The organism is Acidimicrobiales bacterium, assembly GCA_022452145.1.
In the GTDB taxonomy this organism is placed as follows: Bacteria; Actinomycetota; Acidimicrobiia; order Acidimicrobiales; family MedAcidi-G1; genus UBA9410.
The window spans coordinates 115,344-162,985 of the sequence record JAKURY010000003.1 but is presented as its reverse complement, the minus strand read 5'-3'; the positions used below and the strand labels follow the sequence as shown (position 1 = coordinate 162,985).

Sequence of the window (47,642 nt, the reverse complement as noted above, 5' to 3'; positions counted from 1 at the left end):
CAGTGAGCCCCTTGTGACCACGAAGTTGGCCGGTGGGCGTGGTCGTCGCGATGGCGACCGTTCCGGTGGGCGACGCGAGGGAGACCGTCGGGGACGACGCGAGAGACGTGACGGCGACGGGCGAGCGAAGCGGGACGGGACGGACCGCCCCGACGGAGACCGCCGGCGACGACGTGACGGCGGGGCTGACGACGCGGGACGTGACGCCTCCAGGCGTGGGGGCCAGACCGGCCGTCGACCACGTAAGACCCCCACCGCCGACGCCAAGCCGCGGGCGCGACGCCTCCGCCCACGCCGCACCCACCGCAAGGCCGCCATCGTCGGCCTGCCCGAGGACCAGCGGCCCCTCGCCCAGATCCTGGCGAGGGACGGCATACCCGGGGTCAGGGCTGCAGTAGAGGCCCAGAACCAGGCCGCCGAAGAGGCCGGCCAGCCGGGCATCCCCACAGACCTGCTCCTCACCTTGGCGGAGCGGATCCACCCCGCCATCAGGACCGCCGACTGGCAGGACCGCGCCGACGCCGCACTGGCCGGCATCGAGGAGGTGGACCTGCGGGACCTCCGATCGGTCGTGGTGGCCGCCGAGTCGGCATTCAAGACCGACGAAAACCGTGCCCTCGCCGATCAGCTCCGCGAGGCGCTGACGGCTCGGGTGGACCGCGAGCACCAGGCCTGGCTGGCCGAGGTCACGACCGCCCTGGCCGACGACAGGGTGGTCCGGGCGCTGCGCCTCAGCTCCCGACCTCCCAAGGCCGGCGCCCCGCTCCCGGGACCGATCCTGGACCGCCTCGCGGCGATGGCCGACGCCAGCCTGACCAGCGACACGGGGCAGGACCGTTGGTCCACCGTTCTGGACGCCGTGGCCCTCTCCCCCGTCCACCTGCGTGTCGTCCCCGCCGGGTTGCCGGCCGAGCCGGGCGACCAGCTCCTAGACGCCGTGAAGCGGGTGTCCATGAGCGTGCCAGCAATCGCAGCGGCGTTCGGAATCGAGCCGACGGCCCCGCCCCGGGCCCGCCGCGGGCGCAAACGCAACTGACGGCCGCTTCCGGGCAGCCGACATCCCCTCGGTAGGGTCGTCGGCATGACGGTCACCTTCGAGGTCCGCGGTCGGGTGGCGATCATCACGCTGAACCGCCCGGAGGCCCGCAATGCCGTGAGCCAGCAGCTCGCCGAGGACCTCGAGGCTGCGATCGACCGCCTCGAATCGGACGCCGACCTGTGGATCGGGATCCTGTGCGGCAACGGGCCGTCGTTCTGCGCCGGTGCCGACCTCAAGGCGATCGCCGCCGGTTCGGCCAGGCTCTCCACCGAACGCGGCGGGTTCGCCGGCCTCGTACGTCGGACCCGCACCAAGCCCCTGATCGCCGCTGTTGAGGGCCCGGCCGTGGCCGGTGGAACCGAGATCGTGCTCTCCTGCGACCTCGTGGTGGCAAGCAGCGTTGCCAGGTTCGGCCTGCCCGAGGTGAAGCGGTCGCTCGTGGCAAACGCCGGAGGCCTCTTTCGCCTCCCCAGGGCTCTGCCGCGAAACGTCGCCATGGAGCTCGCCCTCACCGGCGAGGACCTCTCCGCCGAATCCGCCCACCTGCACGGCCTCGTGAACCGGCTGGTCGAGCCCGGCCAGGCCCTGAATGCCGCCCTGGAGCTAGCGGAGGTGATCAACGCCAATGCCCCGCTGGCCGTTCGTGCCTCCCGAAGGGTCGTGCTGGCAGCCCACCTGCTGGAAGACGACGACGCCTTCGCCCTCGCAGCCGACGCCACTCGGGAGGTGGTAGGCACCGAGGACTTCCGGGAGGGCCCCAGGGCATTCGTGGAGAAGCGGGCGCCCCGCTGGACGGGCTGCTGAAGGCTCAGCCGCGGGTCAGTCCAGGGAGAGGAATGACCCCGGAACCACGTCGTGTTCCACCAGGAACGACGCCAGGCCGTCCACCAGGGGAACGCCGTCGAGTGACGCCAGGTCCACCCAGGCTGCCTCGTCCGCATCAGAGCCGGCGATCGGCGGGCCGTCGTCCAGGATGGCGACCCGGAAGTCGAGGATCACGAAGTGGTGGTCGACGGACATCTGCTCCACCCAACCGACCACCGGACCACAGACCCCGTTCAGCCCGGTCTCCTCCCGAAGTTCGCGTAACACAGCAGCGGCTACGGCCTCGCCAGCCTCGACCCGACCGCCCGGCAGGGACCAGCGGCCCATGCCCGGTTCGGTCCCCCTGCGGACGAGGAGGATCCGGTCGCCGTCGACGGCAACGGCCCCTACGCAGATTTCGGGCCGCCCGCCGGTCACCTGCCGTCCAGCCAACGGTGGACGATGATGGCCCTGGCGACCATCCCATGGGTCTCGAAAAAGTTCTTGGTGGCCCGGTCACCCGGCAACGCAACGGACTGGATGGCCAGGGCCCCCCGCTCCTTCGCCACTTCCAGCAGCGCCCCGAGAATCGATTCCCCGACTCCGACGGCTCTGGCCTCCGGCTCCACGAAGATCTCCTCCACGACGGCCTGTCCAGAGCCATCAGACACCGCGCCCATGGTCATCAGGCCGTAACCGACCACGGTGCCGTCGATCGTGCCGACCAGGAGCACCGTCGCCGCATCATCGAGTGCAGTTCCGATCCTGGCAGCAGGATCGTGCCGGTGGGGATCCAGGCGTTCGGCCACGTCGCCGCCCTTCCTGTCCAGCAACTCCCCACGGGCCGCCGTGGCGAGGTCCACGAGCACAGCGAGGTCTCCGGGTCGGGCCGGACGGGTGGATTCCTCCATCAGGATTTCCTCCAGCGGCGGAGTCGCCGGCTCAGGAGATCGGGCCGCCGCAGTGGCCGCACTCCCCGGTCTCGGCCACCGTCTTGGCCTGTATGAGCAGGAAGCAGTGCGGACAATGGAGTTCGGTGTCCTGGCGTTCGACGAGTTCTCCCGTCGGGACCGGGGCCGGAACGTTCTCCTCCTCCTCCTCGTCGTCCTCCTCGTTGGCGGCGATCCGGTCCCGGAGGATCTCACCCAGGTCGGCCTCCACTTCGTCCGGATCGGGTTCGTCCTCGTCGTCACCGGCCGCTACGGCGGGATGGGCGCCGGCCCCGTCCTCCTCGTCCTCGTCGTCCTCCTCCTCGTCGTCCTTGTCGCCCGACACGCCGGCGTCGTCGCTCAGATCCTCGACCTCGTCCCCATCGTCGAAGTCGTCGTCAGGTTCGTCTTCGGCCAGGTCCTCGTCCATCGGCTTGTCACTCACGTCGTCACTCATCGGATCCTCGGGCAGGCCGTTCGGTTGGTCGCGGCGGGATCATAGACAGGATCGACGGGCCATCAACCCCCACCACGGGCCAGGCGCCTCTTCTCGGCCCGCCGTTCGGCATCCAGGCGCTCCAACTCCGCCTCCGACGAATGGTCCACGAAGGCCATCATCTCGGCGATGGCGTGGTGCCCGGCGACATCGGCGATGAGGAGGTGCATCTGCTGGGCGACCTCCCGGTACGAGGGGTGGCCCTGGGGGGTGGATCGCAGTTCCAGGACGTGCATGGCCTCCCTGGCGTTCATGTGCATCAGGTACCGGACGCGGTAGGCCAGCGAAACCGCATACGGGGCCTGGTCCGGGAACGGCTCCCGGAGTAGGTCGTGGAGGTCATGGGAGCGCTCCATGGCAGCGTCGAACCGCCCACCGACCCCGGCCTCGTCCACCTCGGGGGGCCGTACGTATCCGTGGTCGGGAGAGAGTCGCTGCCAGTCCAGCGTCATCATCCGATGGCGCTGCATGTCCCGGAAGGCACCGTAGTCCGACAGCACGTCGAATCGGTAGGACGGACGCTCCAGGGCCCTACCCGGTCGGTGGCGGCGGTTGCCCCTGTCTCCCACGAACGAGCGAAGGACGGTGAGTCGCTCCTCGATGGACATGCCCCGGACCCTGGCCTCTACCTCCCGGTCGGAACGGTTGGTCACCGGGTAGAGGGCGGCCGCCACCAACTTGACCTCGGCATCAGGGTCCCAGTCGGTCAGGTCCACCACCGGTGAGCCGGCCACCGGCTGGCCCGGCGGAAAGTAGCCATCGGCCAGGTCCTCGAGGCGCTCGCGGACGTCGGAGGCATACCTGCCCACCTCTTCGCCGCGGTCCGGCAGGTCCACCCGCTTCAGGAACGACGGGATCACCTTCCGGAGTTCGGCCAGCATCATCTCGGCGTAGGTGTTGGCCTCGGGCAGAGGGTGCGCCCGCATGCGCACGAGGAGGGATTCGTAGGCCTGGCCAGTGCCGTAGATCCCCACGTTGGAGAGGGAGGCCGCAGGCAGCACCCCCCTCACGGCATCGAATGCCTTGGCGGCGATGGCCTGCCGGTAGACGAAGTCCGAGTCACCGGGCGACTTGGGCAGTCGATCGCGGAAGTGCCCGTTCATGTCACGGACGAGGTCGGTGTAGACCTCGAACAGGCGGTCCATGTCCGAGATGTAGCGGGCTCCGAGGGCAGACGCCAGTACCTCCGGGTCACGGAAGTAGCGGTAGCGACCGGCCAGCCTGGAGTCGTAGGCGATGTAGCGGGTCGACTGCTCCAGATACGCCATGAGGCGGCCCCACTCAAGGACCTTGGTCAGGATGTTGGAGGCCTGCTCGCAGGCGAGGTGTACGCCGCCCAACTGGGCCACGCTGTCGTCGCCGTACTCGAAGAAGACCTTGTCGTACAGCTCCTCGGCACGCCGCAGGCCGACGGTGGCATCGATCGTCTCGTCACCGGAGATGTCCAGCTCGCCGACGAACTCATCCAGGAAGAGCCGACGGAGGCTCTTGTCCGACCGCGAGTACCTGGCGAAGAGGGCCCCCTTCACGACCTCGGGAAGGTTCACCAGGGCGAACACCGGCTGGTCCAGGTTCGTGAAGTAGCGACGGAGTACGTCTGCTTCGTCCGGGCTGAATTCCTCGGCCGCGTAGGTCGTCACGGGCGCCGAACCTACGCCGTCTAGCGGGATCCGGCGCGGACGCCCTTCAGGTGCTCGAACTGCTCTCGGGCCTCGGTCAGAACCGAATCGTCGGTCCAGCAGTCCACGATTGTCAGGGCCATCGCCTTGGCTCCGTCGAGGATCGCCAGGTCGGCCTCCTCGCTTTTCGCACAGTCGGCGAATGCCTCCGTGTGGATCGCTGTGCCTGCCGGAGCCGTCTTGATCATCGGGTGGATGGACGGCACCAGATAGCTCACGTTTCCCATGTCGGTGCTTCCCACGACCTGGTGCTCGACCGCCGCTCGGACGGTACGCCCCAGGGTCGCGGCGTTGGCCGTGTAGCGGTCCAGCAGCGCCCGGTTGTCCATCACCTCGTCGTAGGACGGTTGGATCCACTCGATCTCCACCTCGCAACCGGCGGCTGCCGCCCCGGCCTCGAGGCAGGCGGCGAGGCGCGGCTTGAGGGCCTCCAACCGGGCCCGGGTCGGCGACCGGACGTACCAGTTGGCGGCGGCGCGCACCGGCACGATGTTCGCCTTCTCACCAGCGTCGGTGAAGATCCCGTGGATCCGCTCGTCCGGGGCGATGTGCTGCCGTAGGGCCGCCACGTTTACGTACCCGAGTACTGCCGCATCGAGGGCGTTCAGTCCCTTCTCCGGGGCTGCCGCGGCATGGGCTGCGCGGCCCCTGTAGACCACCTGGGCCTGCTGGATGGCCAGGCTCGTGATGTTCTCCAGATCGGCGTCCGCCGGGTGCACCATTAGGGCGGCATCCACCTCGTCGAAGGCGCCCCTCCGCATCATGATCACCTTGCCGCCCCCACCCTCCTCGGCGGGAGTCCCGAGGATCCGGACCCGGCCCCCCAGGCCGTCGGCCACCGACGCAGCGGCCAGGCCGGCCCCCAGGCCGGCGGTGGCGATGATGTTGTGACCGCAGGCGTGGCCGATCCCGGGGAGAGCGTCGTACTCGCAGAGGACCGCCACGACCGGGCCCCTGGTGCCCGCCGACCCCTCAAACGCCGTCTCGAGGCCGTAGGCGGAGCGGACCACGTCGATTCCCTGGTCGGCAAGCACCCCCGTCAGCAACTCGTGGGCAAGGTGCTCCTCGAAGGCCAGCTCGGGCTGGTCGTGGATGGCCCGCGAGGTCTCCAGGAGCACGCCTGCCAACTCGTCGACCCGTTGGCAGACCGCCCGCCGGGCCGCATCCACCGGGTCACCTGTCGCGTCGCCCATCGTCGGGACCCTACCCGAGGGTCCTGGGCGGTTCTGAGCCCGGCTCAGACCGCCAGGTTGAGGGCCGCTGGCTCGACCCGCACCGCGAGGTCTCGGGCCCGACCGACAACCTCGCCATCCAGGCGTACGGTGAGGGGCCGGTCGAAGGATGTCTGGACCGCCGGAACCCGCCGGTAGTCGATGGACGGATGTGGAACGTGGTCGCCCCTCCTCAGGCGACGCCAGGCCGCCAGGTACGCCGCACCTCGGAGCCGTCCATCCAGCACGTCCAACAGCCCGTCGCCTGGATGGGCCCGGGGAGCGAGGTTCCAGTGTCCGTGGTGGGCGGCGTTGGCCGCCACCCACCAGCGCCCGAAGCCGCCCGGCGAACGGGCCACGAGGTGGGCGACGAACCAGTGGAGCCGACCGTCCAGGAGCACACAGCCGATGTCCACCACCACCCGGGTGCCGGTTCCACCCGGACGCACCTCGCCACGACCCCCAAGCGTTCGGCAGAGGTCCCCTCCTACAAGCGCCACGACCGGGACGGCTCGGCCGACCCGCCTGGCTCCGGTCACCACGGCCCGCAGGTCGGAGTTGGAGGCCACCACAACGGCGTCGTCGGGAACCGGGCCTGGTCCTCCCCAGTCGCGGCCCCGCTCCACCGTCACCCTGCAGCCTCCTGACCGACGGCGTCCCCGCTGGGGGGTGCCCCGATGGAAAGGGCCACCACGCCACGGTTCAGGCGGCCACCGGCCACCTCGGCCACGTCGGCCAGAAGCGGGGAGGCGACCTTCGCCACCTGGCGGAGCAGGTCGGCGACCAGGCGGACGTTACGGACGAACTCTCCCCCGGTCATGGCGTCCTCCAGCACCTCGTCCAACTCCGCGCCGTCGGCCCAGGCGTGGATGATGTGCGCGAACCCCGGATCCGGTGGATCTGCCGGTTCCATCCCGACCGAGCGCTCCTCGGTGGCGATCTCGGCAGCCAGCGCCACGATCGACTCGAAGCGTGCGCCGAATCCACCCCCCAGACGGACGGTCGATGGCTCGCCGGGCCCGCGCTTCCGGTAGGTGAGACAGGACACCAGGGCAGCGAGCATGGATGCTCCGACGCTGTCCAGCTGGCCCGCGGCCAGTACCTCGACGACCAGCAGGTCGGCCTCGTTGTGGATGGAGGTGAGGGCGCGTCCCCGTTCCAGGAGGGTCCAGCCGTCGGCAAGGCCACGGGCCTCCAGGACTCTCAGGGAGGAATCCAGCCGCGCCGTCAGGTCACCGCCAGGCTGGCCGCCGACGGCCCTCTCCAGGTCTCGCTCGAGGCGTGCCAGGCGTCGTCGAGTCGCCGGGTCGACCTCCTCCTCTCGGGCGAAGGGGTCGAGGCGCACCATGGCGGCCCGGCGGAACTCCGCTCGGTCCGGGGCGAAGGGTGCCGGCAGGGCGACCTCTCCGACCCGCACGGGGGCCCGACCCAGTTCGGCTGAGTCCACGGTCGCCATCCGGCCGTCCTGGTCGAGGCTCCGGAGTCTGACCCGACCACCGCCCCGGTGCGCGACCGAGAGGACCAGATGGGCCAGGCCGTCGTCAAGGACCACCACCTCACCGGGCCGCAGGGCTGCGACCGGGACCTGGTCTCCGTCCACCACCGACGCCTCCACGAGGTCGGCCCGGATGCGCTCCACCTCTCCTCGCTTCTCGGCATTGCGGCGCTGGCGATTCGCCACCTGCCGATCAACCTGGAACTGGGCGAAGGAGCGGGCCAGCAGGTCCACGGCTTCGGCCCGTGTCCGGCTCACGATCAGGTTGGCCACCATGTTGTACGTGGGGCGGAAGGCCGACCGGAGGACGAAATCCCGGCTACCTGCCAGGCCGGCGACCCGGTCGAACGACACGAAGGGCGACCAGCAGACGATGGCGTGGCCGTCGCTGTCCAGGCCCCGCCGACCGGCGCGGCCCGTGAGCTGGGTGAACTGGCCGGGCGTCAGGACCTCGTGCGTCTGGCCGGTGAACTTCGTCAGTCGGTCGATCACCACCGTGCGGGCCGGCAGGTTAACCCCGAGGGCGAGCGTCTCGGTTGCATAGACAACCTTCAGGAGTCCCATGGCGAAGAGCTCCTCGGTGACCTCCTTGAATATCGGGACCAGCCCGGCGTGGTGGGCGGCCACCCCTCGTCGCAGCCCGTCGGTCCAGCTATCCACGCCCAGGGCGTCCAGGTCCCCTGGAGGAAGCCCCGCAAGGCGTGCCGCCACGTGGTCGCCCACGGCCCCGGCGCCGGCCTCGTCATTCAGGGACACTCCATCGGCCAGGATGGCGTCTCTGGCCTCGTCACAACCCGCCCGGCTGAAGATGAAGTGGATGGCCGGAAGGAGGCCATGGTCGGCCAGTTCGCCGAGTACCTCGCCACGCCGCGGGGTCGCCCACCGTGAGCCCCTTCCGCCTCCACGGCCCCGTCGGCCGCTGTCGTCGGCGTCGAAATGCCGGCCGTCAGGATTTGGTGACCCTCCCCGATGGGTGGCCAGGCGATGGAGTCGACGTCCCCTCCCCCGCTCGGCGACCAGGTAGTGGGTCCGGAGCAGGACCGGCCGTCGGGTCTCCACCACCACGTCGGTCGGCCCCCGGACGGCCGTCAGCCAGTCTCCGAGTTCGCCGGCGTTGGAGACGGTGGCGGATAGGGCCACCAGGCCGACGTCCGGAGCGAGGTTCAGGACGACCTCCTCCCAGACCGCACCCCGGTACGGATCCTCCAGGAAGTGGACCTCGTCGAGGACCACCCAGCCCAGGCCCCGGGTTGCATCGGACCTTGAGTAGAGCATGTTCCGGAGCACCTCCGTGGTCATGACCACCACCGGAGCTTCGGGGGCCACCACCTGGTCCCCCGTCATGAGGCCGACCCGGTCTGTGCCCAGCCGTCGACCCAGGTCCCGGAACTTCTGGTTTGAGAGTGCCTTGATCGGAGCCGTGTAGAAGGTTCGTCGGCCCTCTGCGAGTGCCCGGTCCACGGCGTGTTCGGCCACCACGGTCTTGCCGCTCGACGTCGGGGCAGCCACCAGCACCGACCGTCCGGCATCTACCGAGGCCATCGCCTCCACCTGGAAGCGGTCCAACTCGAACGGACGGCCGTCGCTCACCTGACCCGGGCCCGTCGCCGACGGCGGTCCCTGAGTGCTCCCACGAGGATGGCCAACTCGTAGAACAGGAGCATCGGCACCGACAGGATCAGGAGCGTGAACGGATCACCGCTTGGGGTCAGCACGGCGACCAGGGCCACGATGCCGACCACCGCGTAGCGCCGGGTCCGCCGTAGCGCCGCAGGGGTGAGGACGCCGATCAACTGCAGGAATACGAGGACCAGTGGGAACTCGAAGCCCAGGCCGAAGGCCAGCATCATCTTGACCACGAAGCCCAGATACCGGGACGGTGAGAACACGCTCACCAGGTCGGGGCCGCCAATCCCGATCAGGAAGTCCAGCGCCCGCGGGATGCTCCAGTAGGCGAGGCCGCAGCCCGAGGCGAAGAGCAGCACACCGAGGGCCACAAACGGTATTGCCCAGCGTCGCTCCGCAACGTGGAGGCCGGGAGCCACAAAGCGCCACGCCTGCCAGAGGAGCACGGGCATGGCCAGGGCCACGCCGCCGTAGCCAGCCACCATCATCCGGACGCCGAAGGGCTCCAGGGGATCCGTCACGAGGAGCTCGCACCCGCTACCGAAGGTCGTCGACCTGATATTCGAGCCACGGATCTGGCAGTAGGGCTCGAGGAGCAGGTCAAGGATCTGCGGGTAGAGGATCCAACAGGCCACCGCCCCGAGTGAGACGGCCGCAACCGAACGGATCAGCCGTCGGCGGAGCTCCTCCAGGTGCTCGAGGAGGGGCATCCGGCCATCGCCCTCACGCACCGTCCTGCTCCGTGGGCCGGTCCGGAGCCGCCCCGTCCGGCACGGTCAGGTGACGACCCCGTTCCCGGGCCAGGGTCTCGATGGAGGGATCTTCCACCAGGTCCCGGATCTCCTCCTGGAAGCCTTCGGCGACCCGTCGTACCTCACGCACCATGCTGCCCATGTGCCTAGCCACCACCGCCAGGCGTGCTGGGCCGAGCACCAGCAGGCCGAGCATGAGGATGACCAGGATCTCTCCGCCCCCGAGGTTGCCCATCAGGCGAACCTACCGACGGCCGACCCGGGCGACGCCGACGCCGAATCGCTCTGCCGAACGAGCGAGGTCGCCCACGGCCACGCTCAGGCGTCCCAGCTGGGCGAGGGACTCGGTGGTCACCGCCAGCTCGTGGGCCAGCAGGGCGCTGAGGTGGCTCGTGGCGACCACCGCCAGCACGAGCCCGAGGGCGACCAGAACCCAACCACCGTCCACGATAACGATCCTACGCGTAGACGGATGGCCCACCGGCCCGGCCGACCGGCAGACTGGGCCGGTGTCCACCACCGCCGAATGGTCCTCCGACCCAATCCTGTTCGCCCACCGGGGCGGACGGGCGCATGCCCCCGAGAACTCCCTCCAGGCCTTCGCAACTGCCCGCTCCATGGGTGCCACCGGGCTTGAGAGCGACGTGTGGTGCACCGTCGACGGCGTTCCGGTCCTGCACCACGATGGCCGGGTCGGATCGCTGTTCCGGCGGCGCCCGATCGGAGATGTGCCACACACCGCGATCCCCGCCTCCGTACCGACCCTGGCGGACCTCTATCGGACCGTGGGACCGGACATGCAGGTGTCGCTGGACCTGAAGGACCCCGCCGCCATCCATGCCGTCCTTGACGTGGCGCGCCGACACCGCGCCGCCGGGTCGCTGTGGATCTGCCACCCGGAACACGCCCTCCTGGCCGACTGGCGGGACCTGGACCGGGACCTCCGCCTGGTCCACTCCACGCGGTTCGACCACATCGTCGAGGGTCCCGAGCGGCGGGCCGCCGACCTGGCGGGATCAGGTGTCGATGCCGTCAACCTTCCCGAACCCGACTGGAGTGGGGGGCTGGTAACCCTCTTCCAGCGGTTCGGCCTCCTGTGCCTCGGGTGGGATGCACAACACCCTCGCCAGATCGATCGCCTGCTGAAGCTCGGGCTGGACGGTATCTACGGTGACCACGTGGACCGTCTCGTTGACGGCCTCGCCAGGCGTCGGCCAGTCCTCTGACGGGGCCGGACGGCTCAGAGTCGGTCGAGGGCCCCCAGTGGCCACACCCTCACGAAGGCACGCCCCACTATGGACTCGATCGGCACGGGGCCGAAGTAACGACTGTCCCGCGAGTTCGGCCTGTTGTCACCCATCACGAACACATGGCCGTCCGGCACCGTGCAAGCACCGTCCCCACCATCGGCGCACCAGGGAACCATGCCGAAGCCGGCGGTGCCCTCCTGGTACGGCAGGTACGGCTCGATCAGCAGACCACCGTCGATGAGCAGGCGTCCTTCCTCCGCGGTCACCCTCTCGCCGGGGAGCGCTATCACCCTCTTGATCAGGTCATCGTCACCGATGCCGGAACCCGGTGGCGCCCGGAAGACCACGATGTCCCCCCGGTTGACGTCGTGGAGGTCGTAGCTCACCTTGTTGACGAGGATCCGGTCCCCGGACCACAGGGTCGGCTCCATCGACGGCGATGGGATGTAGAAGGCCTGGAACAGGAAGGCCCGCACCAGCATCGCCAACACCAACGCCCCGAGGAGCACCGACCCCCACTCCAGCACTGACCGTCGGGCCGACACTCCCCTGCCGGGGATCCCCAGATCCACCTCCTGTGGCGCTTCCACTCGCACCTCTGGTGGAAGGGGCGCCGTCGACACCGAGAAGGTCCCATCCAGGGATGCGGCCGGAGGTGGCGTCCCGCCGGTGAGGTCGGCCCTGGTCACGATGGGACTCCGCACTACCGGGGGCTGCAGGGTCGGTTCCGGTCCGTGGTGGGACGGTCCGGCCGGGAGCGGTGCTTCCCCTGAGGGCTGTCGGGGATCCTCGGATTCCGTCGGCTGGCCGAGGGAACGGGCCCGGGCCCTGGCGAGCAGGTCGTCGGTCCATGCTTGGCCGTCCGACTCTCCGGAACGCGCCGGGTCCGGCCCGGAAACCTCGTCGTGGGGCGTCTCGTCCGTCACGGGCCGAACCTAGCCGTCCCGCCCGGCAAGACGGTGGCGCATCCTCAGCGGTAGCGGGCCAGCACCCTCTTGGCGGCCGCACACCGGAGGTCCTCTCCAAGCCCGACAGGAGCACCCACGACCTCGGCTGCCGGACCCAGGCGGAGCAGGAGTCGCTCCAGCCACCGTTCGGCGGTGACGGGCAGGGTCACCCGAAGTCGCCCGTCGTCTTCGGCGACCATGCCCGTATGGGGGTACTGGTCCACCACCCATCGCACCTCTGGGCTGAGGCATAGCGTCACCTCGGGGAGGCTCCCATCCACCGGGATGCCATCCATGGCGTCGGCCATGTCGACCGGCGGCTGGAACTCCTGGTCGGTCACGTTGACCCGGCGCACCCTGTCCAGGCGGAAGACCCGCCGGTCGCCCGCCAGCCGACAGTGGCCCATCAGGTACCAGAAGCCGTCGTAGAGGCACCGGTGGGGCTCCACGACCCGCGTCGTCTCCACGTCACGACCGTAGGAGTAGTAGTCGATGTCCACGCACCTGCCGGTCCGAATCGCCTCCCGGAGCACGGCCAGGACCGGCTCGTCGCCGGCCGACAGGCGGATCTGCACCGTCTCTTCCATCGAGCCCCTGGCCCCGGCCAGCTTGGCCACGGCCCGCTCCAACGGCCCCATGTCGTCCTCGTCGACCAGGGCCGCCACGGCTCGGCCCGCCGCCACCAGGGCCGTCAGGTCGGCGGGGTCCATGCGCATCGGCTTACCCAGGAGATCGTTGCGGTCCACCCGGATGCGATCCTCGGTGACCACGATGTCGAACACCAGGAAGCTCTGGTAGGGATCCGCGGTCACGAAGTTGACAACGTCGGTGAGGTCCCGAATGAGGTCTCCGGCCGGATAGTCGAACCGTTCGGCCACCGCCTGGATGTCGGCTCCAGCGGGGTGGGTCGCCTCCAGCCACGGGATCAGGGCAAGGAGGCGATGCACCCGGTCAGCGGCGCTCGGGACGCTCAAGCCAGTGCCTCCAGCCAGGCCACCATCTCGGCGCGGAACCAGGCCGGCTCCAGGACCTCGGCACCATCCAGGAAGGTCAGCACGAAGGACCGGAAGGCATCAGGTTCCCGGACCAGCTCCTCGATGACGACCGAGCCGTCATCGCGTCGCTCCACCACCTCGGCCGACCGCAGGAACCCGGTGAGCCATGCGACGTGTCGTTCGTCGACGAGGAGGCGGACGGGCACCAGGTCGGCATCCCCGAAGAGCCAGGCGTGGTCGTCACTGACGTCTATCGGCACCGCCGGCGGGTCCATGATCTCATCGCTGACGTCGACCCCGGTCTCGAAGCGGTCGCACCGGTACTGGCGTCCGGCCCCACGCTTCCGGTCCCTGCCCGAGAGTTGCCAGTGGCCCTTCGTGAACACCAGCCGGTGGGGTTCCACCGTCCGACGCTCTCCCCTGTAGCCGAAGGAGACCACCCGTCCACCGGTCACAGCGCGCATCAGGTCGGGGACGACCGGATCCCCGGATATATCGGCCAGCGGGGTCGACCGGTCGAGGTCGGCATCCCCGCCGCCTCCACCCAGCATCCAGATGGGGACGTCGGGCGTCGCATCCTCGAACCGGACCATGGCCGATGCGAGGGCGAGGCTGGCGAACTCATCGGGGTCCAGCGCCGGGAGGTCTGCCTCCAGAGCCGAACGGTGGATCCGATAGCCGACCTGCGATGCATCCCACCCGGGAAGGGGCTCCACTTCGATCGGTATCCCGAGGTTGCGGAGCTCGTCCTTGTCGCGTTCGAACGTGCGGCGGAAGGCCTCGTCGTCGTCGGCATAGGCGCCGGGTGGCAGCCCGTCCCGGATCTCATGACGGCCCAACGGCCGCTCCGCCTCAAGGAGCAGTGCGACCAGGTCCAGGAGCCGCTCCAACTTCTTCATCGCCGCCATGGCGGCACTCTATGACGAGTCGTCCCGGGGACACGGGCGACCCACCAGCGCTCAGAGCGAGTCGATGAGCTTCTGAACCCTGTCGTCCTCGGAGCGGAACGGGTCCTTGCAGAGGACGGTGCGCTGAGTCTGGTCGTTCAGCTTGAGGTGAACCCAGTCCACCGTGAAGTCCCGACGTTGTTCCTTTGCCCGTCGGATGAACTCACCACGCAGCCTGGCCCGCGTTGTTGCCGGTGCCTCCTCCACAGCCTCCGCGATGGCAGCATCCGTGGTTGTGCGCTCCACCAGCCCCCGATCCTGCATGCGGTAGAAGAGCCCCCGTCGCCTGTTCACGTCGTGGTACTGGAGGTCGAGGAGGAGAACCCTGGGGTCCGAGAGGGCCAGGCCGTGTCGCTCCCGGAATGCCTCCACCAAGCGGTACTTGGCGACCCAGTCGCACTCCCGGTCGAGGCTCAGGGGATCCCGCTCGATGCCGTCCAGGCAGTGTTCCCACATGGCCAGCACCCGGTCCTCCTCCGCGGTGGTCTCCCGCCGATCGGCGAACCGGAGCGCACGATCCAGGAACTCCCGCTGGATGTCCAGCGCAGTCACCTCGCGCCCGCTTGCCAGGCGGATCGGCCGCCGGCAGGTCAGGTCGTTGCTGATCTCCCGAATCGCCCGTATCGGGTTCTCCAGCGTCATGTCCCGGAAGACCACGCTGGGTTCCTCCAGCATCCGCAGCAAGAACCCGCATGCTCCGACCTTGAGGAAGGCGGCGTACTCGCTCATGTTCGAGTCCCCGACGATCACGTGGAGGCGTCGGTACCTCTCGGCGTCGGCGTGGGGCTCGTCCCGAGAGTTGATGATCGGCCGGGAGCGGGTCGTGGCGCTGGAGACACCCTCCCAGATGTGGGCGGCCCTCTGGCTGATGCTGAACCCGGCACCACCCCGGGGATTCTCGTAGATCTTCCCGGCCCCGGCCCAGATCTGGCGGCTCACCAGGAAGGGGATCAGGACCTCGTCGTAGTCCGAGAGGTCGTCCCGGCGGGTCGTCAGATAGTTCTCGTGGCACCCGTAGGAGTTGTTGGCCGAGTCCGTGTTGTTCTTGAAGAGGAAGATGTCGCCGTCGATGCCCTCATCCCGGAGACGGTCCTCGGCGCTGGACACAAGCTGTTCGAGGATCCGCTCCCCGGCCTTGTCATGGGTGATGACGTCACCGACGGAGTCGCACTCCGGTGTGGCGTACTCGGGATGCGATCCCACGTCGAGGTAGAGGCGCGCACCGTTCACCAGGAACACGTTCGAGCTGCGTCCCCAGGAGACCACCCGCCGGAACAGGTAGCGGGCTACCTCGTCCGGACTGAGGCGACGTGCTCCGTCGACCGTGCACGTGATGCCGTACTCGTTCTCTATCCCGTAAATCCGGCGCTGCACCGTCGGGTCCTCAGGGTCGCCGGCGTCCGATGGCTAACGGGTCGCCGCCGGCCGTCACGCCAGGAGGTCGTCGAGGTCGTCGCCCTCGATCCGACGGAAGGCACGACGGTCGTTCTGGCGTGCCAGGATCGCCACCTCTAGGTCGTCGCCGACGAGCGCCCGATCGGGTCCTGCCAGGGCTCCCACCGCCGAACCGAGGGCTGCGCTCAGGTCGGCCTCCCTGGACCACGTCGCCTCTAGGCGCTCCCGGATGGCATCGGCCTCGCCGCCGATGACCACGAACGAGGTCATGTCCATCACGGTGCCGTCGTAGAGCAAGTGGAACAGCTGGTCGCCACCGTCCTCCTCGCTCATCTCGGCCACCAGCATCTCGACCTCGAGCGGCTTAATCTCGTGGGTGAAGTTGTGCCCGAGGGCCTGGGCGTACTGGTTGGCCAGCGACCTGGCGTCCACGTCGTCACGGCTGAAGGAGTAGCCCTTGAAGTCGGCGTGGCGAACCCCGGCGATGCGGAGCTGGTCGAACTCGTTGTACCGGCCGACCCCGACGAAGCCGATGCGGTCGTAGATCTCGCTGACCTTGCGAAGGGTGTTGGAGGGGTTCTCAGCGCAGAGCAGGACGCCATCGGCATAGGTGCAACCGATGGCAGCCCGTCCCCTGGCGATGCCCTTGCGGGCGTAGTCGGCCTTGTCCTTCATCAGCTGCTCGGGCGAGATGTACATCGGCATGCTCACGATGCACCTCCGAGACGGCTGATCAGGGTCGAGGTCCGGGAGGCCACGTCCTCGTCAGCCAGGCGCTCGAAGCCCTCAGCGGTGATCGTGGCGATCACGGGATATATGCCGCGTACCGGGTCCGGTCCACCGGTGGCGCTGTCCTCGTCCGCAGCCTGGAACAGCGCCTCGACCACAACGTCGATCGCCTCGTCGGCCCCGATTCCCCCATGGTGCCTGAGCTTGACCACCGTCGATGCGTGGAGGCCACCGGATCCGGTCGCCGCGTAGTCCCTCTCCTCGTAGCGACCACCGGTCATGTCGAACTGGAAGAGGCGACCCTGCCCCTGGCGGGCGTCGTATCCGGCGAACAGCGGCAAGACGCCCAGGCCCTGCATGGCCGCCGGCATGTGGTTGCGGAGCATCTGGCTGAGCTGGTTGGCCTTGCCGTCCAGGCTCAGCGGGCTGCCCTCCACCTTCTCGTAGTGCTCCAGTTGCAGTTGGAAGAGGCGGACCATCTGCATGGCCGGCCCGGCCGCACCGGCGATTGCAATGCCCGAGTAGCTGTCTGCGGGGAACACCTTCTCGATTGAGCGATGGCTGATGAGGTGTCCGGTGGTGGCGCGTCGATCGCCGGCCATGACCACGCCGTTCGCGTACCGGATCGCCACAACGGTGGTGCCGTGGGTGATCTGGGCGGCATCGAACGCTCCGGTCGGCTTGAAGGCGCCGACACCGAGCCTGTCGAGGAGTCCGAGGAAGTCGGGACCCGGGTCGTCGCCGGGAATGAAGAGGGGAAGCGTCACGTGCCGGAGGCTAACCCGCCGCCGCCGACGGGCTACTCGCCGCCCTTCTGGATGTAGCTCTTCACGAACTCCTCGGCATTGGACTCCAGCACCTCGTCGATCTCGTCAAGGAGGTCGTCCATCTCCCCCTTGAGGCGGTCGGACCGCTCGGTGGACGCCGGGGTGGCGGCCACGTCGGTGACCTCGGCCTCCTCCGCGGTCCGATCCGAACCACCACGCTGTCGTTGTTCCCGTTCAGCCATGCGTTCCTCCGTGCGGTCTCAGCCCGAGAGCCGTTCGAGCAGTTCCTCGACCGACCCGCAGGTGTCGAGGAGCGTACCGACGTGTTCCTCCGTGCCGCGGGAGGGCTCCATCATCGGAACCCGGCGCAGGGCTTCGCCTCCCACGTCGAAGACCATGGAATCCCAGTTGGCCGCCACGATGCGCTCCGGCCAGAGGGTCAGGCAGCGGCCCCGGAAGTACGCCCGGGTGTCGGTGGGGGGATGGTTGGTCGCCCTGCGGACATCGACGGGATCCACCAGCACCTCGGCACCCATGCGGGCGAACAGCGAGCGACCGGGCCGCAGGTCGTGGTACTGGAGGTCCAGGGCGGCCAGCCTGAGATCGTCAGCCGACAGAGCATGGCGATCCCGGAACCCGTCCACGAGGTGGCGCTTGGTGACCCAGTCGACCTGGCCGATCAGGCTGGTTGGATCCCGCTCCAAACCGGAGAGGACCTGCTCCCAGCGCTCCACGACCTGCTCGGCGATCGGGCCCCCGACCGACTCCGGGCCCCGGTCCAGCAGGTACTTCTGGGCGGATTCCAGCAGCTCCCACTGGAGGTCCATGGCAGTCGCTGTCCGGCCGTCCGTGAGGACCAGCGGTTCCGACAGGGTGAGGTCCCACGACACGGCCTGCAGGGCCCGGACAGGATCGGCCACCGCCACCGTCGAGTCCAGCACGTCGTCCTCCACCATCCCGAGGACGATGGCGGTGGTCCCCAACTTGAGGAACGTGGCCACCTCACAGAGGTTGGCGTCTCCCACTATGACGTGCAGCCGCCTGTACCTGAGGGGATCGGCGTGGGGCTCGTCGCGGGTGTTGATTATCGGCCGCTTCAGGGTCGTCTCCAGGCCGACCTCCTCCTCGAAGAAGTCGGCCCGCTGCGTGAGCTGGAACTCGATGTGGCTCCGATCCCGGTGGGGCAGTTCGCAGCCGACCTTGCCCGCTCCCGTGAATACCTGCCGGGTCACGAAGTGCGTGGTGGCGTGCTGGACGATCCGGCCGAATGGGGTGGATCGGTCCATCAGGTAGTTCTCATGGCAGCCGTAGCTGTTGCCCTTGCCATCCGAGTTGTTCTTGTATACGACGAGTTCCTGGTCCTCGGGTAGGAACTCGTTGGCCGCCTCCATGGACTCGATCAGGATCATCTCGGCGGCCCGATCCTGGAGCACCACCGACAACGCGTCGGCGCACTCCGGGGTGGATAGCTCAGGGTGGGCATGGTCGACGTAGTAGCGGGCCCCGTTGGTGAGCACGGCGTTGACCAGGTGGGTCTCGATCTCCGGCGCCATGGCGTCCAGCAGCGTGAAACCACGGACGTCGACCGCCGGCGATTCGTCGACGAAGTCCCACCCCACCCGCGGGGCGCCCGGTCCCCCACCCGGATCCGCACGGCGGCTCAGGTAGGCGTTGATCAGCAGCGAGGATGCGCTGATCGGGTTCGGGGCGTCGACCCCGCGGTGGACTATCCCGTACTCGGTCTCGATGCCAAGGGTCTTGGGGACGGCCATGGCCGGACCCTACTTGTAGCTTCCGGCCGGCCGACGGGACCGGGATCCGACGCCGCTGGAGACGTCAGAGGTACTGCCCGGTACCGACGCCCTCGATCGAACGACCGCCGGACTGGTCGTCGTGGTTGGTCACGAGCGTCCGGACGTAGACGATCCGCTCGCCCTTCTTGCCGGAGATCTTCGCCCAGTCGTCGGGATTAGTCGTGTTGGGCAGGTCCTCGTGTTCGGAGAACTCCTGACGTACCGACTGGACCATGTCCTCCGGGCAGATTCCCCTTGGACCACCGGCCAACTGGCGCTTGATGGCTGACTTCTTCGCACGGCGGACGATGTTCTCCACCATGGCCCCCGAGGCGAAGTCCCGGAAGTACAGGACCTCCTTGTCGCCGTTCTGGTAGGTCACTTCGAGGAAGCGGTTCCGGTCCTCCTCGGAGTACATCTCGGCCACCGCGTCGTCGATCATGGCCAGCGCCGCCTTGTTGCGATCCCCGCCCCCGATCGTCTCGATGGACGCCTCGTCGATCGGCAGGTCCCCCACCAGGTAGCGGGAGAAGATCTGGGCCGCGGCGACGGCGTCAGGACGCTCGATCTTGATCTTCACGTCGAGCCGCCCCGGCCGTAGGATGGCCGGGTCGATGAGGTCCTCCCTGTTGGAGGCACCTATCACTATGACGTTCCGCAGGGTCTCGACGCCGTCGATCTCGGCCAGGAGCTGAGGCACGATTGTCGACTCTATGTCCGAGCTGATTCCCGAACCGCGGGTCCGGAAGAGGGACTCCATCTCGTCGAAGAAGACGATCACCGGCCAGCCCTGCTCGGACTTCTCCCTCGCCCGCTGGAACACCAGTCGAATCTGTCGCTCGGTCTCCCCCACGTACTTGTTGAGCAACTCCGGGCCCTTGATGTTCAGGAAGTAACTGCGCGCCTCCACGTCTCCGGACACCTCGGCCACCTTGGTGGCCAGCGAATTCGCAACCGCCTTGGCGATGAGAGTCTTGCCGCAGCCCGGAGGGCCGTAGAGGAGGATTCCCTTGGGGGCGGGCAGGTCGTACTCGGCGAACAGGTCCTGGTGCAGGAAGGGCAGCTCGACGGCGTCGACGATCTGCTCTATCTGGCGATCCAGGCCACCGACGTCCTCATACGTGATGTCAGGCACCTCCTCCAGGACCAGGTCCTCCACGCCGGGTCGGGGAAGCCGCTCCAGGAGAAGGCCGGACCGCGGGTCCAGCATCGCCGAGTCGCCGCTGTGCAGCCCGACGCCGACGAGCTCGGCGCCCAACTCGACGACCTTCTCCTCGTCCGCACGGCCCACGACCACGGCCCGGAGTCCACCGGCCATGACCTCCCTCACGGTGACGACCTCGCCGGTGGTCTCGTGGCGCCTGGCCAGCACGATGCTCATGGCGTCGTTGAGGACGACCTCCTGGCCCGGGGTCAGGTCGTCTGCGAGGTCGGGATGCACCCCGACGCGCATCTTGCGGCCGCCCGAATGGACGTCGGCCGACCCGTCGTCGTTGACCTGGACCACGGTGCCGTAGGCCGAGGGTGGCTGGGAGAGCTTCTCGACCTCCTCGCGCAGCACGGTAATGCGCTCCCTGGCCGTCTCCAGGGTGGAGTTGAGCTTCTGGTTGCGGGCGTTGGCCCTCGCCAACTCCCGTCCGGCGTCCCTCACCTCGGACTCCAGGAGGCTCAGTTGGCGCGGAGCCTCGATCAGGCGCCGGCGGAGTTCGGCGACCTCGCGCTCAAGATCGACCGCATCCGCGGCAACATCCTCAACCGGTTCATCGGTCCCTTCCGGGACCTGCAGCTCGTCTCCCACGACTCCCCTCCCGGACGCGACCCTAGCGTCGGGCGGCCGTTGCCCGGGGGTGAATGCCTGCCGGGCGATCCCGTGGAAGCCCTCCGGGTAGCGGTATGATCCCGCTCTGACCGGAGGCTCAGTCGAAGTTGGGCCACGGACCCGGGGCCGCTCCGACCGGCGGATAGTCGCGGTGCATGGCATACCTGCGCCGACAGAGAGGAACCCGAAGACGATGAAGGTCTGGATTGACCAGGATCTCTGCACTGGCGACGGCCTCTGCGAGGAGATTGCCCCCGATGTGTTCGCCATGCTGGACGACGGCCTGGCCTATGTGAAGGACGGCGACAAGATCCTCAGTGAGCCCGGCGGCGCTGCCGGCGTCGCTCCGGTGCCCGACGGGCTGGAGGAGGCCACCATCGAGTCGGCCGAGGAGTGCCCCGGCGAGTGCATCTTCATCGAACTGGCCTGACTCCGTCAGTTTCGGATGGGCGGCCTCCGGGCCGTCCATCTCCCGTTTTCGGACCATCCGCCGCTCGGACGCGGTTCAACGACAGGGGCCGGCCGGCCGGGTCCCAGCTGACAGACCCTCGATGAGGGCGACCAGCTCGTTGCTCTGCACGGCATAGGCCACCGAACCGCCTCCCCGAAGCCTGGAGAACAGCACCCCGACCACCGTTCCCTCCCCGTCCACCACCGGCGCTCCCGAATGGCCGGAGTGGATCCTCGCCGAGAGTTCCAGGGCGTCGCGTCCGCCGGCCGGTATCCCGTAGATGTCCTCACCGGTCGCACGGATCAGGCGCTGGACCACCACCGGCAGGACCACCGGACCTCCGTCGTCGTCATGGGCCAGTACGGCCCCGACGGATCCGGCCTCGGTCGGACCCAGCGCCAGCGTCTGGGGTAGGCCGAGATCGTCGGCAGGCCGGAGGAGGGCCAGGTCGCTCACCGGATCGAAGGCCACCACCCTGGTGGGGACATCGGTTCCGTAGACCCTCACGATGGGCGCCGTGATTCCGGCCACCACATGGGCTCCCGTGGCGATCAGGTCCGACCCCACGACGAAGCCCGTCCCGAACTGCGCCGCACGGCAGTCGAGTCCCCGTACCTGCACCGTCGAGGCCTGGAGGCGCTCGAGGAGCGCAGGCTGGATTCCGTGACCCGTAGGAGGCCGCTGGCCGTCCCCGGTGCCGGCATCTCCACCGGCAATCGTGGAGGTGGCCGCCGCTGGACCGATGGACTCGACCTCGCCACCCGTCAGGCTGGCCACCAGCAGGACGACCAAGTAGGCCACCAGGCACACCGCTACGGCGGCAGCGACCCGCCGGGCCGTCATGGGCCTAGAAGGCGCGCGTGTGTCAGGAATGCCGTGTGGGCCACCATTCGGTGGTCCGGTCGGACCGCCTGCCCCTCCACATGCCAGGTCCGGTTCAGGACCTCGACGGTCTCGGCAAACCTGAAGCCGTGGGCGTCCAGCGACTCCCGGAAACGGATCACCTGGGTGATGCTGGGCGTGTAGGCAACGATGATGCCGCCGGCGTGCAGGGAGCCGGCGGCATGGGGAACCACCCGCCAGGGCTCGGGTAGGTCCAGGACGACCCTGTCGAAGTCGGTGCCGTCGATTCCGTCGTAGACATCCCGAATCTGTACGTCGTAGTGCTCGAGGGCGTCCTCGCCCAGCATCGTCGTGACGTTGGCCCTGGCCCGGGACGCAAAGTCCTCGCGGAGTTCGTAGCCGGCGACCTCGGCCCCCGCCCGCAGCATCGTCATCGAGAGTGCTCCGGATCCGACCCCCGACTCCAGGACACGGGCTCCCGGGAAGAGGTCGGCCAGCATCAGGAGCGGGCCCAGGTCCTTCGGATAGATCACCTGGGCCCCGCGCGGCATCTTGATCACGAAGTCGGCCAGCGTGGGTCGGAAGGCAGTGAAGGTGCCCCCCCGACTGGACCGCAGGGAGACCCCCTCGAAAGCGCCGAGTATCCCGTCGTGGGCAAGCACGCCGGTGTGGGAGTGGAACTCGCCTCCGTCGACGAGGGCGATGAGGTAGCGGCGTTGCTTGCGGTCGACCAGGAGGACCTGGTCACCCACTTCGAACCTCCTGCTCACGAAGAGGCCTCTGGAACGCCTCGACCCAGGTGGACCGGGACGTCCGGGACATCAGACGGCAGGTGGCCGCCGGTCCGCTCGAGGAGGTGGCAGAAGGCGCAGACCTCGCCGCCGGCCGGAGCGCCGCATCGAACACACCTGCCGATCGCCGGGCGTTTGTCGTCGTCCGGGGCGAACCGGTCGGCCGCCCGATCCAGGAACCCGAAGTAGAAGGCCTGCTTGGTTCCCGGTGACCGCTCTTCGATGGAGTTGAGGGCCTCCTTGTAGCCGATGTGCTTGTTCCCAGCGGCCATCGGGCACTCCTCGACCATGTAGTCGATGCCACGCAGTACGCAGTAGGCGGCCATCTCCCTCTCCCCCAGCCGGACCAGTGGCTTGACCTTTCGGGGGAAGCCGTCGCCGGCAGGCAGCACAGGTCGCTGCCTGGCCAGGTACTCCCCCTGCCACCGGAGCACGTTGCCGAGCAGCACCGCCGCCTCGTCGTCCAGGTTGTGGCCGGTGGCCACGGCGTCGTAGCCGCCCCTCCTCGCAGCCTCGTCGAATAGGTGCCGCTTGGACAGCCCGCAGGCACTGCACGGAACCCGCTTGGCCGTGCGGGCGCCGTTCCGGATGTCGTAGCCGTAGTCCGTCGGCAGGTCGACCACCTCGAGGGAAAGTCCCCGTTCGTCGGCGAACGCCCGGGCGAAGGCCTCGGACTCCGGGCTGTAGCCGTCGATGCCGAGGCCCAGGTACAGCCCGTCGGCCCGGTAGCCCAACTCGACCAGGATGTCCCAGACGGCCAGGGAGTCCTTCCCACCCGAGACGGCCACCAGGACCCGATCGCCGGGGTTGAGCATCTCGTGGTCGCCTATGGCCCTGGCCACCTGGTCACGACACAGCCGCAGGAAGTGCTCCGCGCAGAAGTTGGCGTTGTGGCGCCGGACGTCGATGACGGCTGGACCGCGACAGACCCGGCACTTCACCGGGCGCCTCCGGAGATCACCGAGCGGACCTCGACCCGGTCGCCGGCCTCGAGCATGGCGTCTCCCGGAACCAGGGTTCCGTCCCTGATCACCAGAACAGCCTCGCGGGGTATACCCAGGCGGGCCAGGAGGGCCGTGACGGCCATCGGGCCATCCAGCTCCAACGTGCGGGTCGGATTCCGGAGTTCGACGATCACCGGTCTCCGCCCCCGCTGCCCAGGTGTCGGACCTCAAGTGCCTCGCCGACCTCCAGTCGGGTCCGGTGGACGACCGGCCGACGGCCACCCAGGAGACGCAGTAGCCGGGCGGCCAGGACCACCAGGAGAACACCCTGCCACCCCCGGTGCCCGCCGAACATCCCCCGGCGAACCCCCCGCCCGAGGAGCGTCGAGCCGAATCCCGACATCAGAAGCGACGGACCTCTACGACCGTGGAGCGGAGTCGGCCGGCCCGCCGCCCAACCATGTAGACCACGGCCACCACGACCCCCACGGTCACCGCGGCGACCACCACCAGGGTCGGACGCCGGCCGGCGACAGGCCCCTCGGGATCGCCGACCACGGCTCGCAACTCTGCTTCGAGGTCGTCTCTGGTGATGCGGTCCTCATCCATCCAGGTTCGTCCGTCCGCCGATGCGGGACACCGTAAGGCCGGCCACCGCTACCAGGACCAGGGCTGCGGCCAGATACGGCACCCAGGACCACGAACCGTCCAGGGGCGCCGACGCCTGAAGGGCCCGGAGGCCACCCACCACCAGCAGGACCGTCCCGAGGCCCAGGAGGGAGGCTCCGACCAGGCCGAACAGGAGGAAGCGGCCGGCCGACCGGAGCGGTTCGACCGTCTCCTGGCGGAGGTAGCGCCTCAGCAGGTCCGGAAGGTCGCCGGTGGTCCTGTCCTCGGAAAAGCGGTCGGATCCCATGGGGCGACCACGCTACCGGGAGGACCCGGCGGCGGGCCCGCCGGCGTCCCAGTCCAGCCCCAGCCGCATGTCCACCACCCCCTGGGCTCCGTCCAGCAGGCCGTCGAGGATCCCGCAGCGCTCCACCACCAGGTCAGCCTCCAGGAGTCGTTGACGGTCGTACGACGTGAAGGGTCCCAGTGCTCCCATCTGCAGGGTGCCGAGAGCCGGGTCGTCTGTGAGGTCAAACGTGGCCGCCTCCACCGGGTCGCCCAGCTCCGTCAGGCCGGCCAACAGGCGCCGCAGCCTGGACTCCAGCGAGCGGTAGGAGGCGGGATCGATGCCGGGACCCGGGAGGTCGGGCATGGGTCGGACGTCGGCGACCGGATAGGGATCATCCGGCATCCAGCGGTCCACCCGCACCCGCTGCAGCCCGACGACGACGACCGACCAACGTCCGTCGGGAGCCTCCCGGGCCTCAAGCACCCGTGACCGTGTCCCCACGTCGTACCTGAGGTCCCCGCCGCCCACCTCACTCCCCCGGAGGATGAGGACGATGCCGAGCTCACGGTCCGCGGCCAGGACGTCGACGATCATCCGGCGGTAGCGGTCCTCGAAGAGCTGCAGCGGCAGGACGCCGCTGGGAAGGAGAACGGTCCCCAACGGAAGCATCGGAAGCCGACGGATCGGAGGCGACGGTCAGCCCACCACCGGTCGCGGCCCCAGGATCTCTGCGGCGGGGCCTGCCGGATAGGAGAGAAGCGCCAGGATGACATCCTCGTGGAGGTCGCGGATCTCGTACGGAAGCTCCCCGTTGCTGATCACGGCGAAGGCCAGCCGCCGGCCGCCGGGCGTGTCGGCCACGCCGACAAGACTGCTGGCTCCGCGGAGCGTTCCCGTCTTCGCTCGGATTCGGCCCTCACCGGCAGTTCCCACGAAGCGGTTCTTCATCGTCCCGCGCTCCCCTGCCAACGGAAGCGAGGCGACCAGCAGGTCACCGTGCACCTCGTCGCCCAGGAGGTCCACCAGCAGCGAGCAGGTCACACGGTTGTCGGGATCCAGTCCCGAGCCGTCCTGGGGTACGACTCCTTCGATCCGGTGTCCTGCTCTTTCCAGCGTGTCCAACAGGATCGCGATCCCTGCCACCGTCGTCCCACGATCGGCCGGCGTCCACCCCATCTCCTTCAACAGCAGTTCGGCGGTGGTGTTGTCGCTCTCCACCAGCATCTGCTCGACCAGGGCGCTGACCGGGGGCGACCCGACCACGGCCAGGGTGACCATCCCCGGATGGGCCGGCGCACGGCCCGAATCGGGCCGTCGTCGGATGAGCACGCCCTCCGCCTCCAGCAGGTCGTCGAACAGTCGGGCGGCATTCTCAGCCGGATCCCCGGCGGGCGTGCCAAGGGATGCTGCCGTGTTCAGCGCGTCCCAGTTCTGGAAGCCGTCGTCCACGCTCAGGGCACTGAGTGGGCCGGACTGGATGGACCAACCGGGCTTGAAGCGATCCGGCCAGGTTCCCAGATAGCGGATGGCGTCGTATCGGGACTCGTCGCCCACGATCCCGCCGTTGACCTCGCGTACACCGGCCTCCACGAGGGCGAGGGCCAGGTCGCCGAGGTCCGTGTAGGGGTCCGGGTCATCGAACCGGGCCGCATATCCGCCTGTCATGAGGAGCGGGTCGCCGCCACCCACCAACCAGACGTCGCCGTCGACCATTCCGTCGACCACCGGCACCTCGGCCACCACCCGGGTGCTGAGGACCATGGCCGGGCCGAGGTGCCGCAACGCGGCCAGACCGGTCAGGAGCTTCTGCGCGCTCGCTGGAACCAGCCCCCGGCCGGCCTCCAGCGTGTAGAGCTGGTGACCGTGCTCGGCGACCTCTACGCAGGTTCCCTCCGGCAGGCCGGCGACCGCCCCGTGCAGGTCGGCCCTGAGGTTTCGTACCGCTGTCGGCGCCTGCAGGAACTCGGGCACCCGACGGACAGACAGGAGGGGCGTGACCGTCCGGGCCGGCAGGCGACCGGCCGTGGGCTCGTAGGCGGCGGCCGAGCCGTCGGTCCGCTGTGCCTGCACCCCGGCCAGGACCGCCACCGTGAACAGGAACAGCGGGAGGACCAGGCGCCAGTTCACGGAACGCCATGCTAGGGGTTTCGGCCTGTCGTCTAGGTTCGCCACATGCAGATCCTCGCGGCCCTCTTCTTCGAGGGACTGGAGCTCCGACAGGTGCCCGGTGGAGCCACGCACATCGACCTGACCGGCGTCCAGTTCAGCGCGGCATCACCCGGGCCGGCCCCCGTGACCTGGTCTCCCCACCTCATGGTCATGGTCCGCTGCCCTGCCGACCACTCCGGCCAGGCCGTGCTGGAGGTGGTGTTCACCCGCGACGGGGTGCAGTTGGCCCGCAACGTCCAGCCCATCGCCGTCGAACCCGGAAGGTTCGGCTACCGCCTCGTCCGGGCCGAGTTGGAGTTCCATGAGTTCGGCACCGTGGAGGCCGCCTGCCGCATCGACCAGGGCCCCGCCACGGTCGTGCCGTACACGCTCCTCCCGCCCGGACCGTCCGCCGACTGACAGTCAGTCTGTGGCCTACGCCGTAGCCCTCTCCGGACATCCCGACGCGGCGACCGCTGTCGGAGAGGTGGTCGGAGAGGTACTCGACCGGCTCGGACCCGGGCCCGACCTGGCCGTCATGTTCCTCTCGACGGCCCACGTCGACCGGGCTGCCCAGATTGCCCAGACGGTCAACCAGACGCTCGCACCCGCCCACCTGCTCGGATGCACCGCGGGGGCGGTGCTGGCCCAGCGCCAGGAGGTGGAGGAGGCGCCGGGCCTGGTGCTCTGGGCCGGGTGGACCGGGCCCGTGGAGGCGTACCGGTTGGACGGGGCGAGTCTTCCGACCGGCCTGGACGCCGGCAGCAGCGTCCTTGTGGTCGCAGACCCCTTCGGCTTCGACATCAACGGGCTCCTGGACTCGATCGACCCCGCCCTCACGGCGGTGGGCGGCCTGGCCTCGGCAGCAGGACGGCGCGGCGGCAACAGGCTCCTCCTCGACGGCGAGGCATTCTCCGACGGCGCCGTCGCCGTGGTCCTGCCGCCGGGGCTCGGAGCCCTGCCCGTGGTGGCACAGGGGTGCCGCCCGGTGGGCGATCCGTTCGTCGTGACCAGCGTGGAGGGAAACCTGGTCCGAACCCTGGGCGGCCGTCCGGCCCTTGAGCGCCTCGAGGAGGTGGTGTCCGGCGTCGACGAGGCGACCCGGGACCGCCTTCGCCGCGGACTCCACGTGGGGATCGTCATCGACGAGCACCTGTCGGCCTTCGCCGCCGGCGACTTCCTCATCAGACCCGTCCTGGGGGCCGACCGGGGGTCGGGGACGGTGGCCATCGGCGAGCGGGTCGAGGTCGGAACCACCCTCCAGTTCCAGGTCCGGGATGCCGGAGCGGCGACCCGGGACCTTGCCGCACGACTTCGCCCCCACCGGGCCGAGAGCGCCCTGGTCTTCACCTGCAACGGTCGGGGACGACACCTGTTCGGCACCCCCGGCCACGATGCGGGCCATTTCGTGGACGGTCTGGGAACGACCGATGTGGCCGGCATGTTCTGCGCCGGTGAGATCGGTCCGGTAGGACGCCGACACCACCTCCACGGCTTCACCGCCTCGGCGCTCCTGCTGGGTACCGGGGCCTCCGAAATGCCTCCGGACGGGTCCGGTCAGGTGGCCTAGAGCGACGGCCGTCGCGGTTAGGGTGCCCGTCGACGTAATCGAGCAGGGGCCGACGCGGTGGTGGGATCATGACGGACGCCGAGCCCACCGGATCGGGCTTCGACGGCGACGTCGAAGCACTCGCGATCGACGTGATCCGGGGCTTGGCCATGGACGCACCCCACGCCGCACGGTCCGGGCACCAGGGAACCGCCATGGCCCTGGCGCCACTGGCCCACGTGCTCTGGACGCGGATCCTCACCTACGACGCCGCCGACCCGTCGTGGCCCGACCGCGACCGCTTCATCCTCTCGGCCGGACACGCCTCGATCCTGCTGTACTCCATGCTCCACCTGACCGGTCACGGCCTGACCCTGGACGACCTCAGGGACTTCCGGCAGTGGGGCTCCGCCACCCCTGGCCACCCTGAGGCGGGCCACACGGCGGGGGTCGAGGTCACCACCGGTCCGCTCGGCCAGGGCCTCGCCAACGCCGTCGGCATGGCCATCGCCGAGCGAAACCTCCGGGCCCGATTCGGTTCAGGGCTGACCGACCACCACACCTTCGCCATCTGCGGGGACGGCGACCTCGCCGAGGGCATCTCCCATGAGGCGGCATCCCTGGCCGGCCACCAGGGACTGGGGCGCCTCGTCGCCGTCTACGACGACAACCACGTGACCATCGACGGACCGGCAGAGTTGGCCCTCTCGGACGATGCCCCGGCACGCTTCCGGGCCTACGGCTGGCACGTGGTCGACCTCGGCGAGGCCGCTGAGGACCTGGACGCCATCGAAGGCGGCATCCGCAGCGCCATGGCCGTCGGAGACCGACCCTCGCTCGTCGTGCTCCGGACCCACATCGGGCATCCCTCCCCGGACGTCGACAACCCGGCCGCCCACGGCTACTCGCTGACCGACGATGGCATCGCCGAGACGAAGCGCCGCATGGGCCTTCCGGAGGACGAGTCCTTCTGGGTCCCGGATCGGGTCCTGGAGCAGTATCGGAGCGCCGGGCGTCGGGGGGCCTCGGCACGTACCGCCTGGGAGGGACGCCTGGCGTCATTCGACGGCGACCGCGCCGCATGGGACGCGGCTCAGGCCGGCGGGGGTGTCGACGGGTGGGCCGACCGCCTACCGACCTGGGATGCCGGCGGTGCGGTGGCCACCCGGAAGGCCAGCAACGCCTGCCTGCAGGCCCTGTTGGACGTGGTCCCCGGCCTGATGGGCGGCGGAGCCGACCTGACCGGCAACACCGGCACCACCATCAGGGACCATGGCGTCCAGGCTCCTGACTGCCCCGAGGGACGCCAGCTTTACTTCGGGGTTCGCGAGCACGCCATGGGCGCCATCTCCAACGGCATGGCACTCCATGGTGGAATACGCCCGGTCAACGGCACCTTCCTCGTCTTCAGCGACTACATGCGCGGCGCGGTCCGCCTGGCCGCCCTGAGCTCGGCTCGGACGGTCTTCGTCTGGAGCCACGATTCCGTAGGGGTCGGCGAGGACGGACCCACCCACCAGCCCGTCGAGCATGTTGCAGCGCTCCGCGCTATACCGGGCATCGAAGTCTTCCGCCCGGCCGATGCCAACGAGACCGCCGCCGTCTGGCGCCACATTGTGGAGAGCCACGGGCCCGTAGCCCTCCTCCTCACCCGCCAGGACGTACCGGTACTCGAAGGGACCACCGACCACGCCGCCGTCGCAAGCGGCGCCTACGTGCTGGCCGATTCGGACGGTGTCCCGGAAGTGGTGCTGATCGGCACCGGCAGCGAGGTGTCCGTCGCTCTGGACGCTGCGGCAACGCTGACCGCCGCAGGGCGGGCGGTCCGGGTGGTGTCAATGCCGTGCATGGAACTGTTCGCCGAGCAGGCCGACGACTACCGCTGCAGCGTCCTCCCCGATGGGGTCCCCACCCTCTCCGTGGAGGCTGGCGTGACCTTCGGATGGGCGCGGTGGGCCGACCGGAGCGTGGGCATCGACCGGTTCGGCGCCTCGGCACCAGGCGAACGGGCCATGGCCGAGCTGGGGATCACCCCGGACGCCGTGGTGGCTGCCGCAGAATCGCTCCTGGACCGACCCGGGGGACCGCGATGAGCCGACTCCACGACCTCTACTCCGAACAGGGCCAAAGTCCCTGGCTGGACAACCTGAAGCGCAGCTGGATCGTCTCTGGCGAACTGCAGGGCTGGGTCGACCGCGGGGCACGCGGGATCACCTCCAACCCGTCCATCTTCCAGAAGGCCATGACGGGCACCGACGCCTACGACGAACAGCTCCGTTCCCTCACGGCTGAGGGCGCCAGCGTCGAGGAGAGCTACTGGAAGCTCGTGGTCCGCGACATCATGGACGCCCTTGAGATCCTGCGTCCGGTCCACGAGTCCTCGGACGGCCTCGACGGCTACGTCTCCGTGGAGGTGGATCCCCGGTTGGCCACGGACACCGGGGGCACCATCGCAGCGGCCCGCGAGCTACACGGGCGCATCGACCGGCCGAACCTCTACGTGAAGATCCCGGCCACCGCCGAGGGCATCCCGGCTATCCACCGGATGATCTCGGAGGGCCGAAGCATCAACATCACCCTCATCTTCTCGCTGGACCGCTACCGCGAGGTGATGGAGGCCTACGTGTCGGGCCTGGAGTCCTGCCCGGGCGACCTCTCCGGGGTCTCCTCGGTGGCGTCGTTCTTCATCAGCCGCACCGACAACGAGATCGACCGACGCCTCGACGTGCTGGGTGGCCCTGAGGCACTCTCCCTGCGGGGACGTGCTGCGGTGGCCCAGGGCCAGGTCGCCTACGACATGTTCAGAACGGTGTTCAGAGGCCCGCGCTGGGATTCCCTCGTCCAGCGCGGAGCACGGGTGCAGCGGCCACTGTGGGCCTCCACGTCGACCAAGAACCCCTCCTATCCCGACACCCTGTACGTCGACACGCTCATCGGGCCCGACACTGTGAACACCCTCCCCGATGCGACCCTGGAGGCCTTCGAGGCCCACGGTACGGTCGCCCGGACCATCGACGCCGATCCCGACTCCGCCCACGGCGTGCTACGGGCGGTCTCCGACGTCGGTGTCGACCTGGCCGAAGTCTCCCGTGTCCTCGAGGACGAGGGCGTGGCCGCATTCGTGGCCTCCTTCGACGACCTGTTGGCCGATCTGGGAGCGAAGGCCTCAACCTTCTGACCAACTCGTTCTGACAGCCTGCTCGGGACCCCGGGACGAAGTGCGTTTCATTTCGCAACTGACTGCTACGCTCCGACCATGTCCAACGACGCCACCACCGACGGCTGTTCCATCGCAGCCACCCTGGCGGCGGTCGGCGACCGTTGGACCCTGCTCATCCTCCGGGACCTCTTCCGCGGAGTACGCCGCTTCGAACGCCTCCACCAGGACCTCGGAATCGCCCGAAACCTCCTGACCGACCGGCTCCAGCGCCTGGTCGACCTGGAGATCGTGCACCGGGTGCCCTACCAGGATCGACCTGTTCGTCACGAGTACCACTTGACCACCAAGGGAGCCGACCTCTCCCCGGCGCTGGTGGCCCTGATGCACTGGGGCGACCGGTGGTACGCCGTCGACGGGCCTCCCACGCTCCTGGTCCACGACGCCTGCGGCACGCCGCTCGACCAGGCCGTCTCCTGTCCCGCCTGCCACGAGCCGGTCGGACCCCACCACATCCGCAGCCGCCCGGGACCGGGACGTGCGACCGAGACAACAGGAGCCGATCGATGACCGGGCCATACGACGACCTGCACGGCGAGGACCTACTCGCTGCGGCCAGGGAGGTCCGCGACGCCCACCACGGCACCCGGATCACCTACAGCCCCAAGGTGTTCATCCCGCTCACCATGCTCTGCAGGGACCGCTGCGGCTACTGCACCTTTGCCCAGCCGCCAGCCCGGCTCCGGTCGCCGTACATGTCCACCGAAGAGGTGCTGGAGATCGCCCGCCGTGGGGCGGCTGCCGGCTGCCACGAAGCGCTCTTCACCCTCGGAGAGCGTCCGGAACTCCGCTATCCGGTGGCCGCCGACTGGCTGGACCGCCACGGGCACGCCACGACGCTGGACCTCCTGGCCGAGATGGCCCGGCTGGTGGTCGCCGAGACCGGCCTCCTCCCCCACGCCAACGCCGGTGCCCTGCACGCCGGCGAGCTCGCCGCCCTCCGGAGCGTCGCCCCCTCACAGGGGATGATGGTGGAGTCGCTCCGTCCGGACCTCGACTGCCACCGCGGTGCCCCAGACAAGGACCCGGAGCGGCGTCTCGAGACCCTCGAGGCGGCCGGTCGGCTGGCGATCCCGTTCACCACCGGAATCCTCGTAGGGATCGGCGAGGGGCGTGCCGACCGCATCGCAGCCCTGGAGGCCATAGCCGTATCGCATCGCCGCCACGGACACGTCCAGGAGGTCATAGTCCAGAACTTCCTGCCCAAGCCGGGCACGGCGATGCACGCGACACCGCCCTGCCCGACCGACGAGTACCTCGAAGCCATCGCCCTCGCCCGCCTGATCCTCCCGCCCGAGATCCACCTCCAGGCCCCACCCAACCTGTCGGACGACTTCGGCGCGATCCTGAACGCCGGCATCGACGACTGGGGTGGCGTCTCGCCGGTAACCGCCGACCATGTCAACCCCGAACGACCCTGGCCTGAGCTAGACCGCCTAAGGGAGGTCACCGAAGCACGGGGCTTCACCTTGGCCCCCCGCCTGACCGTCTACCCCGAGTACGTCCGGGACGACGCCCGGTGGATCCACGCGGACCTCCGGTTCCCGGTGATGGACCGGAGCGATGCAGAGGGCCTGGGACGGGACGACCCGGGGGCCGTCTTCCCCGAGGAGATAGAGAAGGTGACGGCTGCCGACGGGGCCGAGGTCCGTCAGGTCGGACACCGCTCGACCGCCTGGTACTCCGGCAGCCCGACCAGCCCGATGATCCTCGTTCCGGCGAAGGCATCGGCCCGTGGCCAGGTGCGCGAGGTACTCGACGGCGTGATGGACGGTCAGCAGGCGGACCACGACGAGCTGCTGGCCCTGTTCGGAGCCCGCGGCCCGGAGGTGGCGGCCGTGGCCGAGGTGGCAGACGAGCTCAGGCGCCGGGCCGTCGGCGAGACGGTCACCTGGGTGGCCAACCGGAACATCAACTACACGAACGTCTGCACCTACAAGTGTCGGTTCTGCGGATTCTCGAAGGGTCCCCTGTCCCTCAACCTCCGGGGAACCCCGTACCTCCTGGAGATGGACGAGATCGCCTCACGGGCCGCCGAGGCCGCCCGGATGGGGGCTACCGAGGTCTGCCTGCAAGGTGGAATCCATCCCGACTTTGACGGCGACTACTACATCGACGTCACCCGGGCCGTCCGCGAAGCAGTCCCCGACATCCACGTCCACGGCTTCACCGCCCTGGAGGTCACCGAAGGCGCCCGGCGGCTGAGCGAACCGCTGGCCGACTACCTGAGGCGGGCGAAGGAGGCCGGGCTGAGGTCCCTGCCCGGCACGGCCGCCGAGATACTGGACGACGGGATCCGGGCCGAGCTCTGTCCTGACAAGATCACGACCGACGAGTGGCTGGAGGCACACCGCACAGCCCACGGGGTCGGAATCGCCTCCAACATCACGATCATGTACGGGTCCATCGAACGACCGGTGCACTGGGTCCGCCACCTGCTCCGGTGCCGTGACCTCCAGGAGGAGACAGGCGGCTTCACCGAATTCGTCGGTCTGCCGTTTGTACACATGGCCGCTCCCATCTACCTCCAGCGGAAGGCCCGTCGGGGCCCGACGTTCCGGGAGAACCTGCTCATGCACGCCGTGGCCCGCATCGCGTACCACGGGCTGATCGACAACATCCAGGCTTCCTGGGTGAAGATCGGCTTCGACGGGGTGACGCAGCTGCTGCAGGCCGGGGTCAACGACCTCGGCGGAACCCTCATGGACGAGAACATTTCCCGGGCTGCCGGAGCACAGCACGGCCAGCAGGTCTGCGAGGACGACCTGCTCGGCATCGTCAAGCCCCTGGGTCGCACCCTCGCCCAACGGACCACCCTCTACGGCCGGGTGGACCGGGGCCACCGCCTCCCGGTGCTCAGGGAGCACGACGGTCGGACCCTCATACCCGTCGTCAGCGCCTGACCGCCGACAGGCTCGTCGGAACGCGGCGCCTCACCAGCCCCCGGCATTCGGCTCGTCGAGCAGGTGGGCGGCCTTCTCGACGGCCCGACGTGCCCGGGTGATCCGCCGTTCGTCCAGCGGCAACTCGGTTCCACCGGCGTCGATCGATTCCCGCAGGCGCAGGATGGCCAGGTCGGCCAGCTCCTCGGCGATGGCCTCCAGGCGGACCCTGATCTCCAGGAACTCATCGGTCATGGGAAGCCTCCAGGGCCTCGGCAACCACTTCCATGGGATGTCGGACCTCGATGCCCGCCGCTGCGAGGTACGTCGCACAGCCGGGATTGGCGCTGAGCACCGTCCGCGCGCCCGATCGCCGGAAGGCCCGGCCTATCGAAGCCACCTTGCGCTCGCGTACCTCGCCGGCCAGGCCCGGTTCCAGCATCGAGAATGCTCCCCCAGCCCCACAACACAGGCCCTCGTCGTCCAGCTCCACCAGCGGAACGTAGGGCCCGAGGACGTCACGGACCGCGCCGTGGGTCCCCTGGACGTGCCGGAGATGGCAGGGATCGTGGACCACCATGGGTTCGTCCGTCCGGGTTCCGGGCCTCGGCAGGGCCTCCGGATTCGCCGCCAACCACTCGTGGACGTCGAACACACGGCTCGAGAAGGCAGTGCCCGCCGCCGTCCCCAGCAGCGTGCCGTACCGCTTCAGGGCCGCACCACAACCCGCCGAGTCCACGAGGATCGGACGATCTCCAGGAAGAGTGGCCATGACCGCCTCGGCGCGGCTGCAAGCCTCGTCGTGGAGGCCTGCGTGCTCGTGGAGCGCGCCGCAGCACCCGACACGGTCACCGGTCCGATCCACGGTCCGACCGGACGCCTGCAGCACGTCCTCCACGGCGTCGTGCACCTCCGGCTGCCAGGCGTCCATCACGCACCCGGTGAAGAGCAGCAGGTCGGCGTCGGCCACAGGCGACCGTCGTCGGCCACCACGCAGTGGGAGCCGGGCCGGGAACAGCCCCGTCCGCCTGAACATCCCGAGGCGCTGTACCACGGCGAGGAGGCGGCTCCCCCACCGGAGCAGGCGCGGTCGGCCCAGGAGCCCGAGGCCCAGTCGGAGCCTCCACGGAGCGGGCCGTTGCTCGACCATGGCGGCGCGGGTCATCGAGATGAGTTCGCCGAAGGGCACGCCCGACGGACAGGCCGTCTCGCAGCCAAGGCACTGCACGCAGGTGGACATGGCGTCCAGCCACTCTGCGTCCATCGGAGCACCTTCCAACTCCGCTGCGCCCATGAGGGAAATACGGCCACGCGGCGACCGGCTCTCGTCGCCGGTGACCCGGTAGGTCGGACAGTGGGGAAGGCACAGGCCGCACTGCACGCAGGCCGCCAGGGCGTCACTCCGCAGGCCGAGCTGGCCGGACGCGGTCATGCCACCGCCCCGTAGGGATCCCGGCCCGGGTTGAGGCGCCCCGTCGGATCGAAGGACGCCTTCATGCGGGCACCCAGTGCGCGGACACCGTCGTCCACCGTGGGCGGCGCTCCCTCCAGGGGCTGGTGCACCACTCCCGTTCCCACCTCGAGCACGCCGCCCGACGGTAGGTGGCCGGTCCACCTCCCACGCCCCACCGGAAGGTCCGGTGGATCCATCCCCGCCATGCCCAACCGGGCCAGCCGTCCCGCCGTGCGCTCCAGATCCTCGGCGTGGCCTTCCAGCAGGACCGACGTACGGGCGCCGTCCCAGAGCACGCAGGCCGGCCGGTAGGTCTCACTCAGGACCCGGTCGGGCTCGACCTCTCCACCCATCCAGACGATACGGGCCGGCAGGGGGCGGGTTCGCAGGATCACGACTCCCAACAGGGCCAAGGTTCCCAGCGAGCCCACCAGCAGACGACAGAGGTCGTAGCCGGTCACGTTCTTCACGGTCGGCCCTCCTGCGGTGAACGTCGCCCCGTCGGCTCCGACGCAGTCCGCCTGGAGCAGGACATCGGCAACGGCCCCGACCCTTCGTCGCCGCAGGGGGCCACGCCCCACCGCCAGGGCACCGCCCACTGTGGATCCCAGAGGCCCGTCGATCCCCACCTCCTGCCCGTGATCGGCCAACGCATCGGCCAAGTCGGCCAGGAGCGTCCCCGCACCGACCTTCACCGTCATCTCCGCCGGCTCCAGGGCCAGGATCCCCAGCGGTGCCGAGACCTCCCTGGCACCGGCCGCACCACCGCCGAGTCCCCAGCGGGTGCCTCCCCCACGCACGCACACCGGGCCGGAGATCCCCACGGTCCCGCGAAAGGCCTCCATCCGGTAGTCCACGGGAGTCATATCCACATGCCCTCGGGGACGCGTCCCAGGCTGGTCACGTGGCCGCACGAGGCCCCGGAGGGCAGCACCTTGGCCGGGTTGGCCATTCCGGCCGGATCGAACGCCGTTCGGAGCCGCTGCTGGGCCTCCAGGTCCGCCGGACTGAACTGCAGTGGCATGAACCGCTTCTTCTCCAGCCCGATCCCATGCTCACCCGACAACACGCCCCCAACCGCCACCGAAACGCGGACGATCTCCTCTCCGGCAGCGAGCACCCGCTCCATCACCCCCTCCTCCCTGGCATCGAAGACGATAAGGGGATGCAGGTTCCCGTCTCCCGCATGGAAGACGTTCATCACCATCAGGTCCTGCTCGTCAACGATCTCGTAGATGCGGGCGATTACCTCCGCCAGCTTCGTCCTGGGGATGACCGTGTCGTTGAGGTAGTAGTCCGGCTTGATGACGGCGATAGCGCCGAAGGCACTCTTGCGGCCCTTCCAGATCCGTTCCCGCTCATCCTCATCGGCAGCCACCCGCACCGACCGGGCACCATAGGTATGGGCAAGGCCGTTGATCCGGCGGATCTCGTCGGCCACGCCGGCCGGTTGCCCGTCCAACTCCACGATGAGCACAGCCGCGGCGTCCATCGGGTAACCCGCCCTCACGAACGGCTCGACGGCCTCGACCACCCGTTGGTCCATCATCTCGAGCGCCGCCGGCACGATCCCCTCTGCGATTATGGCACTGACCGTCTCCGCTGCCGCTCCAACGTCAGTGAAGTCGAGGAGCAGGGTCGCCACCTCGGGCGGGTCCTCGGTGAGTCGGACACAGATCCGTGTGGCGATTCCGAGGGTGCCCTCGCCGCCTACGAAGGCACCACGGAGGTCGTAGCCCGCGGCATCGCCGTCCTCGTCGCCCAGAACCACAACCTCGCCGTCAGGGAGCACCACCTCCACGGCCAGTACGTGGGCGCTGGTCACGCCGTAGAGCAGGCAGTGCGGACCACCCGAATTGTTGGCCACGTTTCCGCCGATCGTGCAGGACTGCTGGCTGGACGGATCGGGGGCGAAGTGCAGCCCGGTGCCCGCCAGGTGCCGACTCAGGTCCAGGTTCACCACCCCCGGCTCCACCCAGGCCAGGCGTCGCTGCGCGTCGACCTCCAGGATCCGGTTCATCCTGGTCATGACCACCATGACCGGCTCGTCGCACGGCACCGCGCCCCCGGTCAGCCCGGTACCGGCGCCGCGGGCCACGAATGCCCGTCCGTGGGCGACCGCCGCCACCACACACGCCGAGACCTCCCGGGTGGATTCGGGAAAGCAGATCACCCCGGCCCGCCCGCCCCGAATCACCGACGCGTCCCGGCTGTACAAGCGCCTGGCCACCTCGCCTACCTGGACCCGGTCCCGGTCCAGGGCGTCGACCAACTCGCGTACCAGTGGATCCGGTGATCGTCTCCACGGCCTGCGCATGGGAGCAGTCTGCCCCTCGAGGACCACGGGCGGGACACCCGGCAGGTTCGACCCGTAGCGTCCGAGGATCCATTCTCCCGAGGGTGTAGGAAGAACCCCGTGAATCGGCTCCGCAGCATCGCCACACGTGGCGACACCCCGGTGCTGGCTCTCTCCATCGCCACCGGCGGCGTGGTCGCCGTACTCATCGCTGGCTTCGAGTACGTCTCGGCCACCCTCCTGCTGGACCGGGTACTGCAACGCCCGCTCTGGCAGATCGCCCTGGCCCCCGCCGTGGGGCTCATCCTGGCCACCCTGATCCTCCACTATGCGGGACGCGGCCTGACTCCGGCCACGTCGGACGAGTTCAACCGGGCGTTCCATGACCGGACACCCCGCCTACCCCTGCGGGACCTTCCGCTGAAGCTCCTAGCCGGGGTGACCACCATCGGCCTGGGTGGCTCCCTGGGCCTTGAGGGCCCGTCGATCTACGCCGGATCCTCGCTGGGCTTGGCCGCCCGTAACCGCTTCCGCCGCTGGCTCCGGCGCGAGGACGTCAAGATCCTCCTCACTGCCGGAGCCGCCGCCGGCGTGGCTGCCGTCTTCAAGGCACCGGCGACCGGGGTCCTCTTCGCCCTCGAGGCCCCCTACCGCGACGACGTCAACCGCAGGGCCCTACTCCCGTCCCTGCTGGCGGCGGCCACCAGCTACGTCGTCTACATCAACCTCATCGGCCACGAAGCGGTGATCCCGTTCCTGACCGATCCCGTGAACCGGATCGGGCTGAACATAAAGGAACTCGCCGTCGCCTCCTCCGAGAGGATCGTGTGGTTCGAGGCGGACGACCTCGCATCGCTGTTCACCGCGGTGGAGGTAAATGACGTGTTCGGGGCCCTGCTGCTGGGCATCTTCGCTGGCCTCGGTGGACGCTCCATGGCATGGCTGGTGCGCTGGGCCAAGGCGCAGTCCAGGACCGAGAACTTCGTAGCACGCGTCCTGCTCGGCGGCGCCGCCCTCTCCGGGCTGGCCTTCGCTGCCGACCTGGCCTTCGATGCCCCCCTGACCATCGGCCCCGGCTTCGAGGCCATGGACTGGGTGGTCAACCCGTCCAACGGCCTCGGCCTGATCGCCCTCCTGTTCGGACTCCGCCTGGCAGCCACCATCGTCACCCTGGCGGCCGGTGGCGTGGGTGGGCTGTTCATCCCTCTCGCCGTTCAGGGCGTAATCCTGGGGCAGTTCACCGGCCAGCTCCTGGAGTCCGACCGGCCGGGCCTCTACCCGACGCTCGGTCTGGCCGCCTTCCTGGGAGCTGGCTACCGCGCCCCGATCTCAGCCGTGATGTTCGTGGCCGAGTCGACCGGAGGCTCCTTCGTGGTCCCGGCGCTCGTGGCCGCCGCGGTCAGCCAGCTGGTGGCCGGGAAGTCCTCGGTCGCCGAGCACCAGCACAGCGTGCGCCTCGGCCACCTGGAGCGACGCTTCACCCTGCCAGTCACATCGGCGCTGGACACCGACGTCCTGACGGTGCCTCCCGACGCCACGGTCGCCGAGTTCATGTACCTGCACGTCCTAGGTCGACGGGAGCGATCGGTTGCCGTCGTCGACGGCGTCGACTACCTGGGGATGATCAGCCTCACCGAGGTGTCGAATATCGAACGCTCGGAGTGGGACGACACGACCGTGGGCTCCATCCTCGCCGGCGACCAACCGGCAGCCAGACCCTCGTGGTCACTGCGCGACGCCATCGTGGCGATGGAAAAGGCCGACGTGGACGTGCTGGCCGTCACCGACGTCGAGGGTGCCTTCATCGGCATGCTCTCGGCCGACGACATACTCAAGTTGGACGAGATCCTGGAGGAGACGGGCGGCTGATCGCCTGGCCTCCTGAGACCGGACGTCAGGCGGTCTCGCTGGACTCCTCCAGCGCCTCGTCGGCGCCGTCTTCGTTCTCGTCGGCCCACTTGTCGAAGTCCGTGGAATCCCCGTCGACCTCCCGGTCCCCGATCTCGAGGCTGTCGAAGATCGAATCCAGGTCCAGGTCCTGATTCTGCTTCAACGCCCTTGCTTCCTCGTAGCGGCGGTGTCGGCCCTTTTTCACCGTGGACCCTCCAGGTCGGATGTCGTCAGCGATCGATCCCGCAGCCTACCGACGGAGACCGCCGAACACGGGACGCGGGCGGCGGGCCGACCTAACGACGGGTCAGGGCCCCCTTGGCTCCAGCAGCAGTCCGCCCTTACCGTCGAACGCTAGAGACGCCCGTCCACTCAGGAGGTCGTCGACCGGTCCGCCCACGATCTCATGGCGCCATCCGGTGGCCATCCGGCAACCCTCATCCCCACGTACCAGCGCCTCGATGTCGCCACGGGTACCGACCAGCGTCGGATCCAGGTCGAGGTCACGGGACAACTGCGCCACCCACGCAGAGACCAGGGTGACGCCAGCGCGGAAGTCACGGCCACCACCAGCCCGCCGTGGGTCGACCACCAGCGGCGGAAGGTTCCGTGCTTCTGCGACGGCGGCGACTATCCCCTCGGCTACCACACCCTTGTGGTGCCGGCCGTCGAGGCCCCGCACCCCCTTCAGATCCCCGACCCCCTTCGGCGCCCGTTGCGCAACGGCCACCACCCCTAGGTCGGGAAGGACATGGCGGACCGGTATGTCGATCTCGGCCGCGCGCCGCTCGCGCCAGGCGGCCACCGACCGGACCACGTCCCGGGCGTTGCCCCTCAACTGCCTGGCCTCCTTGATCCGCTGCCAGGCGTCCTCCGGCACACGCCGTCCACGCTCCCGTTCAAGCATGTCGCGGCACTCCTGCTCCGCCCACGCAAGCCGGCCGTCATCGGTCAGCCTCCGGATCTGCCGATCGTGGATCTCCAGCAGGTGCGCCACGTCGGATGCCGCGTACTCCAGTTGCGACCGGCTCAGCGGCCGGGCCAACCAGTCGGTCAGCCGATCCCCCTTGGGCAGTCGGAGACCGAGTTCGCGTTCGTGGAGAGATGCCAGCGAGGGTGAGGACATGCCCATGAAGCCGGCCGCCAGCTGGGTGTCGAAGAGGTGTCGGGGCACGGCCCCACACACCCGGTCGAAGACCTCGAGGTCCTGGCCAGCAGCGTGCATCACGACGAGCAGATCCGACTCCACCAACCCGGCGAGGGGCGCCAGGTCCAGTTCAAGGGGATCGATGAGGGCGAGGCCGCCCTCCCAGGCCACCTGAATCAGGGCGACCCTGGGGAAGTAGGTCTTCTCACGGTGGAACTCGGTGTCAACCGCTATGCGTGCCCTGCCCGCGAGGGTCGCGATCAGGTCGTCGAACTCCGCCTGGTTCGTCAGCAGGCGGAGAGCCGGATCGGGTTGCCGGTTCAGGCCGGGCTCCCCGCGTCGGTGGGGAGGTCGGCCTCGACCCACGCCGTGGTGCCACCGGTGACGTTGACGGCATCGCGCCCCTCGGTGATGAGGAATTCCGCCGCTTCCCGGCTCCGACCGCCCTTGGCACAGATTACGTAGAACGTCCCATCGGTCGGTACGTCGGCGAGACGATCGGGAACGGTCTGCAGGGGAACAAGGATCCCGCCCGGCACCCGGACCTGTGCGTACTCGTCGGGCTCCCGTACGTCGATGAGCGTCGCTCCCGCTGCGAGGCGGCGCTCCAACTCCTCGACTCCGATCTCCGGCACGTCCATGAATCCACTCCCAGGTCGGGCGCCCTACCCGCGCCGTCGGGCACCCTACCGGTCCTGTCGTCCCGACTCGTCGAGGTCTCCTGGTCGGTCCGCGTCCCGTAGGGAGGCCGGGTCCAGCCCAACGACCTCGACCACGGACAGGCCGCCGAGGGCCCGGCGCGGTGCCCTCTCCCCAGTGGCGAATGCCGCCTCCAACGCCGGTAGGGCGGCCACCGGCCAACAGGCGTGCATCCACTGCCGTCGACCCTCGAGCACCGGCACGAGGATTCCCGGTGCCTGCCCGGCCGCGTCGGCCAGGGTCCTCACGCTCGACGCCGACGCCCCCGGGAGGTCACAGGAGAGGACCACGACGTGGTCGCACAGCTCCCGGAAGTGGCCCAGGGCCGTGAGGATGCCGCCGAGCGGGCCGGCCCCCGGGTGGAGGTCGGGAATCCGGAGGAGCCCGAGGTCCCGTATCCGCGGTTCATCGCCGCCCACCACCACGACCCCCGGGCCCACCACGGCCTCCAGCACCCGTACGATCGCTGCCACCATGGGGTGCCCCCGCACCTCCAGGAACGCCTTGTCGCGGCCCATCCGCCTGCTGGATCCACCGGCCAGGACCGCCCCACCTACAGCGGTGCGCGACGGTCCTGCCACGTGGTCGGCTCAGGCCGGTCCGTCGAACGGGGGGTCCACCGCGGGCCATGCGGGGTCGAGCTGTCGCAGGAACAGCTCACAGCGTTCCTCCTCGTCCGTCTCGCCGATCTCACGGGCCGTCCGGGCCAACCCTGCCAAAGCACGCAGGAACCCACGGTTCGTCGGATGCGTCCACCGGACGTAGCCCGATCCGCGCCAGCCGCTCTGCCTGAGCCGGTCCAGGCCCCGGTGGTAGGCCACGCGGTAGGAGGCGTAGGACTCCACCGGGTCTCGGCCGAGGTCGCCCAACCGTGCCCATGCCTCGAGGTGGCGCGGCCATTGAGCGACGACGCCAGCCACCGCTGCCCGTCGATCGGCCACGGGGGCCTCTCCGGCGGCACTCAGGCGATCGTCGGCATCGGCAGGCTCGGGCCCCAGGATCGTCTCCGGCGGGCCAGTCCCAGAGAGGCCGATCGGCCTGTCCATCGTCATGGCCGGCGAGGCTACCCGACCCGGTCCGCCGGCCCCGGACCGCTACCCTCGGTCGGTGCCCACCGAGTTCCTAGACCGCATCGACTTGCCCGAACTCGTCCAGCTTCCCGCATGGGCCGATCCCCAAGCGATGCGGGCGGCCACCGGTGTGGCCATCGTCCTTTCCGTAATCGGCCTCGTGCTGGCCGCCCGGATCATCCGACGCCTCGTCGTCAGGGCCCTCGTCGTGGTGCTCCTGGCGGCCCTCTCCATCGGACTCTGGGAACAACGGGTCAACCTGGCGGACTGCGCGGCCGACTGCTCCTGCGCCGTCTTCGGGCAACCCGTCAAGGTCCCCGCCAACCTGAACCCCAACTGCACAGCCGCCTGACCGGCGGATCGGATCAGCGCGCGGGTACCCGTTCGATCCGTAGGACGTTGGTGGAGCGGGACCGGACGTCGGTGCCGGCCAGGACGCCCACCAACTCGCCTACCGCCACGTCACCACGGTCTCGGGCGGCCTCCAGTGCGGCAGCCACCCGGAGTGCGATGTCTCCCTGTTCGGGCAGGTGGAGCGGCTCGGTGCCCCAGCTGAGTGTCAGCTGGCGGACGGTGCGCTCATTGGCGCTGAGACCCAGGATCCGTGCCGACGGGCGGAACCGTGCCATCGAGCGGATCGTGAAGCCACTTCCGGAGATGCACAGGATGGTGCCGATGCCCAGCACGTCGACGGCCCTGGCCGTGGCCTGGGTCATCGCATCGGTGATGGAGGTGTTCGGGTCGTCGGTGTCGGCCATCCGCAGCTCGGACAGCTCGGACATCCAGGCCCGGTGGTCGAAGGCCCGGTCGGCCCGCTCCGCGATGCGCGACATGGTGGCGACCACGTTCACCGGATCCACGCCTATGGCCGTCTCCCCCGAGAGCATCAGAGCGCTGGACCCGTCCCACACCGCGTTGGCCACGTCGGACACCTCGGCCCTGGTCGGCTCAGGGTTGGTGACCATGGTCTCCAGCATCTGTGTGGCGGTGATGGCAGGCCGCCCGAGGGCGATGCACTGTCGGATGATCTCCTTCTGGAGGATCGGCAGCTCCTCGATGCTGCACTCGCTACCCAGGTCGCCCCGGGCCACCATCACGGCCCCGGACGCCTCGATGATGGCAGGCAGGTCGTCGATGGCCGCCTGGGTCTCGATCTTGGCCACGATGATCGGGCCGGCCGGGTGTGGATCCACCGGAAGCCGTGCCAGGTCCTCGGCCGAACGTACGAACGAGAGGGCGATCATGTCCACGTCGAGCTCCACGAACCGCTCGACGGCCAGGAGGTCGTCGGCGGTCGGCGCCCGCATGGACAGGCGGTCCGACGGAATGTGCAGGCCCGGCCTGCCGTTCAGGACGCCTCCGTGGGCCACCCGGGCGGTCAGGAACTCGCCGCCGTGGTCCAGTATCTCCAGTATCACCCGACCGTCGCCCATGCTCAGGCGGTCGCCGGGTCCCACGTCGGAAAGCAGGCCCTCGTAGTCCACCTCGATGTTCGAGGCATCGCTCCGCTGGTTGCCCACCCGGAGTTCCAGGCGGGAGTCCTCCACCAGGACTACCGGCTCGGTGCCGAAGGATGCCGCCCGTACCTTGGGCCCGGGAAGGTCCACGAGGATGCCGACGTAACGACCCTCCAGTGCGGCGATACGCCGGATGTCCGCCATCCTGGCCGCTGCCTCGTCGATCGTGTTGTGTGCCAGGCCGAGTCGCGCCACGTCCATGCCGGCCCGAACCAGCCTGCGCAGGGTCGCCTCGTCCTCGGAGGCTGGTCCGATGGTTGCGATGATCTTGGTCCGGCGGGCCATCGACCCACCATACCGACCTGCCCGCGTGGCGCCCCCGGGACGTGATCCCCTGGCGTGGCTATGGGAGCTGTCGAGCCTCGCACTACCGTCGGGGCGATGCCCAAGCCGGACCTCCACCCGTACCTGGACCATCCGGGGACGTTGGCCTTCGCCCATCGCGGCGGCACCGAACAGCACCCCGAGAACAGCCTGGCGGCCTTCCGGCACGCTGTGGGCCTCGGCTACCGGTACCTCGAGACCGACGTCCACGCCACGGCCGACGGCGTGGTCCTCGCCTTCCACGACGAGGCCCTGGACCGCGTCACCGACCGGTCGGGGCGCGTCGTTGACCTGCCTTGGGCCGAGGTCGTCAACGCCCGGATCGACGGCAGGGAGCCGATCCCACGCCTGGCTGACCTGCTCTCCGAATTCCCCGGGGTGCGGATCAACATCGACCCCAAGGATGACCGGGTGGTCGATCCGCTCGTCGCCGTCCTGCGGGACCACGACGCCCTCGGGCGCGTCTGCTTGGGTTCATTCTCGGATCGGCGTCTCGCACGATGCCGCGCCCTCCTCGGCCCGGGGCTCTGCACGTCGGCCGGGCCCCTGGCTGTGGGCCGGGTCCGCTTGGCCAGCCTGGGGATACCCACGGGGCGCCCGGTCGCCGACTGCCTCCAGGTTCCGGTACGCCAGGCCGGCGTCCCCCTCGTCGACCGCCGGTTGGTCCGCCACGCCCACGGCCAGGGCCTGCAGGTCCACGTGTGGACCATCGACGACGCCGACGAGATGCACCGGCTCCTGGACCTTGGTGTGGACGGCATCATGACCGACCGGCCGAGCGTGCTCCGGTCCGTCCTGGTGGAACGGGAGGACTGGGCGACCTGAGCTGGACGATGTCCCGACAGCAGGCAGACTGCCGCCATGGCCGACCTCGACAGCATCCGCGTGTTCCTCCACCTCCTGGGCGTGGCCGGGTGGGTCGGAGGCCAGATTGTCATGGTCGGCCTCCTGCCCTTGCTCCGCTCCCTCGGACCCGACGTTCCACGCATCGCTGCCGTCCGCTTCGCCAGGGTTGCATGGCCCTGCTTCGGGTTGGCGGTCGTGACCGGGATCTGGAGCCTCTTCGCCGTCGAAATCGGCGACAAGGACACCGGGTATCTCACCGCCCTTTTGGTGAAGCTCCTGCTAGTGGGACTCTCCGGCGTGGCGGCCGCCGTCCACGCCACTACCCGGAGCGTCGCCCTGCGCGGTGCCACCGGGGCCCTGGGCGGTCTGGCCGCTCTCGGGGCGCTCTTCGCGGGCGCGGTCCTGGTCACCTGACCCACCCATCCGGCCACCTGGCGCCGGACTCAGTCACCAATTCGGGGCCTCCTGTGGACGGTCCTGTGGACGCCGGACCTAACCTCTGGGGAAATCCGCCACGGAACTGGGGAATACCCCGAATCCGCTTGATCCGGATGCCCGGACACGACCACCATGCGTGCACGCCGAACACGGCGAGGGGATCCGGAACCGGAGAACCGACCAGCCGACCGAGGTAGGAGCTCAGGCTCCGGTCGAGGGAGGAGGGTCGAGAACCTGGGGAAGCCCCCGAGACGTGTTCGGGGAGGACCGCAACCACGCTGGCCCCGAGAGGGACCAGCGGTTCGGCCACCGGCACACGGGTGTCGAGGCCGGGCGGGACGACGAGGAGCCTTCGGGCGAACCGTCGGGCCACCCGGACGAGGCCCCGACCGGAACCGGACCACTGCCGGTCACTCCGCCGCCGACGGGCGACGGGGTGGATCGATGGTGGAGCTGGGATCGGGGTGCCGAGTCGATCGGGTCGCTCCATAGCCGTCGGGCGAAGGGGTGGCACGGTTGACCAGGGTTCCGTCGGGAACCGGTGGTCGAGTCGGGTTCGGGAACGGAGCGTTGACGGATGTTCCGGTTCCGGGTCAGAGCCAGACCCTTCGGGGTTGGGCTCCGGGTCCGGATCGTCTGACGGGACGGTTCGGCAGGTGGACGTGAGACGACGAGGTGGCTCCGAGGAGTTGACCGGTTCGCCGGGAGGCTACTCGGGGCCACTTTCGCGTTTTCGTACGGCTTCCGCCGGCCCGTGGTCCGGTCCCAGCTGTGGCATCACGGGACGTAGGACCCCCACCAGGCCATGGCCGCCAGCGACACCATCGCCATCGCCGAGACGACCATGACAGGCGGGCCCAGGCGGGGACGTGCGGCCAGGGTGGCCACCCCGAGTACGAACGGCACCCCGTTCAGGGCATAGCGCTCGATGCTGTTGAGGTTGTCGGCTGCCAACGCCACCAGGAGGCACGCCGCGGCGAAGGCGCCGTAGCGTCGCGGCCACGACCGCACCAGCGCGACCAAGAGGACCAGCAGGGCGGCTACGGCAAGGACGTGCAGTCCATCGCCCATCGTCTCGCTCCCGAACAGGTCACCGACCCCGTCCAGCAGCCGACGGAACGGGTTCACCGGGTCGCCGCGGAGCTCTCGCTGCACGTTCAGCGGAATGAATGCCCGGTCGAAGTGCGCCGAGGCCCACCACACGAAGACGCCAACACCGATGGGTCCGCCGGCCACGGCGGCAATCCGTTCAGGGAGCCGACCGGACCCCGTGGACGGGCGCCACACCGCTGCCAGGACCGGCACGGCCAACAGGGCCCCCGTGGGGCGGACCAGCCCGGCAGCCAGCGCCAGGAGGGCCACCAACCACCACCTCTCCCGTCGGGCCGACAGGAGCACGCCGACCGCCAGAGCCAGGAAGAGGCCCTCCCCGTAGGCCCAGGCAAGGACGAATGCCGACGGGAACAGCGAGAGCGCCCAGACCGCCAGACGCGCCGTGGCCCTGTCACCCGTCTCGGCCATCACAAGGCGATGCAGCAGCAGCGTTGCCAGTAGCGCCGAGAGGTT

The 47,642-nt window shown here is 69.4% G+C and carries 53 protein-coding genes (1 of these 53 only partly in view); 14 read left to right on the top strand and 39 right to left on the bottom strand.

The genetic code is table 11. The annotated features are described in order from the left end of the window. Together MK177_02050 and MK177_02045 are read left to right on the top strand one after the other, a co-directional pair. A partial coding sequence (locus tag MK177_02050; protein MCH2426097.1) for a hypothetical protein occupies positions 1-1,036 on the top strand: 1,036 nt, incomplete at its 5' end. Between the two features lie 45 nt (positions 1,037-1,081). Continuing rightward, positions 1,082-1,843, top strand: coding sequence for a crotonase/enoyl-CoA hydratase family protein (locus tag MK177_02045; protein MCH2426096.1), 762 nt, complete (start codon positions 1,082-1,084; stop codon positions 1,841-1,843). 15 nt (positions 1,844-1,858) lie between these two features. On the opposite strand, the gene MK177_02040 is transcribed toward MK177_02045, so the two are convergent. The 10 genes from MK177_02040 to MK177_01995 form a co-directional block, all read right to left on the bottom strand. Further along, the gene (locus MK177_02040) at positions 1,859-2,296 is read right to left on the bottom strand and encodes an NUDIX domain-containing protein (protein MCH2426095.1); all 438 of its coding nucleotides are present in this window, start codon (positions 2,294-2,296) and stop codon (positions 1,859-1,861) included. Further along, positions 2,278-2,754 (bottom strand): GNAT family N-acetyltransferase, encoded by a 477-nt coding sequence (locus MK177_02035; protein MCH2426094.1) that lies wholly within the window; start codon positions 2,752-2,754, stop codon positions 2,278-2,280. Before MK177_02035 ends, MK177_02040 begins: the two co-directional genes overlap by 19 nt. A gap of 31 nt (positions 2,755-2,785) precedes the next feature. After that, positions 2,786-3,229: a hypothetical protein gene (locus MK177_02030; protein MCH2426093.1), complete on the bottom strand. Its 444-nt coding sequence runs from the start codon at positions 3,227-3,229 to the stop codon at positions 2,786-2,788. Positions 3,230-3,291: 62 nt separating this feature from the next. Continuing rightward, positions 3,292-4,908 (bottom strand): FAD-dependent thymidylate synthase, encoded by a 1,617-nt coding sequence (locus MK177_02025; protein MCH2426092.1) that lies wholly within the window; start codon positions 4,906-4,908, stop codon positions 3,292-3,294. Between the two features lie 20 nt (positions 4,909-4,928). Continuing rightward, positions 4,929-6,140, bottom strand: a complete 1,212-nt coding sequence (locus tag MK177_02020) for a M20 family metallopeptidase (GenBank protein ID MCH2426091.1) — start codon at positions 6,138-6,140, stop codon at positions 4,929-4,931. A 44-nt stretch (positions 6,141-6,184) separates the two neighbouring features. Beyond that, the gene (locus tag MK177_02015; GenBank protein ID MCH2426090.1) at positions 6,185-6,790 is read right to left on the bottom strand and encodes a hypothetical protein; all 606 of its coding nucleotides are present in this window, start codon (positions 6,788-6,790) and stop codon (positions 6,185-6,187) included. Next, entirely contained in the window at positions 6,787-9,243 is a 2,457-nt protein-coding gene (locus MK177_02010; GenBank protein MCH2426089.1) for a DEAD/DEAH box helicase, read from the bottom strand. Before MK177_02010 ends, MK177_02015 begins: the two co-directional genes overlap by 4 nt. After that, a complete protein-coding gene (gene tatC, locus MK177_02005; GenBank protein ID MCH2426088.1) occupies positions 9,240-9,989 on the bottom strand; it encodes a twin-arginine translocase subunit TatC in 750 nt (249 codons plus the stop codon). Before tatC ends, MK177_02010 begins: the two co-directional genes overlap by 4 nt. Before the next feature lie 13 nt (positions 9,990-10,002). Further along, a complete protein-coding gene (locus MK177_02000; protein ID MCH2426087.1) occupies positions 10,003-10,266 on the bottom strand; it encodes a twin-arginine translocase TatA/TatE family subunit in 264 nt (87 codons plus the stop codon). A 9-nt stretch (positions 10,267-10,275) separates the two neighbouring features. Then, complete coding sequence (locus tag MK177_01995; GenBank protein MCH2426086.1) at positions 10,276-10,479, bottom strand: hypothetical protein; 204 nt, start codon at positions 10,477-10,479, stop codon at positions 10,276-10,278. 61 nt (positions 10,480-10,540) lie between these two features. On the opposite strand from MK177_01995, the gene MK177_01990 reads away from it, so the two are divergent. Beyond that, positions 10,541-11,257: a glycerophosphodiester phosphodiesterase gene (locus MK177_01990; GenBank protein ID MCH2426085.1), complete on the top strand. Its 717-nt coding sequence runs from the start codon at positions 10,541-10,543 to the stop codon at positions 11,255-11,257. A 14-nt stretch (positions 11,258-11,271) separates the two neighbouring features. Here MK177_01990 and lepB read toward each other — a convergent pair whose 3' ends face one another. From lepB to arc, 9 genes are all read right to left on the bottom strand, one after another. Beyond that, positions 11,272-11,970, bottom strand: coding sequence for a signal peptidase I (gene lepB, locus MK177_01985; protein ID MCH2426084.1), 699 nt, complete (start codon positions 11,968-11,970; stop codon positions 11,272-11,274). 281 nt (positions 11,971-12,251) lie between these two features. Continuing rightward, entirely contained in the window at positions 12,252-13,202 is a 951-nt protein-coding gene (locus MK177_01980; protein ID MCH2426083.1) for a WYL domain-containing protein, read from the bottom strand. Beyond that, a complete protein-coding gene (locus MK177_01975; protein MCH2426082.1) occupies positions 13,199-14,131 on the bottom strand; it encodes a WYL domain-containing protein in 933 nt (310 codons plus the stop codon). Before MK177_01975 ends, MK177_01980 begins: the two co-directional genes overlap by 4 nt. A gap of 51 nt (positions 14,132-14,182) precedes the next feature. Next, on the bottom strand, positions 14,183-15,544 hold the full coding sequence (gene pafA, locus MK177_01970) for a Pup--protein ligase (GenBank protein ID MCH2426081.1): 1,362 nt from the start codon (positions 15,542-15,544) through the stop codon (positions 14,183-14,185). Between the two features lie 54 nt (positions 15,545-15,598). Next, complete coding sequence (gene prcA / locus MK177_01965; GenBank protein ID MCH2426080.1) at positions 15,599-16,270, bottom strand: proteasome subunit alpha; 672 nt, start codon at positions 16,268-16,270, stop codon at positions 15,599-15,601. A gap of 2 nt (positions 16,271-16,272) precedes the next feature. Next, complete coding sequence (prcB, locus tag MK177_01960) at positions 16,273-17,061, bottom strand: proteasome subunit beta (GenBank protein ID MCH2426079.1); 789 nt, start codon at positions 17,059-17,061, stop codon at positions 16,273-16,275. Positions 17,062-17,093: 32 nt separating this feature from the next. Next, the gene (locus MK177_01955) at positions 17,094-17,303 is read right to left on the bottom strand and encodes a ubiquitin-like protein Pup (protein MCH2426078.1); all 210 of its coding nucleotides are present in this window, start codon (positions 17,301-17,303) and stop codon (positions 17,094-17,096) included. A gap of 18 nt (positions 17,304-17,321) precedes the next feature. Continuing rightward, positions 17,322-18,833 (bottom strand): proteasome accessory factor PafA2, encoded by a 1,512-nt coding sequence (locus MK177_01950; GenBank protein ID MCH2426077.1) that lies wholly within the window; start codon positions 18,831-18,833, stop codon positions 17,322-17,324. Positions 18,834-18,897: 64 nt separating this feature from the next. Continuing rightward, a complete protein-coding gene (gene arc, locus MK177_01945) occupies positions 18,898-20,652 on the bottom strand; it encodes a proteasome ATPase (protein MCH2426076.1) in 1,755 nt (584 codons plus the stop codon). Between the two features lie 214 nt (positions 20,653-20,866). On the opposite strand from arc, the gene MK177_01940 reads away from it, so the two are divergent. Further along, positions 20,867-21,103 carry a ferredoxin gene (locus MK177_01940; GenBank protein ID MCH2426075.1) on the top strand — a complete coding sequence of 79 codons (237 nt, stop codon included), beginning with the start codon at positions 20,867-20,869 and terminating at the stop codon, positions 21,101-21,103. Positions 21,104-21,178: 75 nt separating this feature from the next. Here MK177_01940 and MK177_01935 read toward each other — a convergent pair whose 3' ends face one another. Genes MK177_01935 through dacB form a run of 9 tightly spaced genes read right to left on the bottom strand, consistent with a single transcriptional unit; the run spans position 21,179 to position 26,727 of the window. After that, positions 21,179-21,967, bottom strand: a complete 789-nt coding sequence (locus MK177_01935; GenBank protein ID MCH2426074.1) for a trypsin-like peptidase domain-containing protein — start codon at positions 21,965-21,967, stop codon at positions 21,179-21,181. Beyond that, positions 21,964-22,719, bottom strand: a complete 756-nt coding sequence (locus MK177_01930) for a tRNA (adenine-N1)-methyltransferase (protein MCH2426073.1) — start codon at positions 22,717-22,719, stop codon at positions 21,964-21,966. The genes MK177_01935 and MK177_01930 overlap by 4 nt, the downstream gene beginning before the upstream one ends. 14 nt (positions 22,720-22,733) lie before the next feature. Beyond that, positions 22,734-23,699 carry an adenine nucleotide alpha hydrolase family protein gene (locus MK177_01925; protein MCH2426072.1) on the bottom strand — a complete coding sequence of 322 codons (966 nt, stop codon included), beginning with the start codon at positions 23,697-23,699 and terminating at the stop codon, positions 22,734-22,736. After that, on the bottom strand, positions 23,696-23,896 hold the full coding sequence (locus MK177_01920; protein MCH2426071.1) for a MoaD/ThiS family protein: 201 nt from the start codon (positions 23,894-23,896) through the stop codon (positions 23,696-23,698). Before MK177_01920 ends, MK177_01925 begins: the two co-directional genes overlap by 4 nt. Next, on the bottom strand, positions 23,893-24,057 hold the full coding sequence (locus tag MK177_01915) for a hypothetical protein (GenBank protein MCH2426070.1): 165 nt from the start codon (positions 24,055-24,057) through the stop codon (positions 23,893-23,895). Before MK177_01915 ends, MK177_01920 begins: the two co-directional genes overlap by 4 nt. Positions 24,058-24,104: 47 nt before the next feature. Then, positions 24,105-24,311, bottom strand: coding sequence for a hypothetical protein (locus tag MK177_01910; GenBank protein MCH2426069.1), 207 nt, complete (start codon positions 24,309-24,311; stop codon positions 24,105-24,107). Beyond that, a complete protein-coding gene (locus tag MK177_01905) occupies positions 24,304-24,618 on the bottom strand; it encodes a hypothetical protein (protein ID MCH2426068.1) in 315 nt (104 codons plus the stop codon). Before MK177_01905 ends, MK177_01910 begins: the two co-directional genes overlap by 8 nt. 12 nt (positions 24,619-24,630) lie before the next feature. Next, a complete protein-coding gene (locus tag MK177_01900; protein ID MCH2426067.1) occupies positions 24,631-25,260 on the bottom strand; it encodes an LON peptidase substrate-binding domain-containing protein in 630 nt (209 codons plus the stop codon). A gap of 36 nt (positions 25,261-25,296) precedes the next feature. Next, the gene (gene dacB, locus MK177_01895; GenBank protein MCH2426066.1) at positions 25,297-26,727 is read right to left on the bottom strand and encodes a D-alanyl-D-alanine carboxypeptidase/D-alanyl-D-alanine-endopeptidase; all 1,431 of its coding nucleotides are present in this window, start codon (positions 26,725-26,727) and stop codon (positions 25,297-25,299) included. A 45-nt stretch (positions 26,728-26,772) separates the two neighbouring features. Between dacB and MK177_01890 the strand changes: the two genes are divergently transcribed. The 6 genes from MK177_01890 (at position 26,773) to MK177_01865 (ending at position 34,417) form a co-directional block, all read left to right on the top strand. Continuing rightward, complete coding sequence (locus tag MK177_01890) at positions 26,773-27,168, top strand: hypothetical protein (protein MCH2426065.1); 396 nt, start codon at positions 26,773-26,775, stop codon at positions 27,166-27,168. Positions 27,169-27,178: 10 nt separating this feature from the next. After that, the gene (locus tag MK177_01885; GenBank protein MCH2426064.1) at positions 27,179-28,318 is read left to right on the top strand and encodes an FIST C-terminal domain-containing protein; all 1,140 of its coding nucleotides are present in this window, start codon (positions 27,179-27,181) and stop codon (positions 28,316-28,318) included. A 68-nt stretch (positions 28,319-28,386) separates the two neighbouring features. Next, positions 28,387-30,390 (top strand): transketolase, encoded by a 2,004-nt coding sequence (gene tkt, locus MK177_01880; protein MCH2426063.1) that lies wholly within the window; start codon positions 28,387-28,389, stop codon positions 30,388-30,390. Continuing rightward, positions 30,387-31,475 carry a transaldolase gene (gene tal, locus MK177_01875; protein MCH2426062.1) on the top strand — a complete coding sequence of 363 codons (1,089 nt, stop codon included), beginning with the start codon at positions 30,387-30,389 and terminating at the stop codon, positions 31,473-31,475. The genes tkt and tal overlap by 4 nt, the downstream gene beginning before the upstream one ends. A gap of 78 nt (positions 31,476-31,553) precedes the next feature. Next, positions 31,554-32,024: a helix-turn-helix transcriptional regulator gene (locus tag MK177_01870; GenBank protein ID MCH2426061.1), complete on the top strand. Its 471-nt coding sequence runs from the start codon at positions 31,554-31,556 to the stop codon at positions 32,022-32,024. Then, positions 32,021-34,417 carry a bifunctional FO biosynthesis protein CofGH gene (locus MK177_01865; protein MCH2426060.1) on the top strand — a complete coding sequence of 799 codons (2,397 nt, stop codon included), beginning with the start codon at positions 32,021-32,023 and terminating at the stop codon, positions 34,415-34,417. Before MK177_01870 ends, MK177_01865 begins: the two co-directional genes overlap by 4 nt. A gap of 30 nt (positions 34,418-34,447) precedes the next feature. Here MK177_01865 and MK177_01860 read toward each other — a convergent pair whose 3' ends face one another. The 4 genes from MK177_01860 to MK177_01845 are packed head-to-tail and all read right to left on the bottom strand — an operon-like array spanning position 34,448 to position 38,166. Next, positions 34,448-34,651: a hypothetical protein gene (locus MK177_01860; protein ID MCH2426059.1), complete on the bottom strand. Its 204-nt coding sequence runs from the start codon at positions 34,649-34,651 to the stop codon at positions 34,448-34,450. Continuing rightward, positions 34,641-35,828 carry a (Fe-S)-binding protein gene (locus tag MK177_01855; GenBank protein MCH2426058.1) on the bottom strand — a complete coding sequence of 396 codons (1,188 nt, stop codon included), beginning with the start codon at positions 35,826-35,828 and terminating at the stop codon, positions 34,641-34,643. Before MK177_01855 ends, MK177_01860 begins: the two co-directional genes overlap by 11 nt. Further along, positions 35,825-36,706 carry an FAD-binding protein gene (locus MK177_01850; GenBank protein ID MCH2426057.1) on the bottom strand — a complete coding sequence of 294 codons (882 nt, stop codon included), beginning with the start codon at positions 36,704-36,706 and terminating at the stop codon, positions 35,825-35,827. The genes MK177_01855 and MK177_01850 overlap by 4 nt, the downstream gene beginning before the upstream one ends. Before the next feature lie 5 nt (positions 36,707-36,711). Next, positions 36,712-38,166 carry an FAD-binding protein gene (locus MK177_01845; protein ID MCH2426056.1) on the bottom strand — a complete coding sequence of 485 codons (1,455 nt, stop codon included), beginning with the start codon at positions 38,164-38,166 and terminating at the stop codon, positions 36,712-36,714. A gap of 99 nt (positions 38,167-38,265) precedes the next feature. On the opposite strand from MK177_01845, the gene MK177_01840 reads away from it, so the two are divergent. Continuing rightward, positions 38,266-40,014 (top strand): chloride channel protein, encoded by a 1,749-nt coding sequence (locus tag MK177_01840; GenBank protein ID MCH2426055.1) that lies wholly within the window; start codon positions 38,266-38,268, stop codon positions 40,012-40,014. 25 nt (positions 40,015-40,039) lie between these two features. Here the strand turns inward: MK177_01840 and MK177_01835 are convergent, their stop codons facing one another. From MK177_01835 to MK177_01815, 5 genes are all read right to left on the bottom strand, one after another. After that, entirely contained in the window at positions 40,040-40,240 is a 201-nt protein-coding gene (locus MK177_01835) for a hypothetical protein (GenBank protein ID MCH2426054.1), read from the bottom strand. Between the two features lie 102 nt (positions 40,241-40,342). Next, complete coding sequence (locus tag MK177_01830; protein MCH2426053.1) at positions 40,343-41,548, bottom strand: ribonuclease D; 1,206 nt, start codon at positions 41,546-41,548, stop codon at positions 40,343-40,345. Further along, positions 41,503-41,823 carry a rhodanese-like domain-containing protein gene (locus MK177_01825; GenBank protein MCH2426052.1) on the bottom strand — a complete coding sequence of 107 codons (321 nt, stop codon included), beginning with the start codon at positions 41,821-41,823 and terminating at the stop codon, positions 41,503-41,505. The genes MK177_01830 and MK177_01825 overlap by 46 nt, the downstream gene beginning before the upstream one ends. A 45-nt stretch (positions 41,824-41,868) precedes the next feature. Further along, positions 41,869-42,462 carry a molybdenum cofactor guanylyltransferase gene (locus MK177_01820; GenBank protein MCH2426051.1) on the bottom strand — a complete coding sequence of 198 codons (594 nt, stop codon included), beginning with the start codon at positions 42,460-42,462 and terminating at the stop codon, positions 41,869-41,871. Between the two features lie 9 nt (positions 42,463-42,471). Then, positions 42,472-42,933, bottom strand: coding sequence for a DUF3151 domain-containing protein (locus MK177_01815; GenBank protein MCH2426050.1), 462 nt, complete (start codon positions 42,931-42,933; stop codon positions 42,472-42,474). A 55-nt stretch (positions 42,934-42,988) separates the two neighbouring features. Between MK177_01815 and MK177_01810 the strand changes: the two genes are divergently transcribed. Beyond that, on the top strand, positions 42,989-43,303 hold the full coding sequence (locus MK177_01810) for a hypothetical protein (GenBank protein ID MCH2426049.1): 315 nt from the start codon (positions 42,989-42,991) through the stop codon (positions 43,301-43,303). Between the two features lie 13 nt (positions 43,304-43,316). On the opposite strand, the gene pyk is transcribed toward MK177_01810, so the two are convergent. Beyond that, complete coding sequence (pyk, locus tag MK177_01805) at positions 43,317-44,753, bottom strand: pyruvate kinase (protein MCH2426048.1); 1,437 nt, start codon at positions 44,751-44,753, stop codon at positions 43,317-43,319. Between the two features lie 96 nt (positions 44,754-44,849). On the opposite strand from pyk, the gene MK177_01800 reads away from it, so the two are divergent. Further along, entirely contained in the window at positions 44,850-45,617 is a 768-nt protein-coding gene (locus MK177_01800) for a glycerophosphodiester phosphodiesterase (protein MCH2426047.1), read from the top strand. Between the two features lie 36 nt (positions 45,618-45,653). Then, positions 45,654-46,052 (top strand): hypothetical protein, encoded by a 399-nt coding sequence (locus tag MK177_01795; GenBank protein MCH2426046.1) that lies wholly within the window; start codon positions 45,654-45,656, stop codon positions 46,050-46,052. Between the two features lie 801 nt (positions 46,053-46,853). Here MK177_01795 and MK177_01790 read toward each other — a convergent pair. Continuing rightward, positions 46,854-47,642, bottom strand: the 3' portion of a protein-coding gene (locus MK177_01790; GenBank protein MCH2426045.1) for a hypothetical protein. It continues 315 nt past the right edge of the window; only the last 789 of its 1,104 coding nucleotides appear in the window; the start codon falls outside the window, past its right edge; the stop codon is at positions 46,854-46,856.

What these genes read in the sequence shown, in the direction of transcription:
- MK177_01815 (MCH2426050.1), bottom strand. Translation starts at nt 42,933, where the DNA reads ATGACGATGGACAGGCCGATCGGCCTCTCTGGGACTGGCCCGCCGGAG.
- MK177_01855 (MCH2426058.1), bottom strand. Translation starts at nt 35,828, where the DNA reads ATGACCGCGTCCGGCCAGCTCGGCCTGCGGAGTGACGCCCTGGCGGCC.
- prcA (MCH2426080.1), bottom strand. Translation starts at nt 16,270, where the DNA reads ATGCCGATGTACATCTCGCCCGAGCAGCTGATGAAGGACAAGGCCGAC.
- tal (MCH2426062.1), top strand. Translation starts at nt 30,387, where the DNA reads ATGAGCCGACTCCACGACCTCTACTCCGAACAGGGCCAAAGTCCCTGG.
- MK177_01865 (MCH2426060.1), top strand. Translation starts at nt 32,021, where the DNA reads ATGACCGGGCCATACGACGACCTGCACGGCGAGGACCTACTCGCTGCG.
- MK177_01950 (MCH2426077.1), bottom strand. Translation starts at nt 18,833, where the DNA reads ATGGCCGTCCCCAAGACCCTTGGCATCGAGACCGAGTACGGGATAGTC.
- tkt (MCH2426063.1), top strand. Translation starts at nt 28,387, where the DNA reads ATGACGGACGCCGAGCCCACCGGATCGGGCTTCGACGGCGACGTCGAA.
- pyk (MCH2426048.1), bottom strand. Translation starts at nt 44,753, where the DNA reads ATGGCCCGCCGGACCAAGATCATCGCAACCATCGGACCAGCCTCCGAG.
- MK177_01915 (MCH2426070.1), bottom strand. Translation starts at nt 24,057, where the DNA reads ATGTTCGGCGGGCACCGGGGGTGGCAGGGTGTTCTCCTGGTGGTCCTG.
- MK177_01940 (MCH2426075.1), top strand. Translation starts at nt 20,867, where the DNA reads ATGAAGGTCTGGATTGACCAGGATCTCTGCACTGGCGACGGCCTCTGC.
- MK177_02030 (MCH2426093.1), bottom strand. Translation starts at nt 3,229, where the DNA reads ATGAGTGACGACGTGAGTGACAAGCCGATGGACGAGGACCTGGCCGAA.
- MK177_01935 (MCH2426074.1), bottom strand. Translation starts at nt 21,967, where the DNA reads ATGACGGCCCGGCGGGTCGCTGCCGCCGTAGCGGTGTGCCTGGTGGCC.
- MK177_02000 (MCH2426087.1), bottom strand. Translation starts at nt 10,266, where the DNA reads ATGGGCAACCTCGGGGGCGGAGAGATCCTGGTCATCCTCATGCTCGGC.
- MK177_02045 (MCH2426096.1), top strand. Translation starts at nt 1,082, where the DNA reads ATGACGGTCACCTTCGAGGTCCGCGGTCGGGTGGCGATCATCACGCTG.
- MK177_01890 (MCH2426065.1), top strand. Translation starts at nt 26,773, where the DNA reads ATGCAGATCCTCGCGGCCCTCTTCTTCGAGGGACTGGAGCTCCGACAG.
- MK177_01910 (MCH2426069.1), bottom strand. Translation starts at nt 24,311, where the DNA reads ATGGATGAGGACCGCATCACCAGAGACGACCTCGAAGCAGAGTTGCGA.
- MK177_01825 (MCH2426052.1), bottom strand. Translation starts at nt 41,823, where the DNA reads ATGGACGTGCCGGAGATCGGAGTCGAGGAGTTGGAGCGCCGCCTCGCA.
- MK177_01860 (MCH2426059.1), bottom strand. Translation starts at nt 34,651, where the DNA reads ATGACCGATGAGTTCCTGGAGATCAGGGTCCGCCTGGAGGCCATCGCC.
- MK177_01905 (MCH2426068.1), bottom strand. Translation starts at nt 24,618, where the DNA reads ATGGGATCCGACCGCTTTTCCGAGGACAGGACCACCGGCGACCTTCCG.
- MK177_01800 (MCH2426047.1), top strand. Translation starts at nt 44,850, where the DNA reads ATGCCCAAGCCGGACCTCCACCCGTACCTGGACCATCCGGGGACGTTG.
- MK177_01975 (MCH2426082.1), bottom strand. Translation starts at nt 14,131, where the DNA reads ATGGCGGCGATGAAGAAGTTGGAGCGGCTCCTGGACCTGGTCGCACTG.
- MK177_01870 (MCH2426061.1), top strand. Translation starts at nt 31,554, where the DNA reads ATGTCCAACGACGCCACCACCGACGGCTGTTCCATCGCAGCCACCCTG.
- MK177_02035 (MCH2426094.1), bottom strand. Translation starts at nt 2,754, where the DNA reads ATGGAGGAATCCACCCGTCCGGCCCGACCCGGAGACCTCGCTGTGCTC.
- MK177_01955 (MCH2426078.1), bottom strand. Translation starts at nt 17,303, where the DNA reads ATGGCTGAACGGGAACAACGACAGCGTGGTGGTTCGGATCGGACCGCG.
- MK177_01795 (MCH2426046.1), top strand. Translation starts at nt 45,654, where the DNA reads ATGGCCGACCTCGACAGCATCCGCGTGTTCCTCCACCTCCTGGGCGTG.
- MK177_01845 (MCH2426056.1), bottom strand. Translation starts at nt 38,166, where the DNA reads ATGCGCAGGCCGTGGAGACGATCACCGGATCCACTGGTACGCGAGTTG.
- tatC (MCH2426088.1), bottom strand. Translation starts at nt 9,989, where the DNA reads ATGCCCCTCCTCGAGCACCTGGAGGAGCTCCGCCGACGGCTGATCCGT.
- MK177_02020 (MCH2426091.1), bottom strand. Translation starts at nt 6,140, where the DNA reads ATGGGCGACGCGACAGGTGACCCGGTGGATGCGGCCCGGCGGGCGGTC.